The organism is Burkholderia latens (assembly GCF_001718795.1).
GTDB lineage: Bacteria > Pseudomonadota > Gammaproteobacteria > Burkholderiales > Burkholderiaceae > Burkholderia > Burkholderia latens_A.
Genome location: NZ_CP013435.1, coordinates 3,015,479 through 3,071,214, shown reverse-complemented (window position 1 = coordinate 3,071,214; position 55,736 = coordinate 3,015,479). Strand labels below are relative to the sequence as shown.

Annotated in this window: 54 protein-coding genes (2 of these 54 running past the window's edge); 24 read left to right on the top strand and 30 right to left on the bottom strand. The window is 67.8% G+C overall.

Annotated elements, in window-relative coordinates:
* Positions 1–1,638: the 5' portion of a Na+/H+ antiporter gene (locus tag WK25_RS14235; protein WP_040144810.1), read on the bottom strand. Its footprint begins 30 nt before the window's first position; only the first 1,638 of its 1,668 coding nucleotides appear in the window; it begins with the start codon at positions 1,636–1,638; its stop codon lies beyond the left edge, outside the window.
* Between the two features lie 289 nt (positions 1,639–1,927).
* On the opposite strand from WK25_RS14235, the gene WK25_RS14230 reads away from it, so the two are divergent.
* Complete coding sequence (locus tag WK25_RS14230; RefSeq protein WP_040144809.1) at positions 1,928–3,214, top strand: EAL domain-containing protein; 1,287 nt, start codon at positions 1,928–1,930, stop codon at positions 3,212–3,214.
* Between the two features lie 76 nt (positions 3,215–3,290).
* Positions 3,291–4,016 (top strand): copper homeostasis protein CutC, encoded by a 726-nt coding sequence (locus WK25_RS14225; protein WP_040142262.1) that lies wholly within the window; start codon positions 3,291–3,293, stop codon positions 4,014–4,016.
* Positions 4,017–4,030: 14 nt separating this feature from the next.
* On the opposite strand, the gene WK25_RS14220 is transcribed toward WK25_RS14225, so the two are convergent.
* From WK25_RS14220 to aceK, 11 genes are all read right to left on the bottom strand, one after another.
* On the bottom strand, positions 4,031–4,447 hold the full coding sequence (locus WK25_RS14220; protein WP_226209118.1) for a hypothetical protein: 417 nt from the start codon (positions 4,445–4,447) through the stop codon (positions 4,031–4,033).
* Between the two features lie 32 nt (positions 4,448–4,479).
* Complete coding sequence (locus WK25_RS14215) at positions 4,480–4,881, bottom strand: hypothetical protein (protein ID WP_059544646.1); 402 nt, start codon at positions 4,879–4,881, stop codon at positions 4,480–4,482.
* Between the two features lie 160 nt (positions 4,882–5,041).
* On the bottom strand, positions 5,042–6,061 hold the full coding sequence (gene bioB, locus WK25_RS14210) for a biotin synthase BioB (protein WP_040142258.1): 1,020 nt from the start codon (positions 6,059–6,061) through the stop codon (positions 5,042–5,044).
* A gap of 35 nt (positions 6,062–6,096) precedes the next feature.
* Positions 6,097–6,816: a dethiobiotin synthase gene (bioD, locus tag WK25_RS14205; RefSeq protein WP_040142256.1), complete on the bottom strand. Its 720-nt coding sequence runs from the start codon at positions 6,814–6,816 to the stop codon at positions 6,097–6,099.
* Positions 6,813–8,087 carry an 8-amino-7-oxononanoate synthase gene (gene bioF, locus WK25_RS14200; RefSeq protein WP_069241811.1) on the bottom strand — a complete coding sequence of 425 codons (1,275 nt, stop codon included), beginning with the start codon at positions 8,085–8,087 and terminating at the stop codon, positions 6,813–6,815. The genes bioD and bioF overlap by 4 nt, the downstream gene beginning before the upstream one ends.
* Positions 8,084–9,427, bottom strand: coding sequence for an adenosylmethionine--8-amino-7-oxononanoate transaminase (gene bioA / locus WK25_RS14195; RefSeq protein WP_059544650.1), 1,344 nt, complete (start codon positions 9,425–9,427; stop codon positions 8,084–8,086). The genes bioF and bioA overlap by 4 nt, the downstream gene beginning before the upstream one ends.
* A gap of 781 nt (positions 9,428–10,208) precedes the next feature.
* Positions 10,209–11,483 carry a dienelactone hydrolase family protein gene (locus tag WK25_RS14190; RefSeq protein WP_069241810.1) on the bottom strand — a complete coding sequence of 425 codons (1,275 nt, stop codon included), beginning with the start codon at positions 11,481–11,483 and terminating at the stop codon, positions 10,209–10,211.
* 107 nt (positions 11,484–11,590) lie between these two features.
* A complete protein-coding gene (locus WK25_RS14185) occupies positions 11,591–12,028 on the bottom strand; it encodes a YchJ family protein (RefSeq protein WP_069241809.1) in 438 nt (145 codons plus the stop codon).
* 39 nt (positions 12,029–12,067) lie between these two features.
* Positions 12,068–12,745 (bottom strand): SDR family oxidoreductase, encoded by a 678-nt coding sequence (locus tag WK25_RS14180; RefSeq protein ID WP_040144806.1) that lies wholly within the window; start codon positions 12,743–12,745, stop codon positions 12,068–12,070.
* Between the two features lie 221 nt (positions 12,746–12,966).
* On the bottom strand, positions 12,967–13,734 hold the full coding sequence (gene can / locus WK25_RS14175; protein ID WP_040142249.1) for a carbonate dehydratase: 768 nt from the start codon (positions 13,732–13,734) through the stop codon (positions 12,967–12,969).
* A 66-nt stretch (positions 13,735–13,800) separates the two neighbouring features.
* A complete protein-coding gene (aceK, locus tag WK25_RS14170) occupies positions 13,801–15,621 on the bottom strand; it encodes a bifunctional isocitrate dehydrogenase kinase/phosphatase (RefSeq protein ID WP_069241808.1) in 1,821 nt (606 codons plus the stop codon).
* 327 nt (positions 15,622–15,948) lie between these two features.
* On the opposite strand from aceK, the gene WK25_RS14165 reads away from it, so the two are divergent.
* Positions 15,949–17,028 (top strand): MBL fold metallo-hydrolase, encoded by a 1,080-nt coding sequence (locus WK25_RS14165; protein ID WP_069241807.1) that lies wholly within the window; start codon positions 15,949–15,951, stop codon positions 17,026–17,028.
* Between the two features lie 16 nt (positions 17,029–17,044).
* Here the strand turns inward: WK25_RS14165 and WK25_RS14160 are convergent, their stop codons facing one another.
* The 6 genes from WK25_RS14160 to argS form a co-directional block, all read right to left on the bottom strand.
* The gene (locus tag WK25_RS14160; protein ID WP_069241806.1) at positions 17,045–18,688 is read right to left on the bottom strand and encodes an ABC-F family ATP-binding cassette domain-containing protein; all 1,644 of its coding nucleotides are present in this window, start codon (positions 18,686–18,688) and stop codon (positions 17,045–17,047) included.
* 190 nt (positions 18,689–18,878) lie between these two features.
* The gene (locus tag WK25_RS14155) at positions 18,879–20,474 is read right to left on the bottom strand and encodes an ABC transporter substrate-binding protein (protein WP_040142242.1); all 1,596 of its coding nucleotides are present in this window, start codon (positions 20,472–20,474) and stop codon (positions 18,879–18,881) included.
* A 292-nt stretch (positions 20,475–20,766) separates the two neighbouring features.
* Positions 20,767–21,540 carry an SDR family oxidoreductase gene (locus WK25_RS14150; RefSeq protein ID WP_040142240.1) on the bottom strand — a complete coding sequence of 258 codons (774 nt, stop codon included), beginning with the start codon at positions 21,538–21,540 and terminating at the stop codon, positions 20,767–20,769.
* Between the two features lie 19 nt (positions 21,541–21,559).
* On the bottom strand, positions 21,560–22,201 hold the full coding sequence (locus WK25_RS14145; protein WP_040142238.1) for a thiol:disulfide interchange protein DsbA/DsbL: 642 nt from the start codon (positions 22,199–22,201) through the stop codon (positions 21,560–21,562).
* A 71-nt stretch (positions 22,202–22,272) separates the two neighbouring features.
* The gene (locus tag WK25_RS14140; RefSeq protein ID WP_069241805.1) at positions 22,273–23,160 is read right to left on the bottom strand and encodes an SPOR domain-containing protein; all 888 of its coding nucleotides are present in this window, start codon (positions 23,158–23,160) and stop codon (positions 22,273–22,275) included.
* 120 nt (positions 23,161–23,280) lie between these two features.
* The gene (gene argS / locus WK25_RS14135; RefSeq protein ID WP_040142235.1) at positions 23,281–25,077 is read right to left on the bottom strand and encodes an arginine--tRNA ligase; all 1,797 of its coding nucleotides are present in this window, start codon (positions 25,075–25,077) and stop codon (positions 23,281–23,283) included.
* Positions 25,078–25,277: 200 nt separating this feature from the next.
* Between argS and WK25_RS14130 the strand changes: the two genes are divergently transcribed.
* A complete protein-coding gene (locus WK25_RS14130; RefSeq protein ID WP_040142233.1) occupies positions 25,278–25,601 on the top strand; it encodes a DUF1840 domain-containing protein in 324 nt (107 codons plus the stop codon).
* A gap of 332 nt (positions 25,602–25,933) precedes the next feature.
* Here WK25_RS14130 and metH read toward each other — a convergent pair whose 3' ends face one another.
* The 5 genes from metH to WK25_RS14105 all read right to left on the bottom strand — a co-directional run bounded on the left by metH (position 25,934) and on the right by WK25_RS14105 (position 32,851).
* Positions 25,934–28,651, bottom strand: a complete 2,718-nt coding sequence (gene metH / locus WK25_RS14125) for a methionine synthase (RefSeq protein WP_059544663.1) — start codon at positions 28,649–28,651, stop codon at positions 25,934–25,936.
* Between the two features lie 42 nt (positions 28,652–28,693).
* Positions 28,694–29,761, bottom strand: a complete 1,068-nt coding sequence (locus WK25_RS14120; protein ID WP_040142229.1) for a homocysteine S-methyltransferase family protein — start codon at positions 29,759–29,761, stop codon at positions 28,694–28,696.
* A 302-nt stretch (positions 29,762–30,063) separates the two neighbouring features.
* A complete protein-coding gene (locus WK25_RS14115; protein ID WP_006477667.1) occupies positions 30,064–30,321 on the bottom strand; it encodes a DUF3567 domain-containing protein in 258 nt (85 codons plus the stop codon).
* A 242-nt stretch (positions 30,322–30,563) separates the two neighbouring features.
* Positions 30,564–31,811 carry a DUF3108 domain-containing protein gene (locus WK25_RS14110; RefSeq protein WP_069241804.1) on the bottom strand — a complete coding sequence of 416 codons (1,248 nt, stop codon included), beginning with the start codon at positions 31,809–31,811 and terminating at the stop codon, positions 30,564–30,566.
* Between the two features lie 164 nt (positions 31,812–31,975).
* Positions 31,976–32,851, bottom strand: coding sequence for an IclR family transcriptional regulator (locus WK25_RS14105; RefSeq protein WP_040142225.1), 876 nt, complete (start codon positions 32,849–32,851; stop codon positions 31,976–31,978).
* Between the two features lie 125 nt (positions 32,852–32,976).
* On the opposite strand from WK25_RS14105, the gene WK25_RS14100 reads away from it, so the two are divergent.
* From WK25_RS14100 to WK25_RS32060, 12 genes are all read left to right on the top strand, one after another.
* Positions 32,977–33,969, top strand: a complete 993-nt coding sequence (locus WK25_RS14100; RefSeq protein WP_069241803.1) for a fumarylacetoacetate hydrolase family protein — start codon at positions 32,977–32,979, stop codon at positions 33,967–33,969.
* A 136-nt stretch (positions 33,970–34,105) separates the two neighbouring features.
* Positions 34,106–34,933 (top strand): enoyl-CoA hydratase/isomerase family protein, encoded by an 828-nt coding sequence (locus WK25_RS14095; RefSeq protein ID WP_069241802.1) that lies wholly within the window; start codon positions 34,106–34,108, stop codon positions 34,931–34,933.
* A gap of 80 nt (positions 34,934–35,013) precedes the next feature.
* Complete coding sequence (locus tag WK25_RS14090; protein ID WP_040142219.1) at positions 35,014–35,772, top strand: PhaM family polyhydroxyalkanoate granule multifunctional regulatory protein; 759 nt, start codon at positions 35,014–35,016, stop codon at positions 35,770–35,772.
* Positions 35,773–35,796: 24 nt separating this feature from the next.
* The gene (locus WK25_RS14085) at positions 35,797–37,023 is read left to right on the top strand and encodes a patatin-like phospholipase family protein (RefSeq protein WP_040142217.1); all 1,227 of its coding nucleotides are present in this window, start codon (positions 35,797–35,799) and stop codon (positions 37,021–37,023) included.
* 483 nt (positions 37,024–37,506) lie between these two features.
* Positions 37,507–38,385, top strand: a complete 879-nt coding sequence (locus WK25_RS14080) for a ferritin (protein ID WP_040142215.1) — start codon at positions 37,507–37,509, stop codon at positions 38,383–38,385.
* Between the two features lie 164 nt (positions 38,386–38,549).
* Positions 38,550–39,026, top strand: a complete 477-nt coding sequence (gene rfaE2 / locus WK25_RS14075; RefSeq protein ID WP_069241801.1) for a D-glycero-beta-D-manno-heptose 1-phosphate adenylyltransferase — start codon at positions 38,550–38,552, stop codon at positions 39,024–39,026.
* A 145-nt stretch (positions 39,027–39,171) separates the two neighbouring features.
* Positions 39,172–39,306: an Arm DNA-binding domain-containing protein gene (locus WK25_RS32335; protein ID WP_335622156.1), complete on the top strand. Its 135-nt coding sequence runs from the start codon at positions 39,172–39,174 to the stop codon at positions 39,304–39,306.
* Between the two features lie 24 nt (positions 39,307–39,330).
* Complete coding sequence (locus WK25_RS14070) at positions 39,331–39,948, top strand: tyrosine-type recombinase/integrase (RefSeq protein WP_226209116.1); 618 nt, start codon at positions 39,331–39,333, stop codon at positions 39,946–39,948.
* A 93-nt stretch (positions 39,949–40,041) separates the two neighbouring features.
* On the top strand, positions 40,042–41,130 hold the full coding sequence (locus tag WK25_RS14065; RefSeq protein WP_069241800.1) for a DUF6708 domain-containing protein: 1,089 nt from the start codon (positions 40,042–40,044) through the stop codon (positions 41,128–41,130).
* A gap of 2 nt (positions 41,131–41,132) precedes the next feature.
* A complete protein-coding gene (locus tag WK25_RS14060) occupies positions 41,133–41,393 on the top strand; it encodes a PAAR domain-containing protein (protein WP_069242002.1) in 261 nt (86 codons plus the stop codon).
* A gap of 33 nt (positions 41,394–41,426) precedes the next feature.
* The gene (locus WK25_RS32065) at positions 41,427–41,639 is read left to right on the top strand and encodes a hypothetical protein (protein ID WP_226209111.1); all 213 of its coding nucleotides are present in this window, start codon (positions 41,427–41,429) and stop codon (positions 41,637–41,639) included.
* 272 nt (positions 41,640–41,911) lie between these two features.
* A complete protein-coding gene (locus WK25_RS32060) occupies positions 41,912–42,292 on the top strand; it encodes a hypothetical protein (RefSeq protein ID WP_226209109.1) in 381 nt (126 codons plus the stop codon).
* Between the two features lie 16 nt (positions 42,293–42,308).
* Here WK25_RS32060 and WK25_RS14050 read toward each other — a convergent pair whose 3' ends face one another.
* The 6 genes from WK25_RS14050 to WK25_RS14025 all read right to left on the bottom strand — a co-directional run bounded on the left by WK25_RS14050 (position 42,309) and on the right by WK25_RS14025 (position 48,286).
* The gene (locus WK25_RS14050; protein ID WP_069241799.1) at positions 42,309–42,551 is read right to left on the bottom strand and encodes a hypothetical protein; all 243 of its coding nucleotides are present in this window, start codon (positions 42,549–42,551) and stop codon (positions 42,309–42,311) included.
* Between the two features lie 198 nt (positions 42,552–42,749).
* On the bottom strand, positions 42,750–43,538 hold the full coding sequence (locus tag WK25_RS14045) for a type III pantothenate kinase (RefSeq protein ID WP_069241798.1): 789 nt from the start codon (positions 43,536–43,538) through the stop codon (positions 42,750–42,752).
* On the bottom strand, positions 43,535–44,455 hold the full coding sequence (locus WK25_RS14040) for a biotin--[acetyl-CoA-carboxylase] ligase (protein WP_069241797.1): 921 nt from the start codon (positions 44,453–44,455) through the stop codon (positions 43,535–43,537). Before WK25_RS14040 ends, WK25_RS14045 begins: the two co-directional genes overlap by 4 nt.
* 123 nt (positions 44,456–44,578) lie before the next feature.
* A complete protein-coding gene (locus WK25_RS14035) occupies positions 44,579–45,139 on the bottom strand; it encodes a hypothetical protein (RefSeq protein ID WP_069241796.1) in 561 nt (186 codons plus the stop codon).
* A gap of 223 nt (positions 45,140–45,362) precedes the next feature.
* Positions 45,363–46,208, bottom strand: a complete 846-nt coding sequence (locus WK25_RS14030; protein WP_069241795.1) for a tetratricopeptide repeat protein — start codon at positions 46,206–46,208, stop codon at positions 45,363–45,365.
* 14 nt (positions 46,209–46,222) lie between these two features.
* Complete coding sequence (locus WK25_RS14025) at positions 46,223–48,286, bottom strand: bifunctional 2',3'-cyclic-nucleotide 2'-phosphodiesterase/3'-nucleotidase (protein WP_069241794.1); 2,064 nt, start codon at positions 48,284–48,286, stop codon at positions 46,223–46,225.
* A gap of 261 nt (positions 48,287–48,547) precedes the next feature.
* Between WK25_RS14025 and WK25_RS14020 the strand changes: the two genes are divergently transcribed.
* The 5 genes from WK25_RS14020 to WK25_RS31970 all read left to right on the top strand — a co-directional run bounded on the left by WK25_RS14020 (position 48,548) and on the right by WK25_RS31970 (position 53,412).
* Positions 48,548–49,672, top strand: a complete 1,125-nt coding sequence (locus WK25_RS14020) for an MlaE family ABC transporter permease (RefSeq protein ID WP_040142199.1) — start codon at positions 48,548–48,550, stop codon at positions 49,670–49,672.
* Complete coding sequence (locus tag WK25_RS14015) at positions 49,669–50,565, top strand: ABC transporter ATP-binding protein (protein WP_040142197.1); 897 nt, start codon at positions 49,669–49,671, stop codon at positions 50,563–50,565. Before WK25_RS14020 ends, WK25_RS14015 begins: the two co-directional genes overlap by 4 nt.
* A gap of 27 nt (positions 50,566–50,592) precedes the next feature.
* Complete coding sequence (locus WK25_RS14010; RefSeq protein ID WP_040142196.1) at positions 50,593–51,528, top strand: MlaD family protein; 936 nt, start codon at positions 50,593–50,595, stop codon at positions 51,526–51,528.
* A gap of 89 nt (positions 51,529–51,617) precedes the next feature.
* On the top strand, positions 51,618–52,241 hold the full coding sequence (locus WK25_RS14005; protein WP_040144805.1) for an ABC-type transport auxiliary lipoprotein family protein: 624 nt from the start codon (positions 51,618–51,620) through the stop codon (positions 52,239–52,241).
* A 19-nt stretch (positions 52,242–52,260) separates the two neighbouring features.
* The gene (locus WK25_RS31970) at positions 52,261–53,412 is read left to right on the top strand and encodes a VanZ family protein (RefSeq protein WP_069241793.1); all 1,152 of its coding nucleotides are present in this window, start codon (positions 52,261–52,263) and stop codon (positions 53,410–53,412) included.
* Here WK25_RS31970 and WK25_RS31965 read toward each other — a convergent pair.
* Positions 53,295–53,606 (bottom strand): hypothetical protein, encoded by a 312-nt coding sequence (locus WK25_RS31965; RefSeq protein WP_156789030.1) that lies wholly within the window; start codon positions 53,604–53,606, stop codon positions 53,295–53,297. The genes WK25_RS31970 and WK25_RS31965 overlap by 118 nt on opposite strands.
* A gap of 189 nt (positions 53,607–53,795) precedes the next feature.
* Between WK25_RS31965 and WK25_RS13995 the strand changes: the two genes are divergently transcribed.
* The 3 genes from WK25_RS13995 to WK25_RS13985 form a co-directional block, all read left to right on the top strand.
* A complete protein-coding gene (locus tag WK25_RS13995) occupies positions 53,796–54,113 on the top strand; it encodes a (2Fe-2S) ferredoxin domain-containing protein (RefSeq protein ID WP_040142192.1) in 318 nt (105 codons plus the stop codon).
* A gap of 12 nt (positions 54,114–54,125) precedes the next feature.
* A complete protein-coding gene (locus tag WK25_RS13990; RefSeq protein ID WP_040142190.1) occupies positions 54,126–54,770 on the top strand; it encodes an alpha/beta hydrolase in 645 nt (214 codons plus the stop codon).
* A 552-nt stretch (positions 54,771–55,322) separates the two neighbouring features.
* Positions 55,323–55,736 carry the start of a D-alanyl-D-alanine carboxypeptidase family protein gene (locus WK25_RS13985; protein ID WP_040142188.1) on the top strand. It continues 900 nt past the right edge of the window, so 414 of the gene's 1,314 nt are visible here — the first part of the coding sequence; its start codon is at positions 55,323–55,325; its stop codon lies beyond the right edge, outside the window.

Here is a 55,736-nt window from a genome sequence, read left to right as displayed (position 1 = left end):
CGCCGTCTCCGACAAATCGATCTCCCGAATCAGCTTCGTCAGCGTCTCGTCTGAAATCCTGCTTTCGCTGCGCAGCCGGTACAGCACCGAACGCTCCGCACGCACCGCCGCGATCCGCATCTGCAATTCCATCGTTTCCGCCTGCTTCGCTTGCGCACGCGGCGTCGGGCCGTCGTCGGCGAGCGCGGCGAGGCGGCGGCGATACTGGTCCATCACGCGCGCGGAGATGTCCGCGCAGCGCGCGGCGCCCGATTCGTCGAGATCGGCCGAGATCGCGTCGTGCGACGCATCGATCGCGCGAATCGCGGCCTGCGCGGCGGCCGCGCGCGCGCGGCGCTCCTCGTCGGCGAGCGGGTTGCGCGTCGAGCGCACGCCGCGCAGCAGCAGCGGCAGGCCGATCACGGCGACGATCAGCGAGCCGAGAATCACCGCCGACGCGACGAAGATCGCGGTGTCGCGCCCGGGCAGCGGCGTGCCGTCGGACAGCGCGACCGGGATCGACAGCACGCCCGCGAGCGTGACCGCGCCGCGCACGCCGCCGACCGTCATCACCGCGATCGTGCGCACGCCGGCCATTGTGCCCGCGAGGCCGTGGCGCGCCGCGCGGCGGCTCGCGATCCAGCGCAGCAGCCACACCCACAGGAAGCGGATCGCATAGAGCGCGAGCATCATCGCGCACACGTTGAAGATCATCCGGCCGACGAGCGCGTCGCTCGTATGATGCGCGTCGACGAGCGCGCGGCCGATGATGTGCGGCAACTGCAGCCCGAGCATGATGAACACCATGCCGTTGAACACGAACTCGATCATCGCCCACGTGCTTTCCGCGCGCACGCGCGATGCGACGGTGCTTTTACGCGAGAAGCTCGTGTAGTTCATCATCATTCCGGCCGATACGGCCGCGAGCACGCCGGACAGGCCGAGGTGCTCGGCGAACAGATACGCGGCAAAGGGCACGAGCAGCGTCATCACGATGCCTGGGGCCGGATCGCCTTCCTGCTCGGCGTTCAGGAAGCGCGTCGACAGCGCGCTGAACAGCCACGCGACGAGCGCGCCAGTCGCGAGTCCGCCGGCCGCGACGATCACGAACGTGAGCGACGCGTCGCGCAGCGAGAACACGCCGGTGAGCGCGGCCGCGATCGCGAATTTCAGCGCGACGAGGCCCGACGCGTCGTTCATCAGCGCTTCGCCTTCGAGAATGTGCATCAGCTGCGGCGGAATGCGCCCCTTGCCGGCGATGCCCGACAGCGCGACCGCGTCGGTCGGCGACAGCACGGCCGCGAGCGCGAACGCGATCGGCAGCGGCAACTCGGGTATCAGCCAATGCGCGAAGTAGCCGACCGCGAGTACCGTCATGAACACGAGCCCGAACGCGAGCATCAGGATCGCGCGGCGCTGCAGGTACAGCTCGCGTTTCGGAATCCGCCAGCCGTCCGCGAACAGCAGCGGCGGAATGAACAGCAGCATGAAGATTTCGGGATCGAACGTGACGTGCAGATCGAGCTTCGGCCACGCGAGCATCGCGCCGAACGCGATCTGCATCAGCGGCAACGGCAGCCGCAACGGCAGCACACGCGTGATCGCGCCCGACAGCGCGACGGTGAGCAGCAGGATCAGAACTGTGAAAACGATTTCCATCGATACGGCATTGGAGAGAATGAAACGATCGTCCGGAGTGTAGCGTGACGGCCGCACCGCTGCGCTCGAGTGCGCCGGTGCGCATGCACGCAGACGGTGCATGCGGCCCGCGCCACGCTGGTGCGGCGGCGGCGAACCCGCGCAGCGCGCCCGGGTTCAGCGCTTGCACGGACCTTGCTTGATGCTTGCGTACCGTCCGGCACTGCCGGACAACCGAGGAATTCACCATGACATTGCGCACGCCGTCCCGTTCACCCGCCGCGATCCGCGGCATCGCCCGGAGGGCACCATGACGATCGTGCAGCAAGAGCGTCCGGCCGCCGCGTCGCCGTACCGTTTCGAGCGGGAGATGAGCTCCGGCCTCGAACGCCTGGCCACGCAGCACCGCGACCTGACGCTCACGACCGTGTTCCAGCCGATCTTCAGCCTGTCGCACCAGCGCGCGGTCGGCTACGAGGCGCTGCTGCGCGCGCATGACGCACTCGACCGTGCGGTGTCGCCGCTCGACGTGTTCGGCGAGGCCGCGCGTCAGGGCGAGCTGCTGCAGCTCGACCGGCTCGCTCAGGCGCTGCATCTCGAGAACTTCACGCTGCTCGGCGCGGAGCGCGAGTGGCTGTTCCTCAACGTGCATCCGGGCGTGCTCACCGACCCGTTCCAGGCCGCCGCGCTGTTCGCGAACCTGAAGCGGCTCGGGATGCCGCCGCGCCGCATCGTGCTCGAAGTGCTCGAACAGCGCGCGGAGGACGTCGAACGCCTGGCCGACGCCGTGCGCGAATTCCGCGCGCAGGGTTTCCTGATCGCGCTCGACGATTTCGGCGCCGGGCACTCGAATCTCGAGCGCATCTGGCAGCTGAACCCGGACATCGTGAAGCTCGACCGGATCATGCTGTCGCACGCCGCGCACCGCACGGGGCTGACCGCGATCCTGCACGGGCTCGTCACGCTGCTGCACGAGGCCGGCAAGCTCGTGCTCGTCGAAGGAATCGAGACCGAGCACGACGCGCAGATCGCGCTGTCGTGCGAGGCCGACTTCGTGCAGGGTTATTATTTCGGCCGGCCGGCGCCGGGCCTGCCCGACAGTGCGACGGCCACTGGCTGCATTGGCGAGCTGACCGAGCGGTATCGCGAGCAGACGGAGGTCCGCGAGCGGCGCGACGCGCAGCGGCTCGCGCCGTACCTGCGCGCGTTCGAGCGCGCGGCCGAGCGGCTGGCGGCGGGCGAGCCGCTCGACGAGGTGTGCTGGAACTTTCTTGCGCTCGACGATGCGGCGCGCTGTTTCCTGCTCGATGCGCGGGGCCGCCAGGCCGGCCGCAACGTCGTGCTGCGCGCCGATCGCGCGCTCGCCGAGGCGCGCTTCTCGCCGCTCGCCGATGCGCAGGGCGCAAACTGGCTGCGCCGGCCGTATTTCCGCACGGCGATCGCGGAGCCCGGACGCGTGCAGGTGACGCGTCCGTACCTGTCGATCAACGAGGCGCAGCCGTGCGTGACGCTGTCGGTCGCCGTGCGCATCGGCGACGCGCTGCACGTGCTGTGCGGCGATATCGACTGGGCTGACGAGGACGCGGGCGGCGCATAGCGGCGGCGCGGCGCTGGCGCGGTTCCCGGCGCTCGGCTAGGATGCGCGAATTGTCCAGACGATTCGCGAGCCGCCGATGACCCGAACCGCTGCTTCCTCCGTCCTGCTCGAAGTGATCGCCACGACCGTCGGCGACGCGAAGGCCGCCGCCCGCGCGGGCGCCGACCGTCTCGAACTCGTGACCGCAATCACCGAGGGCGGCCTCACGCCGAGCGTCGGCCTGATCGAGGCGGTCGTCGCGGCCGTGCCGATTCCGGTCAACGTGATCGTGCGCCCGCATAGTCGCTCGTTCGTGTACGACGCCGACGACCTGCGCGTGATCGAGCGCGACGTGCGCGCGGCCGTCGCGGCCGGCGCGAACGGTGTTGTCTTCGGCGCGCTCGATGCGCGCGGCGATGTCGATCTCGCCGCGCTCGAGCGCGTCGCGGCCGCCGCCGACGGGCGCGACCTGACGTTCCATCGCGCATTCGACGTGTCGCGCGATCTCAATGCCGCGTTCGATGTGCTGCTACGCGTGCCGGCCGTTACGTCGGTGCTGACGTCGGGCGGCCATCCGTCGGTGCTCGACGCGGCGGCGACGATCACGCGGCTCGTGCGGCACGCGGCCGGTTCGACGTGCACCGTCCTCGCCGGCTCGGGGCTCACGATCGAGGCGGTCGGAGATTTCGTGCGCGCGACCGGCGTGCGCGCCGTGCATTTCGGCTCGGGCGTGCGGCCGCGCGGCGAAGTGCTGGCGCCCGTCGACGAACAGCGCGTCGAACGCGTGCGCGCGGCGCTCGACGGCGCGGCGGCGCACGTGTGACGGGCGCGTCGGAGTCACGCGCCCGCGCATGACGGTGCCGGATAGGGCTCGCTGCTCTGTCCGGTCACGCGTTTGACGATGAAGTCGACCTTTTGCTGACTCGTATGCGAATACTGGCGCTGCAGCGTCAACAGCGCTTCGCACGCCTGTGGCGAATCGGTCCGTGCGCGCTGGATCTGCGCGCCGAGCGCGGCAAGCCGGGCGTCATACTGCTGCGTCTCCGACGACGGGACCATTTGCATGACTTGCTTCAGCGCCGTGTCGAAGTCGACGTCGTCCCGTTCTCGAATGAATTCGACGGCGGTGCCCAGCTGTGCCGCAGTAGCTTGCCTGACGAGAGCCAGATCGTTGCGACCGTTCCGGTAGGACGGCGAGTCAGTGCAATCGGACGCAAGGCTCGTTGCGCATGTGCCGAGCATGATGCCGGTCACGGAGGCTTGCCGAAGCACGTTGCGCACTGTCGTCACTCGTAGCGGATCGCGAGATCTTTCAGGATGTCGACATTTCCCCATTTGAACGAGCAGCGCCGGCCGACCTCGATCGATTTGCCGTCCCGGCTTTCACTGACAGGCGCGCAGCCGCCCGAGATCTTCACGGTCGGCGTGCCTTGCTGCGAGAGCGGGAATTCGATGGCCGCATCCTTCGGGATCGTATGTGTCAATGCGACATCTTCGATGTAGTCGTCCGGCAGCACGAAGATCAGTGCGCGATCGACCCTGAGCGCGTAGTAGTCGTGCTGGAACGGCGCGCTGGTCACGCAGAGTTCGCTGGTGTGTCCGTTCAGCGTCTGCGTCGAACATTTCGGTTCTGCCGCATGCGCGGTCGTGGCAATCAGGCCGAGCAGCGTGAGTGCGGTCTTCGTCATCGTTCTTTCCCCGATCAAGTGGCTGGTTTCCAGCAGGACACGCAATGTTAGTGGGGACGAGATGCGTAGGCACGCGATCCGTCACATTCCTTTGCAAAGAATGAAAAAGCCGGGGCATGCCCCGGCTTTTTCGTCTGCAAGCCAAACGCGTTGTAGTCGCTTACGCGTTTTCCGCCAGCGCATCGGCCTGGCTCGCGCGAATCCCGAGCCGCTCGAACAGCGCGCGGTCGCGCTGCGTCTGCGGATTGCTCGTCGTCAGCAGCTGGTCGCCGTAGAACATCGAGTTCGCGCCGGCGAGGAAGCACAGCGCCTGCATCGCGTCGTCGAGCTGCTCGCGGCCGGCCGACAGGCGCACGACCGCCTTCGGCATCGTGATGCGCGCGACCGCGATCGTGCGCACGAACTCGAACGGATCGAGCGGCGCGGTGCCTTCGAGCGGCGTGCCTTCGATCGCGACCAGGTTGTTGATCGGCACCGATTCCGGATACGGGTTCAGGTTCGCGAGCTGCGAGATCAGGCCCGCGCGCTCCCGGCGCGATTCACCCATCCCGATGATGCCGCCGCAGCACACGTTGATACCCGCATCGCGCACGCGATCGAGCGTGTCGAGGCGATCCTGGTACGTGCGCGTCGAGATCACCTGGCCGTAGAACTCCGGCGACGTGTCGAGGTTGTGGTTGTAGTAGTCGAGGCCTGCGTCGGCGAGCTGCTGCGCCTGCTCGTCTTCCAGCATGCCGAGCGTCATGCAGGTCTCGAGGCCCAGCTCCTTCACCCCGCGCACCATCTCGGTCAGCGCGGGCATGTGACGCTCCTTCGGGTTGCGCCATGCGGCGCCCATGCAGAAGCGGCTCGCGCCGTTCGCCTTTGCCGCGCGCGCGGCGTCGAGCACCGCGTCGACGTCCATCAGCTTTTCGGCCTTCAGGCCCGTGTCGTGGTGTGCCGATTGCGAGCAGTAGCCGCAATCTTCCTCGCAGCCGCCGGTCTTGATCGACAGCAGCGTCGACAGCTGCACCGCGTTCGCGTCGAAGTGCTCGCGATGCACCTGCTGCGCGCGGAACATCAGGTCGTTGAACGGCAGCTCGAACAGCGCGACGACGTCGGCGACGCGCCAGCGCTGCGGCGCCGGAGCGGCCACGGGGATCGCGTCGGGTTGCACGGCGGCGGTCTGGGCTTGGGTCATGGTGGTTTTCCTTGTTGAATGCTGGGATCGGGGCGTCAACGCTGCGCGGCGCGCAGCGTGTCGACGAGCGCGGCGATGTCGAGCATCGCCGCGGCGGATTCGGGGGCGGCCGGATTCATGTGCGCGATGCGGCCGAGGAGCGGCGCGCGATGCTCGCGCGCGAGCCAGTCGCGGATCGTCGCCACGTTCTCGTCGGCGTACGACATCGCCGGATCGACGTGGTTCGCGACCCAGCCGGCGAGCGTCAGGCCGCGCGCGGCAATCGCATCGGCCGTGAGCAGCGCGTGGCTGATGCAGCCAAGCCGCACGCCGACGACGAGCACGACCGGCAGGCCGAGCGCGACCGCGAGATCGGCCGTGTCCTGCGTGTCGTTCAGCGGCACGCGAAAGCCGCCGACACCTTCGACGACGACCACGTCCGCGCGCGTCAGCGCTTCGCGATGGCTCGCGACGATCGTGCCGATGTCGAGCGTCACGCCTTCGTGGGCGGCGACGATGTGCGGTGCGGCGGGCGCCTTCAGCAGGAACGGCGTGCGCAGTTCGGGCGGCAGCACGACGTTCGCGGCCGCGTCGAGCTGATCGGCGTCCTCGTTGCGCCACACGCCGTCGCGCTCATACGCGCCGGCCGCGACGGGCTTCAGCGCGGCCGCGCGCAGCCCGTGGCGCGCGAAAGCGTGCAGCATCGCGGCCGATACGAACGTCTTGCCGATTTCGGTGTCGGTGCCCGTGACGAAGAGCGAAAGCGGCGCGTTCATGCGGCAGTCTCCCGCCGGGCCGCCGCAACGGGCGCTGCAGTGCCCTCCGGCGACAGCGAATGCGCGTCGGTATGAGACGGGCGCAGCCCTTCGCTGGCTTCGATCAGCGCGGTTTCGAGCCGCGCGAGATCGTCGAACGAATGCGCGGCCGACAGCGAGATCCGCAGCCGCGACGTGCCGGCCGGCACCGTCGGCGGCCGGATCGCGGGCACCCACAGGCCGTGCGCGTCGAGCGAGCGCATCGCCGCGAGCGTCGCGTCGTTGCTGCCGATCACGAGCGGCTGCACGGCCGTGTGCGAGTCGACCGGCTGCCAGCGCGTCGTGCGCAGCAGCGCGCGCGTGCGCTCGATCAGCGCGGCGAGATGTGCGCGTCGCGCGTCGCCTTCATCGCCGGCGATCACCTTCAGGCTTGCCGATACTGCGTGCGCGACCGCCGGCGGCGCGGCCGTCGTGAAGATGTAGCTGCGCGCGCGCTGGATCATCCATTCGATCACCGTCTCGTGCGCGACGACGAACGCACCCGCAACGCCGGCCGCCTTGCCGAGCGTGCCGACGTAGAGCAGGTTCGGCGAGCGCAGCGCGGCGGCCGCGAGCGCGCCGCGGCCCTGCGGGCCGAGCACGCCGAAGCCGTGCGCGTCGTCGACGACGAGCCACGCGCCGTGGCGCTCGGCCAGCGCGACGAGCTCGGCGAGCGGCGCGATGTCGCCGTCCATGCTGAACACCGTATCGCTGACGATCAGCTTCGTTTCGGCGCCCGACGCATCGAGCAGCGCGGCGAGCGCGGCCATGTCCGCGTGCGGATAGACCTGCACGTTCGCGCGCGACAGCCGGATCCCGTCGATCAGCGATGCATGGTTCAGCGCATCGGAGAAGATCGTCGCGTGCTTGCCCGTCAGCGCGGTCATCGCGGCGAGGTTCGCCATGTAGCCGGTGCTGAAGTACAGCGCGCGCGGCGCGTCGGAGAAGCCGCCAGCGAAGCCCGCGAGCTCGTCTTCGAGCGTTGCGTGCGCGCGCGAATGGCCGCCGAGCAGATGCGAGCCGCCGCTGCCGGAGCCGTAGCGCTGCGCACCTTCGGCGAATGCGGCGACGAGCGCCGGGTGCGCGGCGAGGCCAAGGTAATCGTTGCTCGCGAAGCCGACGATGTCGCGGCCGTCGACGCGCATGTGCGCATCGCACGCGGTGTCGGCGGTGCGGCGCACGCGGCGCAGGCCCTGCGCATCGAGTTCGGCGAGGCCGCGCTGCAGCGCGCCGAGGAGGGCGTTCGACGTCATGCGGCCTCCGCGAGCGTTGCATCGAGCGTGTCGCGCGTGCGCTGCGCGAGCCATGCGATGTCGTCGTCGTTCATCACGTACGGCGGCATCAGGTAGACGGTCGTGCCGATCGGGCGCAGCAGCAGTTCGCGTTCGAGCGCACGCTCGAAGAAGCGCCGCGAGAAGCCGCGCGCGGCGTCGCCGTCGAGCGCGAGGTCGAACGCGAACAGCGTGCCGCGCTCGCGCAGGTGGCGCACCTGCGGATGCGCGGCGAGCGGCGCAAGGGCGGCGCGCATCGCGTCCGACTTGCGCGCGTTCGCGGCGAGCACGTCGTCGCGCGCGAACAGGTCGAGCGTCGCGACCGCCGCGCGGCACGCGAGCGGATTGCCCGTGTACGAATGCGAGTGCAGGAAGCCGCGCGTCGTGTCGTCGTCATAGAACGACGCGAACACGTCGTCGCGGGTCAGCACCAGCGACAGCGGCAGGTAGCCGCCGCTGATGCCTTTCGACAGACACAGGAAGTCGGGCCAGACGCCGGCCTGCTCGCAGGCGAAGAACGTGCCGGTGCGGCCGCAGCCGACCGCGATCTCGTCGGCGATCAGGTGCACGCCGAATTCGTCGCACAGGGCGCGCAGCCCGCGCACGTACGACGGATCGTGCATCGCCATGCCGGCCGCGCACTGCACGAGCGGCTCGACGATCAGCGCGGCGATCCGGTCGGCGCGTTCGGCGAACAGGCGGCGCACGTCGGCGAGCGCGCGGCCGGCCGCGTCCGCGGCCGTCTCGCCCGGCAGCGCGCCGCGCGCGTCGGGCGATGCGACCACGTGCGCGTTGCGGATCAGCGGGTCGTACGCGTCCTTGAACAGCGCGACGTCGGTCACGCCGAGCGCGCCGATGGTCTCGCCGTGATAGCCGTTCGCGACGCACACGAATTCGCGCTTGTCCGCGCGGCCGCGGTTGCGCCACGCGTGGAAGCTCATCTTCAGCGCGATCTCGACCGCCGATGCGCCGTCCGACGCGAAGAACGCATGGCCGAGCGTGCGGCCGGTGAGCGCATGCAGCCGCTCGGCGAGCTCGATCGCCGGCTCGTGCGTGCAGCCGGCGAGCATCGCGTGTTCGAGCGTGTCGAGCTGGTTCTTCAACGCCGCGTTGATGTCCGGATTCGCATGGCCGAACAGGTTGACCCACCACGAGCTGATTGCATCGAAGTAGCGGCGGCCGTCGCGGTCGTACAGCCACACGCCCGCGCCGCGGGCGACGGGAATCAGCGGCAGGCGCTCGTGGTGTTTCATCTGGGTGCAGGGATGCCAGACCGCGCGCAGGCTGCGCGCGACCCAGTCATCGGTGGCTGGCGTACTCAAGGCAACTCCGGGGATCAAACGGCGGCGGGTATCGAAGCGGATACCACGCGGCGACAGACGGAAAACGCGCTGAGATTAGCGTGTTCCGCGGCGTGTTGCACTACCGGTTACAAACCGCGCAAAGCCTTGCCGGGCGGGAGTTCCGCGCAGTTCGGCGGTGCTCGGAACGGTACACGCCAGATGCAGCGAAATCGCAGCAGATGGCGACGTTCGAGTGACACCCCCCGACAGAAAAAAATCGGCGCAAAGGCGGCGCGGCAGGGGGGAAATAGGGGCCAGCAATATAAATCGGGCGCTGACGAGAGCGATGCTGGTGGCGACCGGCGACCGGCGACCGGCGAACAGTGACCGGGAACGGGAACGGGAACGCGAACGGGAACGGGAACGCGAACGGGAACGGGAACGCGAACGGGAGCGGGAGCGGGAGCGGCGAACGCCAAGGCCAAACGCCAAACGCCAAACGCCAAACGCCAAACGCCAAACGCCAAACGCCAAACGCCAAACGCCAAACGCCAAACGCCAAACGCCAAACGCCGAACGCCGAACGCCGAACGCCGAACGCCGAACGCCGAACGCCGAACGCCGCACGCCAAACGTCGAACGAGTCCGGGACTCAGCCGCGACACAAGGCCCGCGAAAGCGGGAGACGGGCGTAAGCAGACCTGCACGTAGGAACCGGGCCCGCGCATGCCGTCGCGGCGCGCCAAAGCGCTCAGGAAACAGGAAAATGAAGGAAAAGTCCGATGCGGAGCGCGTCACTCGACGCGCGCAACGCGCGGCGTCACCGTGAAGCCAGCGCGCGCGTATCGGCGTCGTTTTTGCGGGTATTGTCGTTGTCGGCCGTCTGCGTCGCGTTGCCGTTCCACACGACGCGGTCGTTCACCGCATACAGCCGGCAGGTGCCGGCGCCTTGCTTCGAGCAGTTGTCGAGCGCGAGCGCCATCGGATCGTCGCCGCCTTCGGCCCACGACCACGCACCTTCCGACGACACCGCAAACGCGCGGCTCGGATGCTGGCTCAGGAAGCGCCGATAACCTTCGCGGCCGGCCTCGTCGAGGAACGGCACCGCATCGACCGCGTCGATGGACGCGTAGCCGGTCGCATTCGGCTCATGCGGATTGGCAACCGCATAGCGGACCGACGTCGGCAGATTCAGATCCGAGAGGAACGCGTGCACGGCCGGCCACCACACGGGCACGCCGTCGCGATCGACGATCAGCCGATGCGCGTCATCTTTGTAGCGGCCGAAATCGATGAACTGCGCCTGCGTGCCGTGCGACACGTACGCGTTGTGCATCTGCGCGACGAGCGCGGGCGTCCACACCGAATCGTTGTCGCCGTACAGCCACAGCGAGCGTACGGCCGTGTGCGCGCCGTACTGGTCGAACGCGTCCACGAGGTTGCGCTGCCAGCCGTCGCAGAGATCCTGACGCAGTCCGCCGGAGAAGTTGATGATGCCGCGTACGCCGGGCGCTGCTTCGGTGCCGTACGCGACCGAAACGAGTCCGCCGTGCGACGTGCCCGCGACGACGATGCGCGATGCGTCGATGTACGGCTGATGCGACATGTAGCGCACGGTCGCCGCGACGTCGGCGGCCTGCGCGAGGCCGTTCTTGCCGACGTTGCAGCCTTCCTGCTGATACGTGCCGCCCGACCCGGCGAAACCCTGGCGGTTCGGCGCGATCACCGCGTAGCCGCGGCGCACGAATTCACGCGCGAACGCGAGCGGCCGGCTGCGCGGCTGCTGATGGAGATCGCCGGTGTTTTTGCCGTGATTGAAGACGACGAGCGGGAACGGGCCGGGGCCGTCCGGCTTGAACAGCGTGGCCTCGAGCATGACGGAGCCCGACGCATCCGCCGGAATGCTGACGATCTGCTCATTGAGGTTCGCGGCGACCTGCGGGAGGCCCGAGTCGCCGTAATCGAAGCGCTCGGCATGGGCGAGCGATCCGCCGGCTGCGGCCGCGCCGGCATTCGCGTTCGACAGCGTACCGGCCTGAGCGGCCGACAGCGCACAGGCCGCCATCCATCCCACCAATACCTTGCTGAACGCCATTCGTAAGCCCTGCCATGCAACATGACCAATCTGACGGCCATCGTAGCCCGACAAATTCCGGTTGTGCAATGCAGGAATTACCCGGCGTCTGACACAGCAACTATTTGTCAGCGTTCACTTACTTCGCCGTCCACATAGCGCCAGAAACCGTGTTCGTCGCGAGTGAAGCGACTCGTCTCGTGGAGCCGGTATGCGCGGCCTCCAACCTTGTAGCGCGCCACGAACTCGACTTCCGCGCGACGTTCGTCGAGCTGGTCGTGCCGTTTGACCGCCAGGCCGAGCCAGCGCGGCGCGTCACGCGCATTCGGGTCGGCATCGAGATCGGCCGGGCAAGTGCGCGCATCCCAGGTCGCGCGCAGGTAGTCGGTCGCGCCGAGCACGTAAGCGGTGTACCTGGAGCGCATCAACTCGAGCGCGGTGGGCGCCGCGGCGCCACCGTCGATGAAGCGTCCGCAACAGGCCGCGTAGCGCGGCGGCTGGGCTTTGCCGGCCGGGTTCGGGGACGCGCCGCCGCACGGGCACGCGTCAGGTCGGTTCAAAATCATGCGAATCGGGAATTAACGACGCCAGGTTCTGATGCGGGTTTACCAGCTGAGCTCGACGCCGTCGTACTGGAAGAAGCGGCCGTTGGCCTGCGGCACGTCCGCGGCGGCCTCGGCGATCACGCGGCGCATGCCGGTCACGCTCGTTTCCGGGTCGATCGCCGCCTGCGCGCCGCCCATGTCGGTGCGCACCCAGCCGGGATGCAGCGAAATGCATGCGGCGTGGCGCGTCTGCAGCGATGCGATGCGCAGCACGTCGTTCAGCGCAGCCTTGCTCGCGCGGTACAGCCAGCCGGTCGTGCCGGTTGCCTCCGCGATGCTGCCCATCCGGCTCGACACGACGGCCAGCACGCCCCGCGCGTCCTCGACGAGCGGCAGCAGGATCGGCAGCAATTGCATCGGTCCGCGCACGTTCGTATGCATGACCGCGTCGAAATCCTCCGCGGAAATCGTCTCGACGCCCTCGGTGCGCGGCCCGTACACGCCCGACACCAGCACGGCCGCGTCGAGCCGCTCGCCGTCGAGCTTCCAGCCGAGCGCCGCGATCTGTTCGGGCTGCGCGATGTCGAGCGCATGCGCTTGCGCGCCGAGGCTGCGCAGCGCCGCGAGCGACGCATCGTCGCGCGCTGTCGCGATCACGTTCCAGCCGTCGCGCCGGTATTGCCGGACGAATTCGCGTCCGAGGCCGCGCGATGCGCCGACGATCAGTACGGTTTTCATGTTCGCCGCTCCTTTGCGTTGCACCGCCGTCGCGGCAGTGTGTCGGTGTCAAATCGGTTCGAGGCCGCCGCGCGCGCGGTTACGGTGCGTATGCAGCCGCGTGACGTGACGGATGCGGCACGGCGGCAGGCACGGCGGTAGGCACGGCGGCAGGTGCGGCCCGCCGACTCGCGAGCGCGCATCGTGCTCGCCGTGCGTCCCCGCGCCGCCAATGGCGCCCGTTACTGCGCGTCGCTGCACGGCTTCAGCGTCTCGGCAACCGCCTGCGCGACGCCTTCGAGCCGCGCGGCGTCGGCCGCGACCATGTCGTTGTCCGGCGCATGCTGGCCGCGCGCGGTGAGCGCCGCGACGCAGCGCTTGTGGGTTGCATCGAGCGCGTCGAAGTTCGATACGGACATCCCCAGGTTGCGCATCCGGCCGTCGTGCACGCCGTACACGAGCCCGTGCACGGTCAGCGACTGGCCGCGCGCCCATGCATCGTTGACGATCGTCGTGCGGCACACGTTGACGACCTGCTCGATCGCGTTCAGCTCGATCAGGCGCCGATAGCGCGCCTCGCCGACCGGCCATTCGTCGAGCAGCGCCGCATGGCGTTCGCGCACGTCCTGCACGTGATGCAGCCAGTTGTCTGCGAGGCCGACGCGGCGGTTGTGCAGCGCCGCATTCACGCCGGAGCAGCCGTAATGGCCGACGACCATGATGTGCTTGACGCGCAGGATGTCGACTGCGAACTGGATCACCGACAGGCAATTCAGGTCGCTGTGCACGACGACGTTCGCGATGTTGCGATGGACGAACACTTCGCCCGGCGGCAGGCCGATGATCTGGTTCGCGGGCACGCGCGAATCCGAGCAGCCGATCCACAGATATTCCGGCGCCTGCTGGTCGGCAAGACGCGCGAAGAATTCGGGATCGTCGGCGAGCTGGCGCTTGACCCACGCGTCGTTGTTGTCGAACAGATGTGAAAGCGGATTGTCTGGCGTGTTCATCGGTGTGGATTCCGTTGGCGCAAAGCGCGGCGCTAAGGGTTTGGATCGGGTCGTATCGGCCGTGGATCACGCGGCACGCTGCGCGGCGGTGTCGCCGTCGCCGGCGTCTGCCGTCTCGTCGAAGCGCGCCGGGTAGCGCTCGCGAAAGCGCAGCGACACGTCGTAAGGGTAAAAATCGGGCAACTCGCCCTGCAGCAGCTTGTCCTTGCTGGCTTGCCACAGCGCGGGTTCGAAAAAATCCGCGTGATGCTTCATGAAGACCGCGCGCACGCGCGGATCGCCGAGCAGGAACGGGCCGTAGGTTTCGGGAAAGATGTCGTGCGGGCCGACGGTATACCACGGTTCGCCCGACAGTTCGTCTTCCTCGTTGCGCGGCGGCGGCACGCGCCGCACGTTGCAGTCGGTCAGATACTCGATCTCGTCGTAGTCGTAGAACACCACGCGGCCGTGGCGCGTGACGCCGAAGTTCTTGTACAGCATGTCGCCGGGGAAGATGTTGGCCTTCATCAATTCCTTCACCGCGTTGCCGTACTCCTTCACGCCGTGCTCGACCTCGGCGTCGGTGCCGTTCTGCAGGTACAGGTTCAGCGGCGTCATCCGGCGCTCGATGTACAGGTGCTTGATCACGAGATTGTCGTCCTCGTATTCGAGCAGCGACGGCACTTCCTTTTCCAGTTCGCGCACCAGCGCGTGGTCGAGCCGCGAGATCGGCAGCGCGACGCTCGAATACTCGAGCGTGTCGGCCATCCGGCCGAGCCGGTCGTGGCGCTTCACGAGCTGGTACTTCTCCATGATCTGCGCGCGCGTCGTTTCCTTCGGCGGCGGGAAGTGATCCTTGATGATCTTGAACACGTACGGGAACGACGGCAGCGTGAACACGAGCATCACGAGGCCCTTGATCCCGGGCGCGACGATGAAGCGGTCGCTCGAATGCGACAGATGGTGCAGCAGGTCGCGGTAGAACAGGTTCTTGCCCTGCTTCTGCAGGCCGACCGACGTATAGATCTCGGCCTTCGGCTTGCCCGGCATGATCGTGCAGAGGAAATCCACGTACGCGGACGGCACGCCCATGTCGACGAGGAAATACGAATGCGAGAAGCTGAAGATGATCTGCAGCTGTTCGCGGCGCAGCAGCACGGTGTCCAGCGCGAGGAGGCCCGGGCGCACGTGCCGGATCGGCACCGCGAACGGCAGCACGCGATCGCCGTTGATGATGCGGCCTACGATGTACGCGCTCTTGTTGCGGAAGAACAGCGACGACAGCACGTGGATCTGGAAATTCTGCGCTTCGTCGAACTGGCCGAATTCGTCGGCGATCGCCTGCATTACGCAGCCGGTGTCGCGCGCGAGATCCTCGAACGGCAGTTCGAGCTGGAAGTTCGTGACGATGCGCTCGAGCGTGGCCGCGAGCCCGTCGGTGGCCGGGTAGTACGCGCGATAGGTCGGCTTCGCGGCCGGCTCGTCGTTCTCCAGGTATTCGGTCGAGATCGCCGGCCGCACGAAAATGAAATCGTTGTTGAAATACGAGCGGTGCAGGATCGTGCAGCACACCGAATTGAAGAACGTTTCCGCGCACTCGGGCTGGCGGTGCGACGTGAGCAGGCCGATGTAGTGGAGCTTGATCTGCTGCCACACTTCGTCGTCGATGTCCTCCGCGTCGTATTCGTCCTGCAGTACCTCCACGCACTCCTTTACGCGATCGTCGTACGACGTGATGCGCTCGCGCGCCAGCCGCTGCAGCCCGTGCCAGTCGGCGCGCTCGTATAGCGTCTTCCCTTCGACGGCCGCTTCCCGGAAGATCCGGTAGTGGCGGTCGAAGTACTCGAGCATCGTCTGCGCGACGTCGAAACCGATCTGCGACGACAGCAATTTGGGGAAATGATTCATTGCGTGCAGGCTCGTTCGAGAGGGACTGTAAGCACTCGCCATTTTAGCGCCCAAGTCGGCGTTTCAATGACTTTCGGGGTCCGGCGCCAAGCGCCGACAATCGGCAGCTTATTCGCCGTTACGGGGCGTTCGGTGCATCTTCGCGTAAAGATGCGGGTACGGAACCCATTCTGGCACGAACTTTTTTGGCAGCGGCCGGCGGTGGTCGGACGCGCGTTTCGCGCGACGGCGATAGAATCGGCGCGTTGCCCGCCGCGGCGCCGCGCGTGCGCGCCTCCTCCGCATGCGCAGCCGCATCCGGCCAGATAACGACGAGACACCCCACCGATGAACGCACTGGAACACCAACTCGACTACCCCTTCGCCGACACGCTGCCCGCCGCGGGCGACACGTTCGAGGTCGCGCCCGGCGTGCGCTGGCTGCGCATGCCGCTGCCGTTTTCGCTCGACCACATCAACCTGTGGCTGCTGCGTGACGAGATCGACGGACAGGCCGGCTGGACGATCGTCGACTGCGGGATTTCGTCGGACGCGATCCGTACGCACTGGGAACATATTTTCGATACGCATCTCGACGGGCTGCCGGTGCTGCGCGTGCTGGTCACGCACTGCCATCCCGATCACTTCGGCCTCGCGAACTGGATCTGCGAAGGCGGCGACAAGGGCCGCTGGAAGGTGCGGCTGTGGATGACGCTCGGCGAATACCTGTTCGGCTGCCTGATGGCCGCGGGCAATGGCTCCAATGCAGGCGGCGCGGCCGCGGCCGATCACTTCGCGCGGCACGGGCTGACCGACCCGGTCGCGCTCGACAAGCTGCGCAACCGCCGCAGCTACTACTCCGATCTCGTGCCGGCCGTGCCGCCGCGCTATCGCCGCCTGCGCGACGGCGACGCGGTGACGATCGGCGCGCGCACGTGGCGCGTCGTGACCGGCTACGGCCATTCGCCCGAACATTGCGCACTCCACAGCGATGCGGATGGCGTGCTGATCTCCGGCGACATGGTGTTGCCGCGGATCTCGACCAACGTGTCGGTGTTCGATCTCGAACCGGAAGCGAACCCGCTCGCGCTGTACCTCGAATCGCTGGGCCGCTACGAGACGATGGCGCCCGACACGCTCGTGCTGCCGTCGCACGGCAAGCCGTTCCGCGGCGTGCGCACGCGCATCGCGCAACTGCGCGCGCACCACGACGCGCGGCTCGACGAAGTGCGCGTTGCGTGCGCGGAGCAGCCGGCCAGCGCGGCCGACATCGTGCCGATCATGTTCCGCCGCCGCGAACTCGACATCCATCAGATGACGTTCGCGCTCGGCGAGGCGCTCGCGCATCTGAACCTGCTGTGGCTCGCGGGCGAACTCGTGCGCGAGCAAGGCGACGACGGCGTGCTTCGCTTCCGCGCCGCGAGCTGAGCGCGCATCGTCACCGCTACGCGACGGGCTCGTAGCGCCACCCGTCGCGCTGCCATTGCATCGTGTGCGTCGGTTCGAGTGCCGCGAGAAACGCGGCGTCGTGCGACGCGACCACGATCGCGCCCGGAAAGCCGGCCAGCGCGGCTTCGATCGCGCGCACCGATTCGAGATCGAGGTGATTGGTCGGCTCGTCGAGCAGCAGCAACTGCGCGGGCGTGGCGCGCCACAATGCGCACGCGAGCGCGGCCTTCAACCGCTCGCCGCCGCTCAGGCGGCGCGCCGGCTGCGTCGCGCGTGCGGCATCGAGTTGCAGCAGCGCGAGGCGGCTGCGCAGATCGCCTTCGGCGAGCGGCGTGCCGAGGCGCCCCAATTGCTCGACGATCGAACGATCGGGATCGAGCAGCGCGAGCCGCTGGTCGAGATACGCGGCGCTCACGTGCGTCGTGCAAGCGCCCGCGCGTGGCGCGAGTTCGCCGGCGAGCATGCGCAGCAGCGTCGATTTTCCGCAGCCGTTCGGGCCCGTCAGCGCGATGCGCACGGGGCCGCTGGCCGACCACGTGAGCGCGTCCGCGCGACCCGCGGCGGCCCATGGCAATTGCGCGCGTTCGAGCGTGAACAACTGGCGGTGCGCGCTGACCTCGGTGCCCGGCAACGACACGAGTACCGGTGCATCGGCGTCGACGCGTGCGGCTGCGTCGTGCACGCGCGCGTCGAGTGCCGCCTTGGATTCCGTCTGCTGACGCCGGACCGGTCCCATGATGCTGCGCGCGGCGCCCTTGCGCCTCTGGCGCGCCATCGATGACAAGTTGACCGTTTTCGCGTCGCGCAGCGAGCCGGCCGCGTGGCGCTGGATCGAGTCGTGTTCCTGTTCGAGCCGGCGCCGCACGCGCCCGCGCTCCGCGCGCGCATGATCGAGCGCGGCCTGCGCGGCATCCTGCTGCGCGTCGCGCTGCGCGCGGTACAGCGCATAGTTGCCGCCGTACGTGCGCAGGCCGTGCGGCGTCAGTTCGACGATGCGCTCGACTTGCGCGAGCAGCGCGCGATCATGGCTGACGAGCACGACCCCGCCGCGCCAGCCGTCGAGCGCCGTGCGCAGCCACGCGCGGCCCGGCGCATCGAGATGGTTCGTCGGTTCGTCGAGCACCAGCAGTCCGGCATCCGACAGCAACGCACCAATCAGCGCGACGCGCGCCAATTGCCCGCCGCTCAATGCGTCTGCGCGCATGTCGGCGTGCACGTCGTGCAGGCCCGCAGCGTCGAGCGCGGCGCGCAACCGCTCGGCCAGATCCCAGCGATCGCCGATCAGGTCGAAATCGTGCTGGCTCGCGCGGCCGTTCGCAAGACGCGCGAGCGCCGCGAGCGGTGCATCGAGCGCGGCGATCTGGGCGACGGTCCGCAGGCCGCCGGCCAGCGTGTCGTCATGCTGCTGCGCGACGTACACGACCGGCGTGTTGCGCTCGATCGTGCCCGCGCTCGGCGTGCGCCGGCCCGCGATCAATTGCGCGAGCAGGCTCTTGCCGGCGCCGTTGCGGCCGACGATGCCTGTCGGCGTGCGGTCGATCGAAAGGTCGAGCGAATCGAACAGCGTGACGCCGTCGTCGAAGCGGAAGGAAACGTGATGAAGCGCGACGAGCGCGCCGGTCGGCGTGGCAGCAGCCATAAGCACCTCCGAAAATGTGTGAAACCCTTCGCGCGGCGTGCGTGGCACGGCGGCGAAAACATTTTTGGGAAGGCTTAGTTGTTCACTTTGGCTGGCGTCCGGTATGAGGAATGAGCGCGCAGTGTAGCAAGCGCGGCGCGAGGCGCGCAAGCGAGCGGCACGTGCGCCGTCGCTTGCGCCCCACGCGCGGTTATTGCACGGACACCGCCGCGAAGTTCTGCCGTCCGAACGGGCTCACGCGATAGCCGCTCACGTTCGGGCGCGTGAGCGCGGCGGCGGTCGGATAGCCGAGCGGAATCCACAGCGCCTGGTCGTGGATGATCTTCTGCGCCGATTCGTACAGCTTCGCACGCTTGGCCTGATCGGCCGTCGACTTGCCGTCCGCGATCAGCTTGTCGAGCTGCGCGTCGCAGAAGCGCGCGAAGTTGATGCCCGACTTGACGGCGTTGCAACTGAACAACGGCGACAGATAGTTGTCCGGATCGCCGTTGTCGCCGGCCCAGCCCATGAACAGCATGTCATGCTGGCCGAGCTTCGCCTGCTTGATCAGCTCGCCCCATTCGATCACCTTCACTTCGGCCTTCACGCCGATCTTCGCGAGGTCGGCCTGCAGGAGTTCGGCGCCCGCCTTCGGATTCGGGTTCAGCACGCTGCCGGTCGGGCGCGTCCAGATCGTCGTCGAGAAGCCGTTCGGGAAGCCGGCCTGCGCGAGCAACTGCTTCGCCTTCGCCGGATCGTACGCGTACGGCGCGATGTCCTTCGCGTAGCTCCACGTGTTGGGCGGATACGGGTTGTTCGCGGGTGTGGCCGTGTTGTCGAACACCACCTTCAGGTAGGTCGAGCGATCGAACGCGAGGTTCAGCGCCTCGCGCACCTTGTCGTTGTCGAGCGGCTTCTTCTGCGTGTTCAGCGCGACGAACGCGGTCATGAACGCCGGCGTCTGCACGACCTTCAGCGCGCTTTCGCCCTTCGCGGCGAGCACGTCCTGCGGCTTCGGCGACAGCGCGATCTGGCATTCGCCGGCCTTCACCTTCTGCATGCGCACCGACGGGTCGGGCGTGATCGCGTAGATCAGCCGGTCGACTTTCGGTTTCGCGCCCCAGTACGACGGGTTCACGTCGTAGCGGATCAGCGCGTCCTTCGTGTAGCTCTTCAGCACGAACGGGCCGGTGCCGATCGGCTTCGCATTCAGGTCGGCCTGCTTGCCGGCCTTCAGCAGCTGGTCCGCGTATTCGGCCGAGTAGATCGACGCGAAGCCCATCGTCAGGATCGGCACGAACGTCGCGTTCGGCTCGTTCAGCGTGAACTTCACCGTGTTGTCGTCGACTTTGGCGACCGCCTTCACGAGCTTCACGAGGCCCATGGATTGCGCGTGCGGAAAGCCGCTCGCGCCGGCGACCTTGTGCCACGGGTTCGCGTCGTCGAGCATCCGCGAGAACGTAAACACGACGTCGTCCGCGTTCAGCGGCCGGCTCGGCTTGAAGTAGTCGGTCGTCTGGAACGCGACGTTCGGACGCAGGTGGAACGTGTACGTGAGGCCGTCGGCGCTTGCTTCCCACTTGTCGGCGAGCGCGGGTACGACCTTCTTCGCGGCTTCGTCGTACGACACGAGCGTGTTGAAGATCACGTCGGCCGATGCATTGGTCGTGACGAGCGAGTTGTACTGGACGACGTCGAAGCCGTCCGGGCTCGATTCCGTGCACACGGTGAGCGGCTTGGCGACGGCGAGGCCCGGGGCGGCGAGAGCGGCGGCGAGCGCGGCCGCGGCGAACAGCTTGACCTGCATAGGTTCTCCCATGTGATTTCTGATTTTTTGCCGGTTGCCGGAATGCGGGCGCGGCCCGGCGGAGGACGGACCGGCGCGGTTGCCGGATAGCATACCGTCAAAGCGCGTGCGGCGTGGGAAAAGGCGTCGGAACGCGGCGAATTAGGCGAAAAACGGCTGCGTTCGCGACGGAATGCGTGTTGTGGCGGCGGGGAAGGCGGCGCGGGCGTCGCGCGCGACGACGGCGCGGGGGCGGGACAAAGCCGGATAGCCGGCGACCCGGCGCAATACATGCGCCGGCTCCACGCTGCACTTAGTGTGCGCCGGCCTTGGGCTTGCGCGGCGCTTTCTCGAACAGGCGATCGTAAAGCCAGCGCGGCAGCACGTGCAGTATCTTCGCGACGACGCCCATCTGCCATGGAATCACGCGAAACGCGTGCTGCCGCGCGATCGCACGTGCGGCGCGGGCCGCGAAGCGGTCGGCGTCCATCAGGAACGGCATCCGGTACGGGTTGTGCGCGGTCATCGGCGTGCGGATATAGCCGGGGGCGATCGTGACCACGCCGACACCGGCCGGGCGCAGCTCGACGCGCAGCGCCTCCAGATACTTGATCGCCGCCGACTTCGACGCGCTGTACGCGCCGGAGCCGGGCAGCCCGCGCACGCCGGCGACGCTCGCGACGCCGACCAGCGTGCCGTGGCGCGCGGCCGTCATCGGCCCCACGAACGGCTCGAACGTCGCGACCATGCCGTAGTAGTTGATGTCCATCACGTCGCGGAACGTCGCGAGATCGCCCTGGCCCGTGACGGCGCCCTGGCTGATGCCTGCGTTTGCGATCACGACGTCGGGGCAGCCGTGCGCGGCGATGAACGACGCGGCTGCGGCGGCGAGCGCATCGGCGTCGCGCACGTCGGCGGAATAGACGGAAACGGACAACTTGGGGAAGCGCCGCGCGAACGCATCGAGCGCATCGGTGCGGCGCGCGACGAGGGCGAGCGTGGCGCCCTGGCGCGCGTATTCGTCGGCCAGTGCGAGGCCGAGGCCGCTCGACGCGCCGGTGATGAAGACCTTCAGCGGAGTAGTCATGCCGGCGCGCGGGCGGGGATCAGAGCTTCTTGTCCTGAACCTGCTTCACGAGGTAGTCGAGCACCTGCGCGGTGCCCGGGATGCTGTTCGTGTAAGCCGGGCCCGTCTTGTACTTGCCCTGGACGACGACCGTCGGCACGCCGTCGATCGCGTAGTTCTTCAGCAGCTCGGCCGACTGCTTGACCTGGCCCTGCACGCTGAACGAGTTGTACGCATCCATGAACTGCTTCTTGTCGACGCCTTGCGTCGCGAGGAAGTCGGCCTGCGCCTGCGGCGTCAGCAGGTAGTTCTTCTGCTTGTGGATCGCGTTGAAGATCGCCGGCGTGACCTTCTCCGAGATGCCGAGCGCGGACACCGCGTAGAACAGCTTCGAGTGCGGGATGAAATCGTCACGGAATGCGACCGGCACGCGCTTGAAGTCGATGTTGTTGCCTTGCTTCTTCACCCACGCCTCGATCGTCGGCTCGAATTCGTAGCAGTGCGGGCAGCCATACCAAAAGAATTCGATGACCTCGACCTTGCCGGCCGGTGCGGACACCGGTTGCGGCGACTTCATCACCTCGAAGTCCTTGCCGGCGGCCGGTGCGGCCGGCGATGCCTGCGCGAAGCCCGCGGCGGCGAGGCCCAGGGACAGAAGGAGCGTGCTAAGCAGTTTTTTCATGTTGTGAACGTCGAATCAGTTGCTCGGGGTTACGAAACGTAACGGAATCTGCGTGGGGCGCGGCCGGTTGCTTACTGCTTGGTGAAACGGATCACCGCCGTGTCGACACCTGCATCGGACAGGCGCTGACGGGCCGAGTTCATATCCTCGAATTTGGAGAACGGGCCGACGCGCACGCGGAAGTACGTCACGCCGCTGACGTCGCGCTTCGACACCTTCGATTCGAAGCCCTGGAAGCCCAGCCGAGCGCGCTGCTGCTCTGCGTCGCTTTCCGTCTTGTACGCGCCGACCTGCAGGAAGTAACCGGTGTTCGCGTCATTCGCGGTCGGCGGCTTCGCTGCCGCGGCGGGCGCCGCCGACGACGTCGGTTTCGGCGTGTTGTTCGCCAGTTGCTGTTGCTGCTGCTTCTGCGCGGCCGCCTGCTGCGCCTGCTTCTGTGCGGCGAAGCGCGCGAGGTCGTCCTCGCCGCCTTGCTGTTGTTGCTGCGCCTGCTGCGTTTTCTTCGGCGGCGTGTTGTCGGCCGGCTTCGGCGCGACGGCGACACCGTTGCCCGACGACGCGTTATTCGAAGCGGTGCTGTTGTTCGAGCCGCTGGAGCCGTTCGTGTTGCCCGACGGCGGCACCTCGACGATCTGCGGCTCGGGCAGCAAGCCGCCCTGGGTCTGATTCGCGGCCTGGCCGGGCGCGGTATTGGGGGGCGCGGATTGCGCGGCCTGCGGCACCGGCTGGCCGGGCGTCTTGCCTTGCAGCGCGCGGTTCGGGTCGAACTGCTGCGGCTGGCTCGCGCCGTTGTCGGCCGGCGGCGGCGCGACCTTCGACACGAACGGCGACGGCGAACGCGTGATGTAGAGCGCCACGACCACCGCGATCGCGAGGCCGACGATCAGGCCCAGCACGATTCCAAGAAATGTCCCTCCGGCTTGTTTCGATTGCTTCGACGTGCGGCGTGGTTGTGCCATTGCTTGAGTCACCTGCAAAAAGAATCGTGAAAAGGCCGCGGCGGGCATCTGCCGTCGGGGCAATCCGACGGCGGCGCTGCCGCAGCCATTCGCGGCCCGGTTCGGGCCGCGCTGACATCCTTACATCTTCGCGGGCGCGGACACGCCGAGCACCGTCAGGCCGTTCTCGAGCACCTGGCGGGTTGCGGCGAGCAGCGCGGCGCGCGCGTTGCGCGGCGCTTCGTCGTCGACCAGCACGCGCTCCGCATTGTAGAACGAGTGGAATTCACCAGCGAGATCGCGCAGGTAGAACGCGACCGCGTGCGGCGCCAGCTCGTTCGCCGCGTGCGTGAGCATGTCCGGATACTCGGCGAGCTTTTGCATCAGCGACACGGCCTGCGCGCTCGTGAGCTGCGACAGATCGGCGCCCGGAAGCTGCGCGACGTCGACGTTGTAGCGGGCCTTCAGTTCGTTGAGCACCGAGCAGATCCGCGCATGCGCGTACTGGACGTAATAGACCGGATTCTCGTCGTTCTGTTTCAGTGCAAGGTCGATGTCGAACACGAACTCGGTGTCGGCCTTGCGCGAGATCAGGAAGAAGCGCACCGCGTCGCGGCCGCGCGTGATGGTCGCCTCGTCGATCAGGTCGGGAGCCGCCTCCTGGCCCGGCGCTGCGCCGCCCGACCATTCGATCAGGTCGCGCACCGTCACGTAGCTGCCCGCGCGCTTCGACAGCTTCACTTCCTGGCCGTCGCGCATCACGGTCACCATCTTGTGCAGCACGTAGTCGGGATAGCCCTTCGGGATGCCGATGTGCAGCCCCTGCAGGCCGGCGCGCACGCGCGCGATCGTGCCGTGGTGGTCCGAACCCTGGATGTTGATCACCTTCGTGAAGCCGCGCTCCCATTTCGTCACGTGGTACGCGACGTCCGGCACGAAGTACGTGTACGTGCCGTCCGACTTGCGCATCACGCGATCCTTGTCGTCGCCTTCATCGGTCGTGCGCAGCCACAGTGCGCCGTCCTGCTCGTAGGTCATGCCGGCCTTGATCAGCGCGTCGACCGTCTTCTCGACCCGGCCTTCGCTGTACAGCGACGACTCGAGATAGTACTGATCGAATTTCACGCCGAACGCCTGCAGGTCCATGTCCTGCTCGTGACGCAGATACGCGACCGCGAACTTGCGGATCGCATCGAGATCGTCGATGTCGCCCGCGCCCGTGACCGGCTCGCCGTCCTTCGCCGCGACCGTCTCGCGGTTCAGGTAGTCGCGCGCGATGTCGGCGATGTATTCGCCGTTGTACGCGGCTTCCGGCCAGCCCGCGTCGCCCGGCTTCAGGCCGCGTGCGCGCGCCTGCGTCGAGATCGCGAGGTTGGCGATCTGCACGCCGGCGTCGTTGTAGTAGAACTCGCGGTGGACCGCATAGCCCTGGCTCGCGATCACGTTCGCGAGCACGTCGCCGAGCGCCGCCTGGCGGCCATGGCCGACGTGCAGCGGGCCGGTCGGGTTCGCGGACACGAATTCGAGCAGCACCTGCTTGCCCTTTTCGCGCTCCGACGTGCCGAACGCGCGACCCTGCGCGAACACGGCGGCGATCACCGCCTGCTTCGCGGCGGCGCTCAGGCGCAGGTTGATGAAGCCGGGGCCCGCGATTTCGGCCGCGTCGACGAGCCCTTGCGCGGCCGGGTGCGCCGTCAGCGCGGCGACGATCTTCTCGGCGAGCTGGCGCGGGTTCGTGCCGAGCGGCTTGGCGAGTTGCATCGCGACGTTGCACGCGACGTCGCCATGCGCGGCGACCTTCGGGCGCTCCAGCGTGATGGCGGGGGCGACGAACGCCACGTCGGCGTTTGCCGCGTCGGCGCCTTTCAGCGCGTGTGCGACCTGCGTGACGCTATCCGCGAGCAGGGCTTCGAGGGTCTGTTTGTGTGCTGGCAGCATGCTGGTAGAAGGCTTCGTTGGTGGCGGCCGGAACGCCGGCCGGCCGGCGCGCTTTTTAAGCGCGCGTTTCAGGGATCGCAGAATTTTAACAGGTGCTAATATGCCGCTCAGGCGCCCCGCGTCCGCGAGGCCGGACGCCGGCCTGCCGGCGTCCCCCCAACCGCGCCGCGCGGGCACAACAAGATGAAAAGGGAATTGTCATGATTACGTTCAAGAGCAAGGCGGCACAGGATCTCGACGTGCTGAAGGATTTCGCCGTATACGTGCTGGGCCTCGTCGGCAAGCAGCTGGGCGAACGCGGCGTGATTACGCACGACGAACTGGATCACGCGATCGCGAAGCTGGAAGGCGCGGTCGCGCAGGCGAAGCAGGAGCGCGCCGAGCACGCAGGTCATTTCCACGAAGACGATGCGGACCACGCGCACCACGAAGTGCCGCCGAGCCTCGCGCAGCGCGTCGCGCCGTTTCTCACGATGCTTCGCGAAGCGAAGGCCGGGCAGGCCGACGTGCACTGGGGCTTCTGAGCGTCGTCGCGCGACTGACGCGGTTTGCAAGCCTGCAAAGGCAGTGAAGGGGCCCGCTCGCAGCGGGCCGTTTCTTTTTGTCTGATGAACTCGCGCTCGCGCGCCTGGCGGCCTGCGTGTCGCCGTCCGGCGCTCCCGTCAGCGTTCGCGGCGGCGCGTGACATCGCGAACGCAGCGGTCCCATTTGAAGCGGCGCGTAAAGCGGCGGCCCGAGAACCGCACCCGAGCCGTCGCGCCGAATGTCGAGATCGGCGAGGGTGCGTGACAGGACTGCTGCGCCATGCGGCCGTCGACCGGCGCGCGCGGCGGCGGCAGCGGCGACGCCGCTGCGGTTACAGTTGCGGCGCCAGCGCGCGGCGTGCGTCGTCGAGCGACAGCGCCATCCGCCGCGCATAGTCGTCCAGCTGATCCTGCCCGATTTTTCCGACGGAGAAGTAGCGGCTGTCCGGATGCGCGAGATAGAAGCCCGACACGCTCGCCGCCGGCAGCATCGCGAGCGAATCGGTCACGCTCATCCCGATTTCGTCCGCATGCAGCGCGGCGAACATGTCGCGCTTCACGAGGTGATCGGGGCACGCCGGGTAACCGGGCGCGGGACGGATGCCCGTGTACTTCTCGGCGATCAGCGCATCGTTGTCGAGCGTCTCGCCGCTCGCATACCCCCACAGCTCGCGGCGCACGCGCGCATGCATCGCTTCGGCGAACGCTTCCGCGAAACGGTCGGCCAGCGCCTTCAGCATGATCGCGCTGTAGTCGTCGTGGTCGGCTTCGAACTGCTTTTCCTTCACGTCGACGCCGAGGCCGGCCGTCACCGCGAACATCCCGATGTAGTCGGCGACGCCCGATTCCTTCGGCGCGATGAAGTCGGCAAGCGAGCGGTTCGGGCGCATCACGCCGTCGACCACCGGGCGCACGCTCTGCTGGCGCAGGTTGCGCCACGTGAGCAGCACTTCAGAGCGCGATTCGTCGGTGTAGATCTCGATGTCGTCGTCATTCACGGTGTTCGCCGGCAGCAGCGCAATCACGCCGTTCGCGGTCAGCCAGCGGCCCTGGATCAGACGCGCAAGCATCGACTTCGCATCGGAGAACACGCGCCGCGCCGATTCGCCGACGATCTCGTCGTTCAGGATCGCCGGGTACGGGCCCGCGAGATCCCAGGTCTGGAAGAACGGGCCCCAGTCGATGTAGTTCGCGAGCTCGTTCAGGTCGTAGTTCTTGAACACGCGCCGCCCGATGAACTTCGGCTTCACCGGCGTGTAGTTCGCCCAGTCAACCTTGGTCTTGTTCGCGCGCGCCTGCTCGAGCGTGACCATCGGCTGCGCCTTGCGGTTCGCGTGCTGGTCGCGGATCCGTTCGTAATCGGACTTCAGTTCGTCGAGGTACTTCGCCGCACCTTCGTCCGACAGCAGATTCGACGCGACCGACACCGAGCGCGATGCGTCGGGCACGTAGACGACCGGGCCTTCGTAATGCGGCGCGATCTTCACGGCCGTGTGCACGCGCGACGTGGTCGCGCCGCCGATCAGCAGCGGAATCTTCTTCACGCGGAAGTAGTCGTCGCGCTGCATCTCCGACGCAACGTACGCCATTTCCTCGAGGCTCGGCGTGATCAGGCCCGACAGGCCGATGATGTCCGCGCCCTCGACCTTCGCCTTCGCGAGGATCTCGTTGCACGGCACCATCACGCCCATGTTGACGACTTCGAAGTTGTTGCACTGGAGCACGACCGACACGATGTTCTTGCCGATGTCGTGCACGTCGCCCTTCACGGTCGCGATCACGATCTTGCCCTTCGCGCGCACGTCGCCGCCCGCTTCCGCGAGCAGCCGCTTTTCTTCCTCGATGAACGGAATCAGGTGCGCGACCGCCTGCTTCATCACGCGAGCGGACTTCACGACTTGCGGCAGGAACATCTTGCCCTGGCCGAACAGGTCGCCGACGATGTTCATCCCGTCCATCAGCGGGCCTTCGATCACGTTGATCGGGCGGCCGCCGGCCGCGGCGATCTTCGCGCGCACTTCCTCGGTATCCTCGACGATGAACGTCGTGATCCCGTGCACCAGCGCATGCGAGAGCCGCTTCTCGACCGGCTGGTTGCGCCACTCGAGGTTCTCTTCCTTCTTCGCGCCGCCCGCCTTGAACTTGTCGGCGATCTCGAGCAGGCGGTCGGTGGAATCCGCGCGCCGGTTCAGGATCACGTCCTCGACGTGCTCGCGCAGCTCCGGATCGAGATCGGCGTACACGCCGAGCTGGCCCGCGTTCACGATGCCCATGTCCATCCCCGCCTGGATCGCGTGGTACAGGAACACGGTGTGGATCGCCTCGCGCACCGGGTCGTTGCCGCGGAACGAGAACGACACGTTCGACACGCCGCCGCTCACCTTCGCATGCGGCAGGTTCTGCTTGATCCAGCGCGTCGCCTCGATGAAGTCGACCGCGTAATTATTGTGTTCCTCGATGCCCGTCGCGACTGCGAAGATGTTCGGATCGAAGATGATGTCTTCCGGCGGGAAGCCGACTTCGTTCACGAGGAAGTCGTACGAGCGCTTGCAGATGTCGATCTTGCGCTGGTAGGTATCGGCCTGGCCCGTCTCGTCGAACGCCATCACCACCGCGGCCGCGCCGTAGCGGCGGATCAGCTTCGCATGATGGCGGAACGCGTCCTCGCCTTCCTTCAGCGAGATCGAGTTCACGATCGCCTTGCCCTGCACGCACTTGAGGCCGGCCTCGATCACTTCCCACTTCGACGAGTCGATCATGATCGGCACGCGCGCGATGTCCGGCTCCGATGCGATCAGGTTCAGGAAGCGCACCATCGCCGCCTTCGAATCGAGCATCGCCTCGTCCATGTTGACGTCGATCACCTGCGCGCCGTTCTCGACCTGCTGGCGCGCGACGGCGAGCGCCTCGTCGAACTGGCCGTTGAGGATCATTCGCGCGAACGCCTTCGAGCCGGTGACGTTGGTGCGTTCGCCGACGTTGATGAAGAGCGTCCCGGACGTGACGTTGAACGGCTCGAGGCCGGCAAGGCGCATCATGTGATCGGTCATGGCGGTGCGAATTCGTGTGATGTAGGGCGTGGGGGCTGTCGGTCAGGCGGCGTCGCTGTACTGGCTCGGCCAGCGGCGCGGTTTTACGTCGGCGAGCGCCTTCGCGATCTCGGCGATGTGTTCGGGCGTCGTGCCGCAGCAGCCGCCGGCGAGGTTCACGAGCCCGGCCTGCGCGAATTCCTTCAAGAGGCCCGACGTGACGTCCGGCGTCTCGTCGAAACCGGTGTCGCTCATCGGGTTCGGCAGGCCCGCGTTCGGGTAGCACGACACGTAGGTGTCGCACAGCTTCGCGAGCTCGGCGATGTACGGGCGCATCAGCGCCGCGCCGAGCGCGCAGTTCAGGCCGAACGTGAGCGGCTTCGCATGACGCAGCGAGTTCCAGAACGCCTCGACCGTCTGGCCCGACAGGATGCGGCCCGACGCGTCGGTCACGGTGCCCGAGATCATGATCGGCAGGCGCTCGCCGGTGTCCTCGAACAGTTCGTCGAGCGCGAACAGCGCGGCCTTCGCGTTCAGCGTGTCGAAGATCGTCTCGACGAGGAACAGGTCGACGCCGCCGTCGAGCAGCGCCTTCGCCTGCTGGTAGTACGCGTCGCGCAGCTCGTCGAACGTGACGTTGCGCGCGCCCGGATCGTTCACGTCCGGCGAGATGCTCGCCGTTTTCGGCGTCGGCCCGATCGCGCCGGCGACGAAGCGCGGCTTGTCCGGCGTCGCGTACCTGGCCGCGGACGCGCGCGCGAGCCGCGCCGACTCGACGTTCATCTCGACGACGAGGTCTTCCATCCCGTAGTCGGCCTGCGCGACCGTCGTCGCGCCGAACGTGTTGGTTTCGACGATGTCCGCGCCGGCCGCGAAGTACTTGTCGTGGATCTCGCTGATGATCTGCGGCTGCGTGAGCGACAGCAGTTCGTTGTTGCCCTTGATGTCGCGCGGGAAGTCCTTGAAGCGCTCGCCGCGATATGCGGCCTCGTCGAGCTTGTAGCGCTGGATCATCGTGCCCATCGCGCCGTCGAGGATCAGGATGCGCGATTTCAGTAGCGCGGGCAGTTCGGCGCCGCGCGTGTAGCGCGCGTCGAGCGGGGCGGAAGCGGCGAGAGGAGTCGCAGACATGGCGGAAGACGGGCGAAGACGGGAAAACCGTCATTGTAGCCGGTGCGCCCATGCGCCGCCCGGCCTCGCGCGACGCGGCGCGGCCGGGCGCGCGACAGGCGGATTGCGCGCGACCGCAGGTGCGGCGGCCATGCCGTCGAAGCATGCGGCCTGGCGTTGCCCGCGCAACGAACGCGTGCGGGCGCAAACCAAACGAAAACCCCCGCCCGGCGAACCGGGGCGGGGGCTTGGATCGGAGTGCTCGCGACGCCGCGCAAGTGCACGGCGAGCGGCCCGGCGTTCGGCCGGGCCTTGGGCGTCGGTTAATGCAGCACGACGGGCATCATCATCAGACTGTCGAATTGCCCGAGGAATTCGTCCACTTCGTCAAGCGACGGCTCATCCTCGATCAACTGCTTCACGTGCGCGCGGAATCGCTCGGCGAGCTCGCCGTCGATGAAGATTTCGCGCTGCGCGTTCTTGTCGACGATTTCATATCCGCCGGCATTCATCAGATGGTGGCCGGCCTGCGGCGCAAATTCGACGACGCAGTAATTGGGGCTGTTGTAGATCATTTGCATGGCGGCACTCCTCTTCGCAGTGGCATCTGGCCTTGTTGTCCCGTAGGTGGGGCGGGCCGTGCCGGTTTCAAGGGGCTTGCGCTGCACACCCCGTTCTCCCGTTTGCGTGGGGTGTATCGGTTAGAAGCCGATGTCTATCAAACGTTCCTATTGTGATCCGGTGCACTGAAATAGTTGTTAAAGAGTGTCATCGGCCGTTTCCGCCCGTTCTTTAATCGGTCGAAATTGCCGATTCGTCGATTTCACCGTGCGGCGGACGCCGGCGCGGGCGCTTCCACTGCCGGCTGCTGCACGGGTTGCGCGGGCGCGGCGGCCGGCGCCGGCGCCGCCGCAGGCGACGATGCTGCGGCGGGCGCATACGCCGTTCCTCCTGACGGCGCGGCATCGGCAGGTGCGCGCGGCGGCGCGAGCGGGCCGTGCCACAGCAGCTCGATTTGCGCGCCGTTCGGCTCCGATTGTACGAGCCTCGCGGGCAGCCAGCCGAGCGACGGCGCGAGCCACATGTCGATGCGCCGCGTGTCGCCTTCGCGGCGCGGCAGCCGCATGAAGTGACGCGCGCGCACGATGCCTGCTTGCGTCTGCACGTCCTCGTCGCCGATCACCGTGATCGGCCAGGTCTCGCCGTTGTTGTTGTCGATCACGAAGAACTGCTGCGTGACGCCCGGCTTGTACGCGGACGGATTGCCGCGCACGAGCCCCGACAACTGCATCAGCATGCTGAAGCGGTCCTGCACGCCGTCGGGCAGCGGCGCGTTGTTCGGCGTGCGCGTGAACACGACCTGGCGAATCTCGCGATTGAAGATCGCGATGTCCTCGGGCCGCTTGCCGCGCTTTTCGACGTAACGGTCGGGCGCGACGCCGAATGCATCGATGCGGCCTTCGCTGCGGTACGCGAACGGACCCACGAACGGCACGGGCATCGACACCGACAGATCGTACGCGTGACCGTCGGTGCGCCAGTGGATCGTGCCGATCATGTTCTGCATCCCGTTGTAGAACGTGTCGTACTGCAGATCGCCGGACGGCGGCGCCGCGAACTTCACGCCGTTCGTCGCGGGGCCGGGGGGCGCGGCGCTACCGGCGCCGGCCGCGGATGCCGCCGGCGTGTCCGACGCGCCGGCCGTGGCGCTTGCAGCGGACGCGCCGGACGCGGCCGGCGGCGGTTCGCCGTGCTCGGCCGTCTGCGTCGACGTGAGCACGGGCTCCTGCGCGGGCGCGGGCTTCGGTGCGGCGCGAGCCGGCTTCGCGGGCGCGGGCTCGGCAGGACGGTCGGCCGGCTTCGGGGCGGGTTGGCGCTCGATCGGCCGCGGCTTCAGCAGCTCGATCTGCACCGGGATCTCGGCGGGCGCGGGCGGCGTGAACGCATCGCGATTGCGCGTCAGCCACAACGCTGCGAGCGCGTGCAGCACGAGCACGACGACGACCGCGATGCCCGCGCGCAGCCAGTGGCGGGGCAGGTCGTGACGAGGGCGGGTGTCGGCAGGCGGCATCGGCGAAACGGGACAGGGTTGGGGCGGTCGTGGCGCGGCGCGCGCAATGCGTCACAGCAATCGGACCGCCGGACGCGCCGCGCGTTCGCAGTGCATCGCACGGATGCGCCGCGACTGCGGCACGCGCGGGGCGCGGAGATGACGCGCCCCGCGGGTCATGCGGATCACGCGTCGCGCGCGCCCGGACTATAGCCGAGTTCGTAGGACAGTTTCTGCGCGCATGCCCGCAGCGCGGTATCCATCTCGCCGCCCCACGCGATGTCGAACATGCCTTCCTGGCCGAGCGCGACGATCGCGAGCGCGAGTTCGCCAACCGAATCGAACACCGGCATGCAGAACGCGTGGATCGTCGGCAGCAGCATCCCCTCGACGCGCGCGGCCTGATGCGCGCGCACGTCGGCGAGCACCGCCTCCACTTCATCGAGCGTGCGCGGGCCGCCGTGATGCGGCGAGCGGCGCGTGTCGGCGAGCTCGCGCTCGAGCATCGCGGCGGTCTTGCTGCGCGGCAGGTAGGCGGCGAACAGCAGGCCGGTCGCGGAGCCGAGCAGCGGCATGACGTCGCCGAGCTTCAGCGACGCCTTCGCGGGATGGCTCGATTCCATCCAGTGCACGATCGTCGGCCCCTGATTGCCCCACACCGCGATGCCGACGGTCTGGTCGACGCGGTCGCGCAACTCGGTCAGCGCGATCCGCGCGAGCTTTACGCCGTCGACGCGCGCGAGCCGCGCGAGCCCCATCTGCAGCGCGAAGCCGCCGAGCTCGTAGCGGCCCGACACCGGATCCTGCGACACCACGCCGAGCCGCAGGAAACTGACCAGATAGCGGTGCGCCTTCGCCGGGCTCATGCCCGCACGCTGCGCGAGGTCGCGCAGCATCATCGCGCGCGGTTCGCTCGTCAGCACGTCGAGCAGGCGAAAGCCGACCTCGATCGACTGGATGCCGGAGCGGACCTTCTCGCCGCCTTCGCCGTGCTCGCCGGAGCCGGCGTCGTCGGTATCGGAATCGGCGAGATCGTCGTCGGGAAGCGGGCTGGCGGGCATGGGCAACGGGGCGCGACTGGGCGGCAAGGTCGGGACGGAAGCGGCATGCGCGATCGTGGCGCGCCGCACGGATTCACCATCGTAAAATAGATTCCCTCCATCGTCACTACAACGGCAGATACCCCATGAAACTTGCATCGCTGAAGGACGGCACGCGCGACGGCCAGCTGATCGTCGTGTCGCGCGACCTGCACACCGCGGCAATCGCCGACGCGATCGCGCCGACGCTGCAGCGCGTCCTCGACGACTGGGCGTTCTACGCGCCGCAACTGCGCGACCTGTACGAAGCGCTGAACCACGGACGCGCACGCAACGCATTCGCGTTCGATCCGGCGAACTGCATGGCGCCGCTGCCGCGCGCGTTCCAGTGGGCCGACGGCTCCGCATACGTGAACCACGTCGAGCTGGTGCGCCGTGCGCGCGGTGCGGAGATGCCGCCGGAGTTCTGGACCGATCCGCTGATGTATCAGGGCGGCAGCGACGATTTCCTCGGTGCGCGCGACGACATCGTGTGCCCGTCCGAGGAGTGGGGCATCGACTTCGAGGCCGAGGTCGCGGTGATCACCGGCGACGTGCCGATGAGCGCATCGCCCGACGACGCGCTGAAATCGGTGCGGCTCATCACGCTTGCGAACGACGTGTCGCTGCGCAATCTGATTCCGGCGGAACTCGCGAAGGGCTTCGGCTTCTTCCAGAGCAAGCCGGCGACCGCGTTCGCGCCGGTGGCGGTGACGCCCGACGAGCTCGACGAAGCGTGGCGCGAAGGCCGCGTGCACCGGCCGATGATCGTCCACTGGAACGGCAAGAAAGTCGGGCAGCCCGATGCGGGCACCGACATGGTGTTCCACTTCGGCCAGTTGATCGCGCACGCGGCGAAGACGCGCAACCTGCGTGCCGGCTCGATCGTGGGCTCGGGCACCGTGTCGAACAAGGACGTGAAGCGCGGCTACTGCTGCATCGCCGAGAAGCGTTGCCTCGAGACGATCGAGCACGGTGCGCCGCAGACCGAATTCATGCGCTACGGCGACACCGTGCGCATCGAGATGTTCGACGCGGCCGGCAAGTCGATCTTCGGTGCGATCGAGCAGGCGGTCGCGCCGCCGGACGGCGCGGCCTGACGGTGGCGCGATTGCGCGCGACGCCGGGGCGCGGGGCGCACGCTGGGTTTCGCCCGATGTTTGCTCGCGCGGGCTTCGCTACACTCGATTCAAGCGTTTCAAACGTTCAACGCGTTTCCCGAACCCGGAGCCGAGCATGGCCGATCTCGCCGCATACAGCGGTTACGAAGCATTGAAGGTGACACGCCGCGAGCATGGCGTGCTCGACATCGTGATGAGCGGCGAGGGCGCGAACCGCAGCGGCCTCGCCACCGCGAACGAGCGCATGCATCGTGAGCTCGCCGACATCTGGCGCGACGTCGATCGCGATCCCGACACGCGCGTCGCGGTGATCCGCGGCGAGGGCAAGGGCTTCTCGGCGGGGGGCGATCTCGCGCTCGTCGAGTCGATGGCGAACGACTTCGACGTGCGCGCCCGCGTATGGCGGGAAGCGCGCGACCTCGTCTACAACGTGATCAACTGCAGCAAGCCGATCGTGTCCGCGATGCACGGGCCGGCCGTCGGCGCGGGGCTCGTCGCCGGGTTGCTCGCCGACATCTCGATCGCCGCGAAGGACGCCCGCATCATCGATGGCCATACGCGGCTCGGCGTCGCGGCCGGCGATCATGCGGCGATCGTCTGGCCACTGTTGTGCGGAATGGCGAAGGCGAAGTACTACCTGCTGCTGTGCGAACCCGTGAGCGGCGACGAGGCCGAGCGGATCGGCCTCGTGTCGCTCGCGGTGGAGCCGGCCGAGCTGCTGCCGAAGGCGTACGAGGTCGCGCAGCGGCTCGCGCACGGATCGCAGACGGCGGTCCGCTGGACCAAGTACGCGCTGAACAACTGGCTGCGCAGCGCGGGGCCGACGTTCGATGCGTCGCTCGCGCTCGAATTCATGGGCTTCTCGGGGCCCGACGTGCAGGAAGGCATTCGTTCGCTGCGCGAGCGGCGCGCACCGGACTTCCCCGGCGGCGCACTGTTCTGACGACGCGCTATCATCGAATCAAAGGCGGCTGCACGCGCGCGTCGGCCGCTTCGCCCACCCAGTCAACCCAGGACGCCCGTATGACGACCGATGCCTCCGGCTCCAACCCTTTTGCCGGCTTTGCCGGTTTCAAGCCTGCCGACATGCTCGACCGGATGTGGGACATGATGCGGATGTCGCCGTTCGGCGGAATGGCGTCGTTTCCGGGCGCTGCGTCGGGGCTGCCGCCGTCGCTGTCGACCATGTCCGACATGATGGCGCCGCTCACGAGCGTCGAGGAGCTCGACAAGCGGATCACCGATCTGCGTGCGGTCGAGCAATGGCTGAAGCTCAACCTCGGCATGCTGCAGTCCGCGATCCAGGCGCTCGAGGTCCAGCGTGCGACGCTGGCGACGTTGCGCGCATTCGGCGCGTTCGCGCAAAGCTCGATGTCGGCAGCGGAAGAAGCGGCGGTCGCTGCCGCGCAAGCCGCTTCGGCACCGCCCGCCGATACGCAGCCGGCGCCGGATGCTGCGGCAGCCGGCGCGCCAGCCGATGCGCCGCCAGCCCCCGACGCCGCGCAGCAAGCGTTCGATCCGTCGGGCTGGTGGAACCTGCTGCAGGCGCAGTTCAACCAGCTCGCGAGCCTCGCGATGGCGCAGCCGGGCATGCAGCCCGGGGCGCCGGCCGATGCGCCGCCCGAGCAACCCGCGTCGTCTACCCGCAAAGACGCGCCCGCACCGGCCGCCGCCGCGCCCCGCAAGCCGGCCGCGAAGCGCGCGAAGCCGGCCGGCTCGGCCGCCGCGCGCGCAGCCGCCGCTTCGTCGCCGGAAACCCGGCCGCCGAAGCGCTCGACGTGACGCGAACCGGTTAGCAGGTCGATCATGCGGCTCGCGCTCGTTCTGATGGGGGGCGGCGCACGCGCCGCCTACCAGGTCGGCGTGCTGAAGGCGCTGGCCGAGATCTCGCGCGAGGCCGATCCGCATCGGCATACGGTGCCGTTTACGGTCGTGTGCGGATCGTCGGCCGGCGCGATCAATGCGACGTCGATCGCAAGCCATGCGGACGATTTCTCGCACGGCGTGCGGCGCCTGCTCGAATTCTGGGAGCCGCTGCGCGCCGACTACGTGTATCGCACCGACTGGCTCGGCATCGCGGCGGCGGGCGCGCGCTGGCTCGCTACGATGACCTTCGGCTGGGCGGCACGCCGTTCGCCGCGCGGGCTGCTCGACAACGCGCCGCTCGCGCACCTGCTGCAGCGCGAGTTGAGTTTTCACCGGATCGAGCAGATGCTCGAAGCCCGGCTGCTGCATGCGCTGTCTGTCACCGCGCTCAGCTATTCGAGCGGCCGGCACCTGACCTTCTATCAGGCGGCCGAGCCGATCCAGGCCTGGCGGCGCGCGCAGCGCACCGCGCGGCTCGTCGACCTGTCGGCGTCGCACCTGCTTGCGTCGTCGGCCATTCCGTTCGTGTTCCCTGCCGTGCCGCTGGTGCTCGACGGGCAGATCGAGTATTTCGGCGACGGCTCGATCCGGCAGGTCGCGCCGTTGTCGCCGGCGATCCACTTCGGCGCGGACCGGATCGTCGTGATCGGCGCGGCCGATCCGCGGCCGGAGATCCCCGCCGCGAACGGCTCGGGGCGGGCACGCGGCTACCCGTCGCTCGCGCAGATCGGCCAGCAGGTGCTCGCAAGCGTGTTTCTCGACTCGATCGGCTCGGACATCGAACGGATCGAGCACATCAACCGGATGATCGAGCATCTGCCGCACCAGATCGAAGTGGATAGCGGCTGGCGGCACGTGGACGTGCTCGCGATCGCGCCGTCCGAGCGCATCGAGCTGATCGCCGCGAAGCACCTGAAGCAGATGCCGGCGACGATGCGCGGGCTGCTCGGCGCGGTGGGCGGCAGCCAGCCCGCCGGCGCGTCGTTCGCGAGCTATCTGCTGTTCGAGGAGGCGTTCACGCGCGAGCTGATCGAGCTCGGCTACCGCGACGGTCGCGCGCAGCGCGACACGCTCGCCGACTGGATCGCACGGGCCGACGGCAGCAGCGCGCCGGCGGCCGGCACGCCGCCGGAAGGCGGGCTGGCGGCGGGGGAAATGCGGGTCTGATCGCCCTTGGGACGCCAGAATGTGCGGCAGCTTACATATCGGTTGCATTTTCGCGACGCGTCCCGCGACCGATCGCCGCACCGCAGATGGCGGCGCGGGACCGGGCCGCCGTCTCGGAACCGTCATGCACGCGTGCTATCATGGCCGCCGCCGTATACACCATATCGAGCAGTCCGCCGGGCAAGCCGCGGCGCGGAATTCCTTCCAGGAGCCGCGTGGCGCCGGGGCGGGCTCGCCACCGAGCCGGCTTGCGCCGGCCCCCACATCAGGCACGCGCGGTCGGTTCCGTTCGGCGGAGCGGGGCTGCGGCGTGCAACACGGCGGCGGCGCGGCCGCCCGGCTGCCGGACGCGGAATCTGCGTCCGGGGGCCGGATTCACGCGTAAAATTAGAGTCTTGGCTGCAAAAAAGCGCGCTCGCGCGCCCACGCGGCAACAGTCACGTTTAGAGAAGTCGCATTGCGCAGAACAGGGGTGGGACCATCATGAACACCATGCTTTATCCGGAACTTTACAGGTCGCTCGAAGCCGTCCGCTGGGACATGGAGAAGGACATTCCGTGGGACAAGTTCGACGCTTCGCTGCTCACCGACGAGCAGGCGAAGACGATCAAGATGAACGCAATCACCGAGTGGTCGGCGCTGCCCGCGACGGAAATGTTTCTGCGCGACAACCAGCACGACAGCGATTTTTCCGCGTTCATGAGCGTATGGTTCTTCGAGGAGCAGAAGCATTCGCTCGTGCTGATGGAATACCTGCGCCGCTTCCGGCCGGAAATGGTGCCGACCGAAGAGGAGCTGCACGCAGTGCGCTTCGAGTTCGATCCGGCGCCGCCGCTCGAGACGCTGATGCTGCACTTCTGCGGCGAAATCCGCCTGAATCACTGGTATCGCTGCGCGGCCGACTGGCACACCGAGCCGGTCATCAAGCACATCTACGAAACGATCTCGCGCGATGAAGCGCGCCATGGCGGCGCGTACCTGCGCTACATGAAGAAGGCGCTGAACAACTGCGGCGACGTCGCACGCGCGGCGTTCGCGAAGATCGGCGTGCTGATGGCGTCGGCGCGCCGCACCGAGAAGCCGTTGCACCCGACCAACCTGCACGTGAACCAGGCGCTGTTCCCGCGCGACACCGTGCAGTCGCGGCTGCCCGATCCGGAATGGCTCGAGCGCTGGCTCGACGAACAGATCCGCTTCGACGGCGAATGGGAAAAGAAGGTCGTCGAACGGATCCTGCACAACCTGTCGATCCTGTTCGAGCGTACGTTCGCGACCGCGCAGGAGCTGAACCGCTATCGCAAGGAAGTCACCAGCCGCCTGCAGTCCGAAAGCGGTCCGTCGTCGGCCGCGCAACCGGCCTGACGCGCGCAGCGCGGCGCAGCCGGCGCGACATGACGCCGGCCGCGGCCCCGCCGCCGCGTAACCGAAGCACGAAGCCCGCCCGATCGTCCGGCGGGCTTTTTATCTGGCGCCGCCAGTTCCAACGCGACGCGCACCGCGCGCCGCTCACGCCATCCGACATACATATGCCCGCTACCTTTGAGCGCAAGCTGATTACCCGCGACGCCCTGGTCGCCCTGCGAGCGTCGCTGCCTTCGCCGGTCGTGTTCACGAACGGCGTGTTCGACATCCTGCACCGTGGCCACGTCACGTATCTCGCCGACGCGAAGGCGCTCGGCGCATGCCTGATCGTCGGCGTGAACAGCGACGCGTCGGTGCGCATGCTCGGCAAGGGCGACGACCGCCCGATCAACCGCGAGGAAGACCGGATGGCGCTGCTCGCGGCGCTGGAAAGCGTCGACTGGGTTGTGAAGTTCGAGGAAAAGACGCCGGTGTCGCTGATCGAGGCGGTCCGTCCGGACATCCTCGTGAAGGGCGGCGACTACGATATGGACACGCTGCCGGAGTCGGCGATCGTCCGCGGCTGGGGCGGTCGTGCGCTGGCGATTCCGTTCGAGCACGACCGCTCGACCACCGCACTGCTGAAGAAGGTGCGCGGTTAGAGTGTCGTGAGATTCTGTATCGTGTCGGACATCGCCTATTGATAAGGGTTTTGGCACGGCGACGGTGCCATATGGAGCGCCAAAGTGTCATTCAATCCCCAATTTTTCCGGGTACTTTTTCGGGTAGATTTGGGGGTGTTTCGGCATGGCAGAGTGCCTGCTTCGCGATGTTCAGTGCCGCGCGGCCAAGCCGCGCGAGCGCGTTTATCGACTCAGTGATGGTGGCGGCCTCGCGCTACTGGTCAGGCCGACCGGCCATAAGTACTGGCAATTCCGCTAGTCGAAGCCTGACGGTCGTGAGGGCTTGATCCAGATTGGCCCGTATCCCCGTGTGACCGTTGAGGCAGCGCGACCCGCTCGCAATGCGCATCGCGAGGTCGTGTGGCGGGGCGATGATCCCGCGGTCCTGCGCAAACAGGAGAAGGCGGAGCGCAAGGCGAAGATTGTTTCGGCGCTGACTTTCAAGCAATGCGCACTCGCTTATGTTGAGGCGCGTAGCGTCGAATGGAGAAGTGACAAGTATCGACAGCTCTGGGTCCGCTCGCTGGCCGCTTACGCTTATCCCGTCATCGGTGCGTTGCGTCCGGCCGATGTAACGACGGACTTGGTGTTGCGCGTGCTGGAGCCAATCTGGTTGAGCAAGAACGAGACTGCATCCCGACTGCGTGCCCGTATCGAAACCATCCTGGATTGGGCGAAGGTTCGCGGATTGCGCAGCGGCGAGAATCCGGCGCGATGGACGAGGCACCTTGAACAGCTTTTGGCATCGCCCCGCAAGGTCAAACAGGTGCAGCATTACGCGGCATTGCCGTATGCGGACATCGGCGCGTTTATGGTCGAGTTGCGCGCGGTGTCCGGTTTTTATTGTGTCCATTCTTGTTGCCATCGGAATCGCAACGCTGAAAGCTTCGGAGCTAAGTGATTGGGTCAAGCGATGCAAATTTAGCGTGGGAGAGCATTACAGTACGCTCGATGACGAGCTCAAAGCGTTCAACTCAGCAATTGGAGGTTAAGCGTGGACGAAAGATTGATGAAGAAGTGCATAGGTAAGCCGGTCCCTGAATGGGACATGGCGCATCGACTGCACATTGATCAACCTGTCGGCCCGAACGCACAAGATTTTGGAACAATATTCAAAATTAACAGCGTATACATGGACGTAATCGAGCCGTCTTTTCTAGAAAAGCAATGGTCCGCTGCGGCTATGCCGATCGGTATTGCTGGAATTTGTATTGGGCCATACTTGTATTGGCTCACGGAAATTCGGTACCCATATTCTGGAAGCGTAATGGGTGATCTCATTGCCTTGCTGATCTCATTGATTTTCGCGTTTATTGTGTGGAAATTTGGTCAAGGTTTGTTCTTTGGACTTCGTCGCCGTCCGATACGCTTTCACCGAGGTGAGCGCAAGCTGTACGCTATCCGGAAGCGTCGGCACTTCGCCAAGTCCAGCGAGGGAGACATCGTATGGGAGGTGCCATGGTCAAAGGAGTCGATTTTTTGCCTGCATCGCGAGATGTCGACCTTCGGCGAGTTGTTTCATATCCGTCATTACACGGTTAACGACCAAGGCAACGTCACGCGAGTCTTCTCGATCGGCCGCGAGTGGATGCCTGCCGCCGAGGTCGAAATGGCGCTTGCACAGTGGAACTACTGGTGCAAGTACATGAGCGACGGCCCGCACGGCTTGCCGAAGCCAATGCTGTTCCACACGGAAGACGAAACACCACGCGAATCATTCCTGTTTTCGCTGTACGGTTTTGGCATGCAGGCCCCCGTGCTCTGGCGCATCATCATGATGCCATTCATACTCGCCTTTACCGCGATGCGCATCCTAGCTAATTCGACTAGTCGCGACCCGATCTGGCCTTCCGAAATTGCGAAGATTAGCGAGGTCGATCCGAACGACCCTTATGCACAGCCGCGTTCAGGTACGCCGGTTGGATGGGGGGATACTGTGCTGGCCCAGCAGCGCGGAGACTATCCCAACGAAGCAAAAGCTAAGACCGAGGGCTGGGTCGGCGAACCGGATGGCAAACGCTTCGCGATGGCGTGGCTCGAGAACCCGGCGGTTGCTGGCTCGTACGTCGGAACGCGAGGTTGATGATGAAAGACGAGAACGGACGCGGCGTGATCCGCTTGCATGACAAGACGACCCACGGCGGCGAAGTGATCACTGCGAGCGATGATCTGACGGCGCTGGGCGTTCCGGTTGCGCTGAAAGACCACCTGACATGGTGCCCGAAGTGCGGCGGCCAGTTCAGGATCATTCCGCTAGACGGCGCGCGCAATCATCACGGTACGCCGGTCGCATTTCACGATGATCTGACGGAGTGCGGCGCACGATTGATTTCGTCCCTTGAGTAAATTGCATTGCGTACGAGGGAATCGACGGATCGGATGAAGGAAGCCGTATTGACCGGCGCATCGCCGCGTAATACCGCTTTGGTATCTGAGGTCCAGCGTCAGGCAATACGGGCCGACATTCGTCAGCGGCTCGTTACCGCGTTGGTGCGCTCGGGCGACGCAATCTCCGATCCGACGCTCGCGCGCTTGCCTGGACCGGTGCGCTATCGGGTCACAGGTGCGCTCCTCGCGTGGGACTCGTTGTGAGCCGCGACCGATCGCGTGGCGTCGCCGACGCTGACCGAAATGCTGCGCTCGCATGGCATCCTGCGTTTGACGCGCTATTTCGATCGCTTCACGCGGGATCTCGTGCCGCACGGCGCTGAAGGTCGCTCTGCGGACGCACTCGCCGGGGGCGCTCAGTACAGCGCCATGTGGCTGGCATTTGAGGTACGGAAAGGGGTGTTTTTTACGAGCCGACGCCACCGCTGCACCGCCTGCTCGATGCCGGCTATATCGCGGAAGATGTGCCGATCGGCATGCTCAAGATGCCGACCGATACGCTCTGCATTATTCCCGGACCTACTCGTTGGAGACAAGCAGGCAACATCGAGGCGATCACGATTTTCAAGAATGAACGGTCGATCGGGTTTGCAACATGGCTTATGGCCGGCGGTCCTGATGACGGCGCGGCGATGGACTCGATTACGCTGCCGCTGGAAGACCCTGACAAGACGATCCGTGAATTGGTGGACGACTTGTTCCAGCGGCCTGCGGCTGACGGAATGCCCGATCCGCCTGACGCTCAGCGGTTCTGGCGCGACGCGTTGGACTACGCGATCAAGATGTTGCCGTACCTCAACGCACGCGATGCCCAAGTAGTCCATGACCTGAAGAAGGTGCGCGCGCAGCAGCCCTGATACGCGCGCGGCGCCGTCACGGCGCCGAGCCCGGCAGCGGCTCCGCCGTCACGCCCGGCGCGGAGATCGGCGCGCCGACCACGGGCTGGTCGGTCGCCTGCATGAGCGGCATCGCATGCAGCGCGGCCGGCTGCACTTGCCGCGACAGAATGCCCGGCTCGCGCGGGCCGGCGGCCGGCGCCGGGCCGAACACGCCGCGCACGGCCACGAATGCGAGCAGGTTCGCGAGAAAGAGAACAGCGATCAGCCAGCGCAGCATCGTCGAAACTCCTCGTCGTTTCAGTCGTTCGTTCAGTCAGGCCGGCCCGCATGGGCCGGCGTGATCGATTCAGTGCCCCGTTCGGCCGGCTGTCGGCATGGGCGCACGCGGCGGCGCCGTGTTCCACTCTCGATACCCTGACCAGGCCCGCAACGGGCTTGCGTCGACGCCGCCGGCACGATGCCGGTCGGCACTTCGTCAATCCTGCGCCGCCGCCTCCGCCGCGATAAGCGCGAGTCCCGACAGGATCAGCGCATCGTGTCGCGTATGCGGGAGCGTCAGCGCGCGTGCGACGTCGTCCGCCGCACCGCCTGCGAGCACGAGCCGCACCGGCGCCTGCCATGCGTCGGCAAGATCGCGCCACGCACGTTCGATCAGCCCCGCCTGCGCATACAGGCACCCGGCCGACAGCGAGCGCGGCGTATCGACCTGGAACGGCTCCGGGTGCGCGCCTGCGAGCAGGCCGCTCGCGATGTCGGTGGTCAGCGTCGGCAATTGCGCGGTATGCGTGCCGAGCGCGCGCATCATCAGCGCCCAGCCCGGTGCGATCAGCCCGCCGGTGAAACGGCCGTCCGCACGCAGCGCTTCCAGCGTCGTCGCCGTGCCGAACGTCGCGATCAGCAGATGCTCGCCCGGAAACGCCGCACGCGCGCCGATCAGTCCGGCCCAACGATCGCTGCCGAGTTGCTCGGGCGTCGTGTAGCCGTTCGTCACGCCGCATTGCGCGGACCGCGAGCGGATCGTCGTGCGCGGCAGGCCCGGCCAGTGCGCATCGATCAGCGCGTGGAGCCGCGCGGCGACGTCGGGGCCTGCGACGTTCGAGATCCACGCATCGCGCGGGCGCGGCAGCGCCGACCAATCGGGATCGGCACCGCCATCTCGCGTGTGGCCGAACGCGCCAGTGTCCGCGAGCGTGCGTTGCGCGTCGGCGAGCGCCCACTTGATCCGGCTGTTGCCGGCGTCGATCAGCAGATGTGCTTCGCTCATTGCGCTTCGCGCAGCGACACGTCGCCGGCCGCGATCGCCCGTACGCCGTCCGGCGTGTCGAGCAGCAGCTGGCCGGTCGCATCGATGCCCGTCGCGATGCCGCGCGCGCGTTCGACGCCCTGTTCGAGCAGCACAACCTCGCGCCCCGCATACGCGTGCAGCGCATGCCAGCGCGGCAGGAACGGCGCGAGTCCGTCGGTGCCGAATTGCGCGAGTGCGGGCGTGAGTGCGTTCAGCGCTGCGGCGAGCGTGTCGGTGAGATTGGCCGACGCGCATGCGCTCGACAGCGCGGCCGGCGGCAGCCCGCTTGCGAGCGCGGCTTCGCGGGCGCGCAGTGCGTCGACCTGCGCGGCAACGGCTTCCGCGCCGCGCACGTTGATGCCGAAGCCGATCACGACCGCGGTCGCGCTGGCGGTGGTCCATACGGTTTCGATCAAGATCCCGGCGAGTTTGCCGACGATGCGCGGCGTGCCGGCGTCGGTTACCGTCAGCAGCAGGTCGTTCGGCCATTTGAGCGCCACGCGTGCGCGGGCATCGAGCGGCAGCGTCGCGAGCCCTTCCGCAAGCGCGACGCCGATCGCAATGCTCAGGCCGCCGAGTGCATCGACTGCGCGCGGCACGATGCAGCCGACCGAGCACAGCAGCGCATTGCCGGGTTGCGCGAACCACGGGCGGCCTTGCCGGCCGCGACCGGTCGTCTGCTCGAACGCGACGCGCACGAGCGGCGCGGGCAGGGCGTTCGCCGCGCGCGGCAGCGCCTTCAGGCGCGCCGCGACGTCGGCGTTGGTCGAGCCGGTGGCGGCGACGATATCGAGCGGCCACGCGCGCGGCGCGGCATCCAGGTGCGCCTCGAGCCGGCTGCGGGCGATGTGCGCGTCGCCGGAATCGGGCGTGTCGGAGGAGGTGGGGGCGTTCATGGCGCCTATTGTAGCGACAGGGGACGTTGGCGCGTGCCGGGCGATGCGCGCGGCGGGCGGGCGTACCGCGGCGGCCTGCGCACGAACTGCGCCGGCCCGCCCGCCGGCCCTACTTCAGGTCGCTCAGTGCTGCTCCAGTTGCTCGAGTGCCTTGATGTCTTCATCGCTCGTCATTTCGCAGGCGAGCAGCGTGCGGCCCTTGAGCGCCGGACCCTGGCGGGCCGACACGAGGATCAGCGCACCGCCGGGGCCGCGCACGTTCAGTCGGCGCGAATAGCCGATGGACGACGCGCCCAGCAGGTGGTCTTGCTCGCGGGTGAGCTCGTAGCGTTTGGCGAGCTGCTCGGCGACTTCCCCTTCCACGAGCACGCCGATGCCGGTGGCGACGAACACGACGTGCTGCGTCGTGAAGCCGTCCCGGCGGATCCGCTCGGGCAGGCGATAGACCGCGGCGCCCAGCATCGAGCTGTCGGGTTTCGGATCGGCCGCCTTCGCGGCGTTGTAGATCGCGTCCATCAGGTTCGACGTGAACGGCGGCTTGCACAGCGCGGCGTTGAAGATGTCGGGAGACGCGGACGGCGCGGCGGCCAAGACGAGCGGAACGGCGGCGACAGCGGCGACAGCGGCGGCGATGGCGGCGATGGCGGCGATGGCGGCGCGCAGGCCGGACAGGCGATGCGACATGGACCGGTCCTCTCGGGTCTTGTTGTGAATGCGACGCGGCCTGTTAAGGCATTGCCACCCGCGTATCGAGCTGTATGGACCGACAGGACGGGCGGCACGACGACCTGCGCACCGCGCGTCGCGCGCCGGTGCGTGCGTTCGACGCCCGACGCGCGGGATCACCCGCGTCGCGCAGGCCGGCGTTCCGCCGCCGTGCGGTGGTGCGTGCGCTGCCGCCGTGCGATCACGGCGCAACCACCGGATGCTTCAACGCATGTGCGGTCTCGATCCACTGCACGTGGAATTCGTCCGCGTCGGGCTTGAGTCCCAGTTCGCCGTTGCGATACGCCATCGCGAGCGTCTGCACGGCTTCCGGCAGCTCGTGCTCCGCCGCACGGCGATACAGCGCGAGCGCGCGCGCTTCGTCGCGCGGCACGCCGCTGCCGTCGCGATACGCGTTCGCGAGCATGAAGTCCGCGGCCGGGATGCCGGCGCGCGATGCGAGCGCGAACCAGTGCGCGGCCTGCGCCGGATCCGCGGCGATGCCGTAGCCGCTGCGATAGATCAGCCCGAGGTAGTAAGCGGCGGCGGGGTCGCCGTGTGCGGCAGCGGCACCGAGCAGCTCGCGGGCGCGTGCATAGTCCTTCGGGATGTCGCCGCTGCCGAGCAGCAGCGCCTTGCCGAGCGCGAGCTGCGCGCGCCGCGCCGCCGGCGCGTCGACGTTCGCATCGGCCTGCGCGGCGGTTTCGAGCCAGCGGCGGCCCTCGTCGCGCAGTCCCGGCTCGTGCGCATCGACGAGCGCGATGCCGAGCGCCGCCTGCGCGTCGCCGGAGCCGCGCCGTGCGAGCGTGCGCAACCGTGCGAGCGCGTGCGGCTCGACTGCCTGCGCGACCATTGCCTGCCACTCGTCGATCTGCGCGGCGTTCGGCGCGGGTCCCGCTGCGCGCCAGCCCGTTGCCGCGGCCGCTGCGGCAATCGTCACGGCCACCGCCGCCAGCAGCGCGGCCGGCGGCAGCTTCGCGCGCAGCACGCGCCGCGCCGCGGCGCCGAAGCCGGCCTCCGCCGGCCGCATCGTCCGGATCGGTTGCATCGCGGGTCTCGTGGTCATTGCGTGAGGTCGAGCTCGTAGATCGCGAGGTTCTTGCCCGAGCCGTCGTCGGCCGCGACCTGCGTGACGCCGGTCAGGCCGGCCGCCGTCGCGTCGCCGAGCCGGTTCGGCGCGGACGTGAACCGCACGTGCGCGACCGAGCTCGCGAGCTTCGTGAAGCGCCAGCTGCGCTGCGCGCCGTCGGCCGCGCGCGTGATCGCGCCGCGCTTCTTGATGAACGCGATCAGCACGTCGCGATTTGCATCGGGCGACGCGAAGATCGTCTTGCTGCCGTCGAGGCCCGGGAAGTTGCCGCCGCCGCTCGCGCGGTAGTTGTTGGTCGCAACGATGAACTGCGCGTTCGGGTCGATCGGCGCGCCCTTGTACGCGAGGTTCCTGATCCGGCTGCCGACGGGCTGCGTGACGTCGATCTCGTACGTGAGATCGGCGGACGTGAACATGTCGAAGTTGTAGCCGGGGAAGCTGCTGACGAGCGGCTGCACGGTCGCCTGGGTCGGATCGATCGTGTTGAAGCGTTTCGCGGCCGTCTCCAGCCAGTTCTTCACGTCGCTGCCGCTCACCTTCACCGCGTACACGGTGTTCGGATACAGGTACAGGTCCGCCGCGTTGTTGATCGCGAGCGCGCCCGGCGCGACGTCGGTGTAGTCGCTGCCGCCGCCGAAGCCGCTCTTGAACGGCGCGCTCACCGACAGCACCGGCAGCGACGCGTATTGCGGCAGGTTCGCCTGCACGTAAGTCTTCACGTAGTCGGCCTGCGCCTCGTTGACGATCTGGATTGCGCCCGGATCGCCGACGTCCGCGAAGTACGAGTTCATCCGGTAGTCGGTCGAGCCGATCGGCGTCTTCACGTAGTCGATGGTCGCCTGATGCTCGGCTGCGATCGCGGCGGACACCGACGGGTCGGCGGCGACGTAGCTCTTGTCGGCGTTCTGGATCGGGCGAGCCTCGACGGTCGTCAGCGACTTGTCGACGTTCCAGGTCTTGCCGTCGAACTTCAGGCCGAGCTTGATCACGCCGAGATGCTTGCCCCAATAGTTGGCCATCACGGTCGGCACGCCGTTGACGGTGCCCTTGACCTTGTCGACGCCCGGCAGATTGAACTGCGGCACGGTGCTGTTCGCGTCCGGGAACACCTGGTGCGAGTGGCCGATCAGCATCGCGTCGATGCCGGGCACCTTCGACAGCCACCAGCTGCCGTTTTCCATCGTCGGCGAATACGCGGCATTGTCGAGCCCGCCGTGCGAGATCGCGACGACGAGATCGGCGCCCTTCGCGCGCATTTCGGGAACGTACTTCTCGGCCGCTTCCTTCAGCCCGGTCGTGTAGACCTTGCCGTCGAGCCAGCGCTTGTCCCAGTTCATGATCGCGGGCGGCGTGAAGCCGATGATGCCGACCTTCAACGGCGCGCTGACCGTCTTGCCGTCGGGCGTGACGGCCGTCACCGTGCGTGTGAGGATCGTGTACGGCGTGAACAGCGGCGCGTTCGTCTTCGCGCTGATCACGTTCGCGAGCACCTGCGGGAAGTTCGGGCCCGCGCACTTCTTCTGCTGCGCGGGCGCCGGCAATCCGTCGACGTCGAACGTGTTGCCGGTCACCTGCGACAGGTACGGCAGCCCGTAGTTGAACTCGTGGTTGCCGATTCCGCCGCCGTCGAACTTCGCGGCGTTCATCACCTTGTAGATCGCGAGCGTCTGGTCGCAGCCGACCGGCTTCACGAGCGCCTCGTAGTCCGCCAGCGCGGTGCCCTGAATCGTGTCGCCGTTGTCGAGCAGCAGCGTGTTCGGATACTGCGCACGCGCCTGCGCGATCAGGGTCGACACGCGCTCGAAGCCGAGCGAATTGTCGGCGGCGAGCTTGAAATAGTCATACGACAGCACGTTGGTGTGCAGGTCGGTCGTTTCGAGCAGCGCGAGCGTGGCCGTCGTGCCGGCCGGCGCCTGGGCCTGCGACGACGGCGGTGCGGTGACGTCGTCGCCGCCGCAACCGGCGAGGACGAACGCGAGGCTGGCGAGCGCGGCGGCGCCGGTCGCGCGGCGGCGGGAAAGCGGGGGGAGACGCATCGATTGTCCTGTTCAGGGTTCTGTTCTATGAGTCGCGACGTGCGCGGCGGGATGGCGGCGCGGCTGCCGACGGCCTGATGTGCGGCGCGTGAGAGTATCGAAAGGAAAGATGACGGAAGAATGAAAGGTCGCACGCCGACGCAGGCGTCCGGCCGGGGAATGGCGGCACCCGCTGCATCGGCGTGCCGGAAAATCGTCACGTCGCGGCGCCGGGCGGTTCGCTACAATGGCCGCTGTCATCCTTTTGCAAACAATCCGCCCTTGGACTTCGAGACTCCTCCCGGCCTGTCGGTCGACGCCGGCAGTCAGGGCCAGACGGTGCGCCTGTACGGCCAGTGGACGGCGCTCGCGCTCGCGCGCAACCGCGGCGCGGTCGCGCGCCGCGTCGCGGGCATCGCGTCCGGGCGCGTGAGCGAATGGGATCTGTCCGGCATCGAACGGCTCGACCACGTCGGCGGCCAGGCGCTGTGGCGCGTGTGGGGCCGCAAGCTGCCGTCCGGCGTCGCGCTGAGCGACACGCAGCGCACGATCTTCGAGCGGATCGAACGCCTCGACAGCCAGCGCGAGGCGCCCGAGCGCGTCGTGCGGTTCGATCCCGTCACGCGGCTCGGCCAGGCAATCTTCGCATTCGGCGAACATCTGCAGGGCGGCATCGCGATGTTCGGCCGCGTGATTCTCGACGCGCTGTCGGTGCTGCGCCGTCCGCAGACGATGCCGTGGAAGGAAACCTCGGCGAACATCTACAGCGCCGGCACGCAGGCGCTGCCGATCACCGCGCTGGTCGCGTTCCTGATCGGCATCGTGCTCAGCTACCTGTCCGCGCAGCAGCTGCAGATGTTCGGCGCAAATCGCTACATCGTGAACATCCTCGGGCTGTCGGTGATCCGCGAGCTCGGGCCTGTGCTGTCGGCAATCCTCGTCGCGGGCCGCTCGGGATCGGCGATCACCGCGCAGATCGGCGTGATGCGCGTGACCGAAGAACTCGACGCGATGCGCGTGATGGGCATTCCGCACGGATTGCGGCTGATCCTGCCGCGCGTACTCGCGCTCGGCGTCGCGATGCCGCTGCTCGTGATGTGGACCAACATCATCGCGCTCACGGGCGGCGCGCTCGCCGCGAAGCTGGTGCTCGGGATCGACGTCAACTATTTCGTGCGCTCGCTGCCGGGCGTCGTACCGATCGCGAACCTGTACATCGGCATCGGCAAGGGTGTCGTGTTCGGGATGCTGATCGCGCTGGTCGCGTGCCACTTCGGCTTCCGGATCAAGGCGAATTCGCAGAGCCTCGGCGAAGGCACGACGACGTCGGTCGTCACGTCGATCACGGTCGTAATCCTCGCGGATGCGGTGTTCGCGATCCTGTTCCAGAACGTGGGGCTCGGATGAGCGCATCGAACGGAACCCCCGCACACGGCGCGGCTGCGGGCCGCCCGCTGTCGGCCGCAGCCGGCGACGACCTCGTGATCGAGGTGCGCAACCTGACGAAGCGCTACGGGCGCAACATCGTTCACCAGAAGCTCGACTTCGACGTACGGCGCGGCGAAATCGTGTCGATCGTCGGCGGCTCGGGCTCCGGCAAGACGACGCTCGTGCGGCAGATCCTCGGCCTCGAGCGACCGACGTCGGGCACGATCAAGGTATTCGGCGAAGATACGTCGAAGATCGACGATGCAACCGCGCGCATGATGCGCACGCGCTCGGGGATGCTGTTCCAGCAGGGCGCGCTGTTCTCGTCGATGACGGTGTTCGACAACGTCGCGCAGCCGCTGCGCGAGCTCGGCCGCGTGCCGCCCGACCTGCTGAACGACATTGTGATGCTGAAGCTCGAGATGGTCGGGCTGCCGTGCAAGCATGCATCGAAGATGCCGGCCGCGCTGTCGGGCGGGATGGTGAAGCGGGTCGGCATCGCGCGCGCAATCGCGCTCGAGCCCGAATTGCTGTTCCTCGACGAACCCACCGCCGGCCTCGATCCGCAGGCGTCGGACGAATTCGTCGAGCTGATCGCGACGCTGCATCGCACGCTCGGGCTGACGGTCGTGATGGTCACGCACGATCTCGACACGATGGTCGCGCTGTCGACGCGCGTCGCGGTGCTGGCCGACCGCAAGGTGCTGGTCGCTGCGCCGGTCGAAGAGGCCGCGAACGTCGACCACCCGTTCATCCACGAATATTTCCTGGGGCTGCGCGGGCGCCGCGCGCTGCAGGCGCTGCCGCCGGAGCGGCGCGCAAAGCTGCCGAAGGCGGCCCTCGAACCGGCGCTGTCGAGCGTCGAGTTGTAAGCCTCGCAAGAAGCAAGGAACCCGCGAATGGAAAACAAATCACATGCGTTCTGGGCCGGCCTGTTCACGATCGCGCTGACGCTGGCGATCGCGGGCACCGTGTTCTGGTTCAACGTCGATCGCACGGTGCGCGTGCCGTACGACCTGCTCGCGCGCACCAACGTCACCGGCCTGTTTCCCGATGCGGCGGTGCGCTTTCGCGGTCTCGACGTCGGCAAAGTGCAGTCGATCGGCTTCGACCGCACGCATCCGGGCCAGATCCGGATCCGGATTCTCGTCGACCACGACGCGCCGATCACGCAATCGACGTACGGCAGCCTCGGATTCCAGGGCGTGACGGGGATCGCGTTCGTGCAGCTCGAGGATACCGGCCGCGACCTGGCGCCGCTGCCGTCGTCGCCGCGGGCGATCGCGCAGATTCCGATGCGCCCGAGCCTGTTCGATCAGATCCAGGAGCGGGGCGACGTGCTGCTGCGGCAGCTCGAGCAGGCGGCTAAGAGCGCGAACGCGCTGATGTCGCCGGACATGCGCGAGCAGCTGCGTGCGACGGCCGAAAGCCTGCAGCACGCGGCCGACGGCGCGGCGACGCTGTCGAAGCAGCTCGCGCCGGCGGTGGCGGCGCTGCCGGAGACGATGCACCAGGTCGATCGAGCAATGGCGTCGGCGAACACGCTGCTGCAGCCGAACGGGCCGCTGGTGGCGAACCTGAACAAGGCGGGCGCCGCAGCGGAGCAGGTCGGCGTCGCGCTGAACGATCTGAACGCGCGGGTCCAGTACGACACGCTGCCGCGTTTCAACTCGCTGGCGGCCGACGTCGGCGATGCGTCGCGGCAATTGAAGGACGTCGCCGGTGAACTCGGGCGCAACCCGCGGAGTCTGTTGTTCGGTTCGCCCGGTTCCGCGCCAGGCCCCGGCGAAGCAGGCTTCGTGTGGCCGGGCGCCGGTGCGGCGGCCGGTCGTTGACGCGGCTCGCCCGCGAACCGGCCGCGCGGCCCGCGACGTGTGCGGGCCGTCACGCGATCGAAACTGCCAACATCATCCAGGAACATTCCATGCCACGAATCCTTGATCGCGCGCTGCGGCCGGCCGCGGCCACGCTCGCGATACTCGCGCTCGTGTTCGCCGCCGGCTGCGCAAGCGACAGCGCAGCGCTGTCGAACATTCGCTACGACCTCGGGCCCGCCGCGCCGGTCGCGACGGCCGGCACGGGCCCCGCGTTGAAGGTGCTCGACGTCGGCTCTCCCGATGCGCTCAATACCGACAAATTCGTCTACCGCCTCGCGTATGCGGATGCGCAGCGCATGGCCGTGTATCGCGACAGCCGCTGGACCGCGCCGCCCGCGCAACTGCTCACCCAGCGGCTGCGCGGCGCGCTGTCGGCGCGCGGCGCGGTGCTCGAAGGCTCCGACGGCGTGCGCGCGCCGACGCTGAAAGTCGACCTGAACGAGTTCGAGCAGGTGTTCGACGGCCAGTCGCAGAGCCACGGCGCCGTCACCGCGCGCGCAACGCTGATGCAGGACGGCAAGGTGCTCGGCCAGCGCACGTTCGTCGCGCGCGCGCCGTCGAGCACGCCCGATGCGGCCGGCGGTGCGCGGGCGCTCGCTGCGGCGAGCGACGAACTCGTGTCGCAGATCGCCGCGTGGGCCGGCGTGCAGGCGTACGCGGGCACCCCATGACGCGCCGCGCGCAGCCACGATGAGCGCGCCGGGCACGCCGCGCGCGTCGTCGCTTGCGCGGCAGGCATTCGCCGCGTACGCGGCACTCATCGTCTACGCGTCGCTGTATCCGTTCCACGGGTGGATGTCGCTCGGCATCGGCCCGTTCGACTACCTGTTCGCGCCGATGCAGCGCTATGTGACCGCGTTCGACGTGGTCACCAACGTGCTCGGCTATATGCCGTTCGGCGCGCTCGGTGTGCTTGCGTTGCATCCGCGCCAGCGCGGCGTCGCCGCGACCCTGATCGTGTGCGGCCTCGGCATATTGCTGTCCGGATCGATGGAAGCGTTGCAAACCTACCTGCCGACGCGCGTTGCGTCGAATCTCGATCTCGGCGCCAACGCGCTCGGTGCGCTGCTCGGCGCGGCGCTGGCTGCACCGGCGGCCGGCGCGCTGCTCGATCGCGGCGCGCTGCGGCGGCTGCGCTTCGCGTGGTTCGAAACCGATGGTGCGACGCCGCTGCTGCTCGCCGCGCTGTGGCCGTTCGCGATCCTGTTTCCGTCCCCGTTCCTGTTCGGCATCGGCGACTGGCCGGCCGCGCTGTGGGAGCGCGCCGACGGTTCGATGCAGGATGCGCTGCTCGCGTGGCTGCCGGCCGCCTGGCACGTCAGCGAATGGCCCGAGCGTGTTGACGGGTGGCTGTCCGACTCCGCGTGGGAGGCCGTGCTCGGCGGCCTGATGCTGTTCGCCGCGCTGGCGATCGCTTCGCTCGCGATGCGCGGGAGCGCGCCGCGCGTGCGCCTGCTGATCGCGTTCGTCGCGGCCACGCTCGCGCTAAAGGCGGGCGCGACCTTCATGCAGTCGAGCACCGGGCTGGTCGTCGTGTGGGCGACGCCCGGCGCGCGGCTCGGCATCGAACTCGGCTTCGCGGCGGCGCTGGTCGCGCTGCGCGTGCCGGCGCCGGCGCGCGCGCTGCTCGCGGCCGCCGCGATGCTGGCCGGCGTCGCGCTCGTCAACCTGCTGCCGGTCAATCCGTTCTTCGACTTCACGCTGTCCGGCTGGCGCCAGGGCCGCTACGTGCACTTCAACAGCATCGCGCGCTGGCTTGCGTGGATCTGGCCGTACGCGGCGCTGATCTGGCTGGGCCAGCGGGTCGAGCATGCGTGGCTGCCGCGCCGGCTGCAGCGCTGACGGCGGCCGCACGCCCGCAGCGCTGACAGCACCGGCAGCACCGGCAGCACCGGCAGCACCGGCAGCACCGGCAGCACCGGCAGCACCGGCAGCACCGACAGCACCGACAGCACCGACAGCACCGACAGCACCGACAGCACCGACAGCACCGACAGCACCGACAGCACCGACAGCACCGACAGTACCGACAGCACCGACAGTACCGACAGTACCGACAGTACCGACAGTACCGGCAGCGCGGCCGCGGTGCGTTCGCCGGCAGCGGTGCGTTCGCCGGCAGCGGCGCGCGCCGGTCGTTATAATCGTCCGCACCTCCGTTGCCGCGTGCGACGGCAATCGCCTCTCTTTACGTCCGGCCGCGTGCCGGGCCGCTCGTCACCATCATGGATTCCTATTACCAGCACCACGTCTTCTTCTGCCTGAACCAGCGCGAACCGGGCGCCGAGCGTCCGAGCTGCGCACGTTGCGATGCGCAGACCATGCAGGAATACGCGAAAAAACGCGTGAAGGAGCTCGGCCTCGCGGGCCCGGGCAAGGTGCGCATCAACAAGGCCGGCTGTCTCGACCGCTGCGAGGAGGGGCCGGTGATGGTCGTGTATCCGGAAGGCACCTGGTACACGTACGTCGACCAGGCCGACATCGACGAGATCGTCGAAACGCACCTGCGCGACGGCAAGGTCGTCGATCGCCTGAAGATCTGAGCGGGCGGCCGAATGAACGTTCATACGCAGAAGTCGCTGATCGCGGGCCCGGTCGGGCAGATCGAAATCGCGGTCGACGTGCCGGACGCCGTGCGTGAAGGCAGCGCCGCGCCGCGCGGGATCGCGCTCGTCGCGCACCCGCATCCGCTGTTCGGCGGCACGATGGACAACAAGGTCGCGCAAACGCTCGCGCGCACGCTGGTCCAGCTCAACTACGTGGTGTACCGGTCGAACTTCCGCGGCGTCGGCGCGACCGAAGGCGTGCACGACAACGGCATCGGCGAGGCCGACGACCTGCTCGCGGTGCTCGCGCACATGCGCGCGCAGCCCGCGTATGCGGGCCTTCCGCTCGTGCTGGCGGGCTTCTCGTTCGGCACGTTCGTGCTGTCGCATGTCGCGAAGCGGCTGCGCGACGCGGGCGACACGATCGAGCGGATGGTGTTCGTCGGCACGGCCGCGAGCCGCTGGCAAGTCGCCGACGTGCCCGAGAACACGCTCGTGATCCACGGCGAAACCGACGACACGGTGCCGATCGGATCGGTGTACGACTGGGCGCGGCCGCAGGAGCTGCCGGTCGTCGTGATCCCGGGCGCCGAGCATTTTTTCCATCGCAAGCTGCACGTGCTCAAGCGCATCATCGTCGACGCGTGGCGTTGATGCGCCGCTCGTGTGGTGCGGCGCTGCCGCCGCACCACAGCGACTGCGATTGCGCGCGCTCGCGCGACATCGCGCCGCACCGGCCATCTTCTTCCAGACGCAACGGATGCCGGGTTTCAAGGCATTCCGTCGCGACGCCGCATCGTGTCGAATACGATCTGCGATGCACCGCGCGGCACGGCGCAACCTGACTTGCACGGCGCCTGCGCGCGCCTTTCGGGCGGCTTCGACCGCGATTGCCTGCAACGAAGCCGCGCTATCCTCTCGAAGCCCGCATGCGGCCGTCGCGCGCCCGGTTCGCGAAAACGCCGTTCGCGGCCACGTATAATGGCCGCATTTCGCGTCGCCCGCGGCCCGGCTGGCCCATGCGGCGCTCGTTTCGCCGCCTGTCCGCCCGCTCGCGACGGCCGCGAACCGAACGCGTCCGCACGAGTCCAACCGGCGCGTTTCGCGCCGTCCGACGCAGTCGGATGCATGCCGGAACGCCCGCCGCCTTGCCGTTCAACCCTGCGCGTTTCGCGCCGCACTTTCTGCCATCAGCCTGAATCGATCATGCGTCTGTCTTCCCAAGGCCTCAAGTCCCTCGCTTCTTCCATCGCCTTCGGCACCGCCGCGCGCAACGTCGCGCTGGGCGTGATGCTGCCTGTCGCGCTCGCGTCCACGATCGTCGTCGCCGAGGCGAAGCCCGCCGCCAAGGCCAAGGCCGCGCATGCGGCGCCGGCCGCCGCCGAGCAGTCCACCGGCGCACCTGCGACCTTCATGCCGGGCGCGGTGCCGCCGCCGGGCGTGAACGCACGCTCGTGGGTGCTCGTCGATGCGACGAGCAATACGGTGCTCGCATCGGGCAACGCGGACGAACGTGTCGAGCCCGCGTCGCTGACGAAGCTGATGACGGCGTACCTGGTGTTCGAGGCGCTCGACAAGAAGAAGATCTCGATGGAGCAGATCGTCACGCCGAGCGAGGCC

What these genes read in the sequence shown, in the direction of transcription:
- WK25_RS14050 (WP_069241799.1), bottom strand. Translation starts at nt 42,551, where the DNA reads ATGCTGCGCTGGCTGATCGCTGTTCTCTTTCTCGCGAACCTGCTCGCA.
- WK25_RS14005 (WP_040144805.1), top strand. Translation starts at nt 51,618, where the DNA reads ATGCCACGAATCCTTGATCGCGCGCTGCGGCCGGCCGCGGCCACGCTC.
- WK25_RS14080 (WP_040142215.1), top strand. Translation starts at nt 37,507, where the DNA reads ATGAACACCATGCTTTATCCGGAACTTTACAGGTCGCTCGAAGCCGTC.
- WK25_RS14010 (WP_040142196.1), top strand. Translation starts at nt 50,593, where the DNA reads ATGGAAAACAAATCACATGCGTTCTGGGCCGGCCTGTTCACGATCGCG.
- WK25_RS14030 (WP_069241795.1), bottom strand. Translation starts at nt 46,208, where the DNA reads ATGCAACCGATCCGGACGATGCGGCCGGCGGAGGCCGGCTTCGGCGCC.
- WK25_RS14165 (WP_069241807.1), top strand. Translation starts at nt 15,949, where the DNA reads ATGAACGCACTGGAACACCAACTCGACTACCCCTTCGCCGACACGCTG.
- WK25_RS14130 (WP_040142233.1), top strand. Translation starts at nt 25,278, where the DNA reads ATGATTACGTTCAAGAGCAAGGCGGCACAGGATCTCGACGTGCTGAAG.
- WK25_RS14120 (WP_040142229.1), bottom strand. Translation starts at nt 29,761, where the DNA reads ATGTCTGCGACTCCTCTCGCCGCTTCCGCCCCGCTCGACGCGCGCTAC.
- rfaE2 (WP_069241801.1), top strand. Translation starts at nt 38,550, where the DNA reads ATGCCCGCTACCTTTGAGCGCAAGCTGATTACCCGCGACGCCCTGGTC.
- WK25_RS14155 (WP_040142242.1), bottom strand. Translation starts at nt 20,474, where the DNA reads ATGCAGGTCAAGCTGTTCGCCGCGGCCGCGCTCGCCGCCGCTCTCGCC.
- WK25_RS14215 (WP_059544646.1), bottom strand. Translation starts at nt 4,881, where the DNA reads ATGACGAAGACCGCACTCACGCTGCTCGGCCTGATTGCCACGACCGCG.
- bioB (WP_040142258.1), bottom strand. Translation starts at nt 6,061, where the DNA reads ATGACCCAAGCCCAGACCGCCGCCGTGCAACCCGACGCGATCCCCGTG.
- WK25_RS14090 (WP_040142219.1), top strand. Translation starts at nt 35,014, where the DNA reads ATGACGACCGATGCCTCCGGCTCCAACCCTTTTGCCGGCTTTGCCGGT.
- WK25_RS14035 (WP_069241796.1), bottom strand. Translation starts at nt 45,139, where the DNA reads ATGTCGCATCGCCTGTCCGGCCTGCGCGCCGCCATCGCCGCCATCGCC.
- WK25_RS14160 (WP_069241806.1), bottom strand. Translation starts at nt 18,688, where the DNA reads ATGGCTGCTGCCACGCCGACCGGCGCGCTCGTCGCGCTTCATCACGTT.
- WK25_RS14015 (WP_040142197.1), top strand. Translation starts at nt 49,669, where the DNA reads ATGAGCGCATCGAACGGAACCCCCGCACACGGCGCGGCTGCGGGCCGC.
- metH (WP_059544663.1), bottom strand. Translation starts at nt 28,651, where the DNA reads ATGACCGATCACATGATGCGCCTTGCCGGCCTCGAGCCGTTCAACGTC.
- WK25_RS13990 (WP_040142190.1), top strand. Translation starts at nt 54,126, where the DNA reads ATGAACGTTCATACGCAGAAGTCGCTGATCGCGGGCCCGGTCGGGCAG.
- WK25_RS14185 (WP_069241809.1), bottom strand. Translation starts at nt 12,028, where the DNA reads ATGATTTTGAACCGACCTGACGCGTGCCCGTGCGGCGGCGCGTCCCCG.
- WK25_RS32335 (WP_335622156.1), top strand. Translation starts at nt 39,172, where the DNA reads ATGGCAGAGTGCCTGCTTCGCGATGTTCAGTGCCGCGCGGCCAAGCCG.
- WK25_RS14100 (WP_069241803.1), top strand. Translation starts at nt 32,977, where the DNA reads ATGAAACTTGCATCGCTGAAGGACGGCACGCGCGACGGCCAGCTGATC.
- WK25_RS14230 (WP_040144809.1), top strand. Translation starts at nt 1,928, where the DNA reads ATGACGATCGTGCAGCAAGAGCGTCCGGCCGCCGCGTCGCCGTACCGT.
- WK25_RS14045 (WP_069241798.1), bottom strand. Translation starts at nt 43,538, where the DNA reads ATGAGCGAAGCACATCTGCTGATCGACGCCGGCAACAGCCGGATCAAG.
- WK25_RS14150 (WP_040142240.1), bottom strand. Translation starts at nt 21,540, where the DNA reads ATGACTACTCCGCTGAAGGTCTTCATCACCGGCGCGTCGAGCGGCCTC.
- WK25_RS14180 (WP_040144806.1), bottom strand. Translation starts at nt 12,745, where the DNA reads ATGAAAACCGTACTGATCGTCGGCGCATCGCGCGGCCTCGGACGCGAA.
- WK25_RS14040 (WP_069241797.1), bottom strand. Translation starts at nt 44,455, where the DNA reads ATGAACGCCCCCACCTCCTCCGACACGCCCGATTCCGGCGACGCGCAC.
- aceK (WP_069241808.1), bottom strand. Translation starts at nt 15,621, where the DNA reads ATGAATCATTTCCCCAAATTGCTGTCGTCGCAGATCGGTTTCGACGTC.
- WK25_RS14190 (WP_069241810.1), bottom strand. Translation starts at nt 11,483, where the DNA reads ATGGCGTTCAGCAAGGTATTGGTGGGATGGATGGCGGCCTGTGCGCTG.
- WK25_RS14105 (WP_040142225.1), bottom strand. Translation starts at nt 32,851, where the DNA reads ATGCCCGCCAGCCCGCTTCCCGACGACGATCTCGCCGATTCCGATACC.
- WK25_RS14095 (WP_069241802.1), top strand. Translation starts at nt 34,106, where the DNA reads ATGGCCGATCTCGCCGCATACAGCGGTTACGAAGCATTGAAGGTGACA.
- bioF (WP_069241811.1), bottom strand. Translation starts at nt 8,087, where the DNA reads ATGACGTCGAACGCCCTCCTCGGCGCGCTGCAGCGCGGCCTCGCCGAA.
- WK25_RS13995 (WP_040142192.1), top strand. Translation starts at nt 53,796, where the DNA reads ATGGATTCCTATTACCAGCACCACGTCTTCTTCTGCCTGAACCAGCGC.
- WK25_RS14110 (WP_069241804.1), bottom strand. Translation starts at nt 31,811, where the DNA reads ATGCCGCCTGCCGACACCCGCCCTCGTCACGACCTGCCCCGCCACTGG.
- WK25_RS14145 (WP_040142238.1), bottom strand. Translation starts at nt 22,201, where the DNA reads ATGAAAAAACTGCTTAGCACGCTCCTTCTGTCCCTGGGCCTCGCCGCC.
- WK25_RS32065 (WP_226209111.1), top strand. Translation starts at nt 41,427, where the DNA reads ATGAAGGAAGCCGTATTGACCGGCGCATCGCCGCGTAATACCGCTTTG.
- can (WP_040142249.1), bottom strand. Translation starts at nt 13,734, where the DNA reads ATGAACACGCCAGACAATCCGCTTTCACATCTGTTCGACAACAACGAC.
- argS (WP_040142235.1), bottom strand. Translation starts at nt 25,077, where the DNA reads ATGCTGCCAGCACACAAACAGACCCTCGAAGCCCTGCTCGCGGATAGC.
- WK25_RS14225 (WP_040142262.1), top strand. Translation starts at nt 3,291, where the DNA reads ATGACCCGAACCGCTGCTTCCTCCGTCCTGCTCGAAGTGATCGCCACG.
- WK25_RS14115 (WP_006477667.1), bottom strand. Translation starts at nt 30,321, where the DNA reads ATGCAAATGATCTACAACAGCCCCAATTACTGCGTCGTCGAATTTGCG.
- WK25_RS14025 (WP_069241794.1), bottom strand. Translation starts at nt 48,286, where the DNA reads ATGCGTCTCCCCCCGCTTTCCCGCCGCCGCGCGACCGGCGCCGCCGCG.
- WK25_RS32060 (WP_226209109.1), top strand. Translation starts at nt 41,912, where the DNA reads ATGCTCAAGATGCCGACCGATACGCTCTGCATTATTCCCGGACCTACT.
- WK25_RS14140 (WP_069241805.1), bottom strand. Translation starts at nt 23,160, where the DNA reads ATGGCACAACCACGCCGCACGTCGAAGCAATCGAAACAAGCCGGAGGG.
- bioD (WP_040142256.1), bottom strand. Translation starts at nt 6,816, where the DNA reads ATGAACGCGCCGCTTTCGCTCTTCGTCACGGGCACCGACACCGAAATC.
- WK25_RS14085 (WP_040142217.1), top strand. Translation starts at nt 35,797, where the DNA reads ATGCGGCTCGCGCTCGTTCTGATGGGGGGCGGCGCACGCGCCGCCTAC.
- WK25_RS14060 (WP_069242002.1), top strand. Translation starts at nt 41,133, where the DNA reads ATGAAAGACGAGAACGGACGCGGCGTGATCCGCTTGCATGACAAGACG.
- WK25_RS31970 (WP_069241793.1), top strand. Translation starts at nt 52,261, where the DNA reads ATGAGCGCGCCGGGCACGCCGCGCGCGTCGTCGCTTGCGCGGCAGGCA.